Source organism: Mesorhizobium sp. LHD-90, assembly GCF_030929505.1.
GTDB lineage: Bacteria > Pseudomonadota > Alphaproteobacteria > Rhizobiales > Rhizobiaceae > Kumtagia.
Genome location: NZ_JAVFVV010000012.1, coordinates 1 through 57,523 on the forward strand (window position 1 = coordinate 1; position 57,523 = coordinate 57,523).

A 57,523-nucleotide genomic window follows, 5' to 3' on the forward strand; every position below is an offset into this window, starting at 1 on the left:
TGCTCGCGCAAAACCGCAATGATCTGCTCTTCCGTAAACCGCTTTCTCTTCATCAGTCCGTCCTTCAAACAAGGGCCGGACTCTAATCTCAACTGGAGGAAATTACCGGGGGCAGGTCAGCAGACACGCCCTGGCCGATGAACTCATACGGCTTGCAGACATTCCAGCGATCACCGAGTGGACAGAATCGCTTTGGGGCATCGGCGGTCCATGGAGCCGCCCGCGCACAGTCCAGAATCCTGTGCCATTTATCTCAAAGGATCTAAGAGCTTCTGTAAGAATGCCATCACTTACAGAAAAACGCGGATTACTGGCGCGAGATGGTTTTCATTGTCGATTTTGCGGAATCCCGCTGGTCCGCTCCGAAACCAGATCATTGATCCGCACAGTTTTTCCAGGGGCCCTGCGCTGGGGTAGCCTTAACTCGGAACAACACGCTGGATTTCAAGCTCTATGGCTTCAGTACGACCATTTGATTCCTCACGCGAGAGGAGGGACGAATGAGCCGAGCAACATGGTTGTGACTTGCGCGCCCTGTAACAACGGTCGTTCAAATCTTACGCTGGAAGAAGCAGGCCTCCTCGATCCGCGTTTGCGAGAGCCTCGTCTAACTCACTGGGACGGTTTGGAACGGTTTCGCGCCTAACCCTTATAAGATCGCGTGACAGCAATTGAATCGACCTCCAAGATCTCCCACGCCTTGCCGTTGACGCTCGCCTCCTCGCCGATTCCCTTGCCGAACAGCGCCTTGGCCATCGGCGAAACGTGGCTGATCGTGCCGTGCGCGGCGTCCGCCTCGTCCTCGCCGACGATCTTCCAGGTGTGCCGCTTGCCGTCCTCGCCCTTGAGCGCGACCGTCATGCCGAAGCGCACCACCTCGGAATCCGGTTCGGGCACGGAAACCTCCGCCGTCTCGCGCCGCGCCGTCCAGTAGCGCAGGTCGCGCGAAACCAGCGCAATGCGCTCGCGGTCGGACGAGCGCTCGGCCTCGCCGAGATCCTCGCGCAGTCTTGCAAGTTCCTTCTCGATCTGCGCCAGGCCTTTTTCGGTAACGAGATTACGGTGGGGGCTCACCGGCCGCTCGCCGATGTCGGCAATGGCCTCGTTGTCGTCTTCCCGGGTAAACGCTCTGCTCATCGGGCAAATCTAGGCCCGCGCCGCGCCGCCGACAAGCGAAATGACGGGAATGGCATGTGTCGTGCAACGCGCCTGCCGCATGCGGAATCTGTGCCGATGTTGAACAGGCGTCTCTTTCTGGCGGGCTCGGCCGGCCTCGCAGCGGCGGGCTTATGCTCGCCGGCGCAGGCGGTGTCGCGCGCGCCGGCCGGCATAGAGATGGCGACGTTGCGCGGCGCGATCAGCGCCGGCGAATTCGGCGTCGCACCTGACACGCTCGACGACCAGAGCAAGGCCTTTTCAAAACTCCTCGAAAAATCCGCAAAAACCGATACGCCGGTCTTCCTGCCGCCCGGAACCTACGTCGTTTCCAACATCACCCTGCCGCGCCGCGTGCGGCTTTCCGGCGTGCCGGGCGCGACAAGGCTGCTTTACGGCGGCGAAGGGCACCTGCTGCTTGCCGAAAACGCCGAGCACATCGAACTGACCGGGTTGGTGCTGGACGGCGCCAACCGCTGGATCGGCGACCATGCGCAAGGGCTCTGCGACTTCCGCCGCGTGGCGCAGCTCGTCGTCGACAATTGCCAGATTCTTGGCAGCGGCGGCAACGGTCTGGCGCTGGAAACCGTGTCCGGCCGCATCGAGCGCACGATCATCTCCGGTGCTGCCGAGTCCGGCATCTATTCGGTCGAGGCCGGCCGGCTGACGATTTCCGGCAACAGCGTGACCGACTGCGCCAATGGGGGCATCCTGGTGCACCGCTGGCAGGCGGCGGACGATTTCACAATGGTCATCAACAACCGCGTCGAGCGCATCGCCGCGCGCAAGGGCGGCACGGGGCCTTACGGCAACGGCATCAACGCGTTTCGTGCCGACAAGGTAATGATCGCCAACAATTTTGTCTCCGACTGCGCCTTTTCCGCCATCCGCGCCAACAGCGCCAGCGGTGTCCAGATCCTCGGCAACAATTGCAGCCGCAGCGGCGAGACCGCCATCTATTCCGAATTTTCGTTTCAGGGCGCGGTGATCAGTTCCAACATCGTCGACGGCGCCGCCAACGGCATCGCCATCGTCAACTTCAACGAGGGCGGTCGGCTGGCCGTTTGCTCCGGCAACATCGTGCGCAACATCTCGAATATCGGCCCCTACCCGTTCGACCGCCCCATCTTCGGCGTCGGCATCACCGTCGAAGCCGACACGACGCTGACCGGCAACGTGGTCGAGGACAGCGCCCGCTACGGCATGCAGCTCGGCTGGGGTCCGTATCTGCGCAACGTCTCGGCGGTGGGCAACGTCATCCGCAAGGCGAAGGTCGGCATCGCGGTAACCGTGGTCGAAGGCGTCGGCCCGGCTGTTATCACCGACAACATCATCGAGGCTACCCCCGATGGCGCCGTCGTCGGCTTCCGCTGGACCGAAACCGCAACCGGCGACATGGCCGCCGCCGGGACATCCGGCTACAGCCATCTGACGATCGAGCGGAATCAAGTTCGTTGAGTCCGAAAGCAAGTCGATCGCACGGTCTGAACAATGCCGAGGCCGCTTTTTGCGGCCTCTCGTGAAGCGGTTTGGCGAGTCCGCTTCCGGCAATCCGGCTAGCGCGTTGATCTGGCTCGATATTCCGGACTTCACGCACATTTTTGCGACGCGACTCGGCCGACACGCTCAGGCAGGCCACAGCGCTCTTCCGGGTGTCAGCGCAGCCAAGCGAATTGCAAGCAATAACAATGCCCTAGACAAACTCCCTAGACAGCCGGAAGACATCCTCAGGCCATCAGCGCTTCCGCCGGGCGCAGCATGCCGACCGCAACGCCTCTGCGGTTGAGCACGGGCGGCCTTGCCATCTCGCCCAGCCGTTTGGAAAGCGTTTCGTCGCCCTTCAGCAGCCGGCTCAAAACGGAGGCGACCATGACTTCCGCCGCCCTTTCTCCCCCGTCCGCGGCCTTCAGCGCGATGCCGAAGCCCAGTTCCGGCACGCCCGCGCAATAGACGCCCTCGGCGCCGATCTTGACGAAAATCCGACCGGGTGCGGCCTGCATCAGCCTTGTGTCGGCCCGTCCGGTGCCGGCGACATAGAAGGGTTCAGCCATGCAGGCTTCGGTCAGCCGCTTCGCCGCGGCGGCGCGTGCGGGCGAAAAGCCGTTTCCGGTCAGCATCTTGGCGAAACCGATGGCAAGATCCTTCAGCGGCACCGCATAGGTGGGGATCGAGCAGCCATCAATGCCGCTATTGTCCGAATCGTGCCTGGCGCCGGTCACCTCCTCCATCGCCTGACGCACCATCCGCTGCGAGCGATGGCCCGCACCGACATAACCGCGATGGTCGAAACCGAGATGCACGCAGGTGCATATAAAACCGGAGTGTTTGCCCGAACAGTTGTTGTGCAGGTCGTTCGGTTTGCCGCCCGACCGCGCCAGCGCCAGCGTCGAATCCTGATGGCTCGGCCAGTGCGTCCCGCACTCCAAAGCCATCCCATCCAGCCCTGCCCTGGCCAGCATCGAGGACGCCAGTTCGACATGCGCCGGCTCGCCGCCATGAGAGGCGCAGGCCAGCGCCAACTCCTTGTTTCCAAATGAGAAAGCATCCGCTGCACCGCTTTCGACCAGCGGCAGCGCCTGGATCGCCTTGACCGCCGAGCGGGGGAAAACCGGCTGGTGAACGTCGCCGATTTCGAGTACCGGCCTGCCGTCCGCGTCGAACACAGCCACCGCGCCGCGATGCAGGCTCTCGACGATCCCGCCGCGCAGTACTTCTACCAGCACCGGATTGGTCACGATCTTGTCTTCCCGTTGATTTCGTTCGGCAAAAGGGCGTTTTCCTATTGATCGAACGCGCCGTGAAGTATCTCGCGCAAACTATGCGGCGCGCTGCCGTCCGGCGCACCCATGAACCGGACGTCGTCGATACGGACTTCACCGCCTGACGAAACCAGGATCAGCGTGTCGGTCCAGCTCGCGTCCGGGCTCTGCCTGAAGGAGTAGGAAACCGGTATTTCGGTTCTTCCCGCGCGTTCCGTCGGGACTCCCGGCTGGCAGTTGTCCGGCAGGTCGGGAAAACTCTGGTAGGGGATGCCGTCGCCGAAGGGCGGCTTTTCGTCCGGCGTCGCCTCGGCGATGATCTTGTTGCGCGCTTCCGCCTCGGCGATCACTGCCAGCAGAGAGCGCGTCAACAGCGGCTTGACGGCTTCCGCGTCGCCCGCGGTTCGCGTCTTGCAGAAGGCCACGGCAAGCTGAACCGCGCCGTCGGCTGCCCATGAACCGGATGTCGCGGCAATGGAAAGCAACGCGCCAAACAACAGCGCAATCAAGGCTTTGGGTTGATTCCTTGCACACGCCATCTTGCCAGCCGATTCAACATACGACATCGCCGATACCGGCGATCGCCGCTTCGCGTCCGGCAGCGGCTTCTACCTGATCCGGTCGAGGATCGAAACGTAATTCGCCACGGCGGCGCCGCCCATGTTGAAGATGCCGCCGAGCTTCGCGTCCTTGACCTGGATGCCGCCGGCCTCGCCAGCAAGCTGCATGGCGGTCAGCACATGCATGGACACGCCCGTCGCGCCGATCGGATGGCCTTTTGCCTTCAACCCGCCGGACGGATTGACCGGCAACCGGCCGCCTTTCTCGGTCTGGCCCTCGGCCACGATCGCCGCACCCTGGCCGCGCGGCGCAAGGCCCATCGCCTCGTATTCGATCAACTCGGCAATAGTGAAACAGTCATGCGTCTCGACGAAGGACAGGTCGTCCAGCGTCACGCCCGCGGCCTTGAGCGCCCGCGCCCAGGCCTGCTCGCAGCCTTCGAACAGCAGGATGTCGCGCTTCGACATGGGCAGGAAATCCTGGACATGCTCGTTCGCCCGGAAGGCGACGGCGCGCCGCATGGAGAGCGCCGTGGTCGCGTCGGTCAGCACCAGCGCGGCGGCGCCGTCGGACACCAGCGAACAGTCGGTGCGCTTCAGCGGGCCGGCGACAAACGGATTCTTCTCGCTCTCCTGCCGGCAGAAGTCGAACCCAAAATCCTTGCGCATCTGCGCGTAGGGATTGTCGACGCCGTTCCTGTGGTTCTTGGCGGCGATCATGGCGAGCGCGTCCGACTGGTCGCCATGACGCTGGAAATAGGCGCTGGCGATCTTGCCGAACACGCCGGCGAAACCGGCCGGCGTGTCGCCTTCCTCGGGCAGATAGGAGGCACGCAGCAGATTTTTGCCGATCTCAGGGCCGGGCGTGGTGGTCATTTGTTCGGCGCCGACGACGAGCACGAACTTCGCCGCTCCGGCATCGATCGCGCGGATGCCCTGGCGCACAGCCGCCGACCCGGTGGCGCAGGCATTTTCGACACGGGTTGCCGGCTTGAAACGCAAGCGGTCGTCCGTCTGCAGGACGAGGCTGGCGGTGAAATCCTGTGCGGAGAAACCGGCGTTGAAGTGGCCGAGCACGATCTCGCCGACATCGTCCGGCCCGATGTCGGCATGCTCCAGCGCCTCGGCCGCCACCTTGGTGATCAGGCCCTCGAGCGTCTCGCCCTCCAGCTTTCCGAAGCGCGAATGCGCCCAGCCGACGATGCATGCGGTCATGGCAACCTCCCTAAAGTCACAGAATTGCGCGCGGCGTCGCTGGTGTCCAGAGACGGCCAGTCTGTTCAAGAATGAACGTTCTCGACCATACCGCAAACCGCGACAGTCCGCCATCGGCGCCAGCTACTGGCGCATTCGATTTTCATTGATTGACCGCTCAATAAAAAATAATCCTGTTCGCGGGAGAACGACCGATGCCGAAACTGGGAATGGAACCGTTGCGTCGCAGGGCGCTGATCGATGCCGCGATTTCCGCCATCGGCGACCGCGGCACGCTCGACGTCACCATGTCCGAGATCGCCGGGCGCGCAGGGGTGTCGCCAGCGCTGGCGCATCACTATTTCGGCGCCAAGGAAGACCTGCTGCAGGCGACCATGCGGCATCTGCTGGCCGATCTTGGCCGCGACATGATCGTTGCGCTCCGCCGCGCGCCGACGCCGCGTGCCCGCATCTCGGCCGTGGTCCGCGTCAATTTTTCGGTCGGCCAGTTCCGGCAGGAGATCGTGCATGCCTGGCTCGCCTTCTATGTCGAGGCGCAGCGCTCGGCGCGGTTGCGCCGCCTGCTGAGGGTCTATAGCCGCCGGCTCTATTCCAACCTGATGAGCGGGCTGACGCCTCTCTTCCAGCGCGCCGAGGCCGAGCGCATGGCGGAAGCCATCGCCGCCATGATCGACGGTCTCTATATCCGCCGCGCGCTTCGCGACGGCCTGCCCCATCCGGTCAGCGCCGCCGCGCTGGTCGAAGACTATGTCGAAACCAAACTGGCCGCCCGCAGCGCATGACCCGCCGTCCCAACATCTTGATCCTCATGGTCGATCAGCTTGCGGGAACGCTGTTTCCCGACGGGCCGGCCGATTTCCTGCACGCGCCGAACCTCAAGGCGCTGGCCACCCGCTCGGCGCGCTTGCGCAACAACTATACTGCCTCGCCGCTCTGCGCGCCGGGCCGCGCCTCCTTCATGAGCGGGCAGTTGCCGTCGCGCACGCGCGTCTACGACAACGCGGCCGAGTTCGCCTCCTCGATCCCGACGTTCGCGCATCATCTGCGCGCGGCCGGCTATTCGACCTGCCTGTCTGGAAAGATGCATTTCGTCGGGCCGGATCAGTTGCACGGTTTCGAGGAGCGGCTGACCACCGACATCTACCCGGCCGATTTCGGCTGGACGCCGGACTACCGCAAGCCGGGCGAGCGCATCGACTGGTGGTACCACAATCTCGGCTCGGTCACCGGCGCGGGTGTCGCGGAGATCACCAACCAACTCGAATATGACGACGAGGTCGCCTTCCATGCGACGCAGAAGCTCTACGACTATTCGCGGCGCCCGGACGGCCCCGACCGCCAACCCTGGTGCCTAACCGTTTCCTTCACCCACCCGCACGATCCCTACGTGGCGCGGCGAAAACACTGGGACCTTTATGAGAACTGCCCGGCGCTGGAGCCGCGAGTCGGGTTCATCGAGCGCGAGGATCAGGACCCGCATTCGCAGCGGCTCTACGACGCCAGCGACTACGGCAGCTTTGACATCACGACCGAAAACATAAGACGGTCGCGCCAGGGCTATTTCGCGTCGATCTCCTACATCGACGAGAAGGTCGGCGAAATCCTCTCCGTGCTGGATGCCACGCGGATGCGTGACGACACGATCGTGCTGTTCTGCTCCGACCACGGCGACATGCTCGGCGAGCGCGGCCTGTGGTTCAAGATGTGTTTCTACGAAGGCTCCGCCCGGGTGCCGCTGATGATCGCCGGCCCGGAAATTCCGGGCGGGCTGATCGAGACCCCGACGTCAAACCTCGACATCTGCCCGACGCTTTGCGACCTCGCCGGAATCGATATCTCGCAAGTCCTTCCATGGACGGATGGGGAATCGCTAGTGCCGCTGATGCGGGGTCAGGAGCGGCAGGCGCCGGTGCTCATGGAATACGCCGCCGAAGGCTCGCAGGCGCCGATGGTGGCGATCCGCGAGGGCCGCCACAAGTTCGTGTTTTGCGAGATCGATCCGCCGCAACTGTTTGATCTGGAATCGGATCCGAGCGAACTCCAAAATCTCGCTGCCGATCCGGCAAACGCCGCGCTGGTCGCCGGGTTCATGGCTAAAGTCCGAGCCCGCTGGAACATGGCAAACTTCGACGCCGAGGTTCGCGAAAGCCAAGCCCGGCGCTGGGTGGTCTATCCGGCGCTGCGCAACGGCGCCTATTACCCGTGGGAATTCCAGCCGCTGCAAAAGGCGTCGGAGCGCTACATGCGAAACCACATGAACCTCGACAATCTCGAGGAAAGCAAACGCTACCCGCGAGGAGAATGAGATGATCACCGTTTGGGGCAGAGCGACCTCCGGCAATGTCCAGATCGTCATGTGGGCGCTGGCCGAGCTTGGGCTGAAAGCAGAGCGTCATGACATTGGCGGCGCCTTCGGCGGCAACAAGACGCCGGAATACCTGGCGATGAACCCCAACGGGCTGGTGCCGGTGCTGCGCGATCGTGATGGTCCGTTCCTGTGGGAGAGCGCGGCGATCCTGCGCTATCTCGGCGCGACCTATGGCGACGCCCAATTCTGGCCCGCCTCGCCGATCGAGCGGGCTCGCGTGGACATGTGGGCGGAGTGGATCAAGACGAGCTTCGGCCCAGTGCTTGGAACGGGCCTGTTCTGGCCGATCGTCGCCACCCCGCCGGCCAGGCGCGACCATGCCGGCATCGCGGCGGCCGCCGAAAAACTCAAGCCGCTCGCGGCCATGCTCGACGCCCGCCTCGCCGACGGGCCGTATCTCGGCGGCGGCGACATCTGCTTCGCCGACATCGTCGTCGGCGCACCGCTCTACCGCTACTTCACGCTGGATTTCGACCGGACCGAGACACCGCACCTGCGGGCCTATTACGACCGGCTGACGGAACGGCCGGCCTATGCCGCGCACGTCATGGTTTCCTACGAAAGCCTGAGGGCTAAAGAATGATCCCCGACCTCGATCACCTCAAACGCGCCTACGCCGTCACCTCAGGGGCGACGCAGGTGACGCCGCTGCTGGAATCGGCCGCGCTGGCCCGCCAGACGGGCGCCGCGCGCGTCTTCCTGAAGCCGGAATCCCTGCAATGGGCGGGCTCATTCAAGGTGCGCGGCGCCTACTGGCGGCTGAAGCAGCTTTCGCCCGAGGAGGCCAAACGCGGCGTGGTCGCCTATTCCTCCGGCAATTTCGCGCAAGGGCTGGCGGCGGCCGGCGAGGCGCTGGGCATCCCGGTCACCATCGTCATGCCGTTCGACGCGCCGACGGCGAAGCGCGACGCGACGAAGGGGTATGGCGCGACGGTGGTGCTCACCGACCACGGCGAGCGGCCGCGCGAAGAGGTTGCCTCCGCCAAGGCGCGCGCGATTTCCGCCGAACAGGGTCTCGTGCTGCTGCATCCGTTCGACGATCCGGAGATCGTCGCCGGCCAGGGCGGAGCCGGCCTGGAAGCCCTCGACCAACTGGCCGCGCGCGGCGCGGAAGCCGATGTGCTGTTCTGCCCCGTCGGCGGCGGCGGACTGATCGGCGGTGTGGCGCTCGCCTTCCACTATCTCTCGCCGAAAACGGCGATCTACGGCGTCGAGCCTGAAGGTTTTGACGGCATGGGCAATTCGATCGCCCATGACGAGATCGAGACGATGCCGCTGGTGGCGCCGTCGATCTGCGACGGGTTGATGGCCCGGAGGCCGGGCGTCGCGCCTTTCGCCGCGGTGCGGGCCGCCGGCGTGCGCGGCCTTTCGGTGCGCGATACCGCCGTCCGCGCGGCCATGAAGATCGCCTTCGAACGGATGAAGCTGGTGCTGGAACCGTCGGGCGCGGCCTCGCTGGCGGCGCTGCTGTCCGGCGCGGTGGACGTGAAAGGCAGGACGGTTCTGGTCATGGCAAGCGGCGGCAACGTCTCGCTCGCCGACTTCATGAAGCACGTCGAAAATGCTTGAAGCCGACTTCGTCATCGTCGGCTCCGGCTCCGCCGGCTCGGCCATGGCCTACCGCCTGTCCGAGGACGGAAAAAATTCGGTCATCGTCATCGAATATGGCGGCTCCGATATCGGGCCGCTGATCCAGATGCCGTCGGCTCTGTCCTTTCCGATGAACATGAGCCTTTACGACTGGGGTTTTTCCAGCGAGCCGGAGCCGCATCTCGGCGGCCGCGCGCTGGTGACGCCGCGCGGAAAAGTGCTGGGCGGCTCGTCATCCATCAACGGCATGGTCTATGTGCGCGGGCATGCCGGCGACTTCGACCATTGGGCCGAACAGGGCGCGGCCGGTTGGGCCTATGCCGACGTGCTGCCCTACTTCAAGCGCATGGAGAATGTGCGGGACGGCGAGGACGGCTGGCGCGGCACCAACGGCCCGCTGTTCGTGCAGCGCGGCAGACGCACCAACCCGCTCTATTCGGCCTTCGTCGCCGCCGGCGCAGAGGCCGGCTTTGAACTGACCGACGACTACAACGGCTCGAAGCAGGAAGGGTTTGGCGCGATGGAGCAGACCATCCATCGCGGCCGGCGATGGTCGGCGGCCAACGCCTATCTCAGGCCGGCGCTGAAGCGCAAAAACATCCGCCTGGTCAACGGCTTCGCCCGGAAGATTGTGATCGAGAATCAACGCGCCGTCGGAGTCGAGATCGAGGCACGGCGGAAGGTGCAGGTGGTGCGGGCAAAACGCGAGGTCATCGTCGCCGCATCGTCGATCAACTCACCGAAGCTCTTGATGCTGTCGGGCATCGGGCCGGCGACTCATCTCAAGGCCAACGGCATCGAAGTGGTCGCCGACCGGCCGGGCGTCGGCGCCAATCTGCAGGACCATCTGGAACTCTACATCCAGCAGGAGGCGACGCAGCCGATCACGTTGCATTCGGTACTCAACCCGTTTTCCAAGGCGCTGATCGGCGCCGAGTGGCTGTTGTTCAAGACCGGGCTCGGCGCCACCAACCATTTCGAGGCCGCCGCCTTCGTCCGCTCGAAGGCCGGCGTCGACTATCCGGACATCCAGTTCCACTTCCTGCCGGCGGCGGTGCGCTACGACGGCAAGGCGGCGGCGAAATCCCATGGTTTCCAGGCGCATGTCGGCCCCATGCGGTCGAAGTCACGCGGCACGGTCAAGCTGCGCTCGCCCGACCCGTGGGAAAAACCGGAAATCCGCTTCAACTACATGTCGCATCCCGACGACTGGGACGAGTTCCGCCACTGCATCCGGCTGACCCGCGAGATCTTTAGGCAGCCCGCTTTCGACAGCTATCGGGGCCGGGAAATCTCGCCGGGCGCGGCGGTGAATAGCGACGAGCAACTGGACGCCTTCATCCGCGAGCATGCCGAGAGCGCCTTCCATCCCTGCGGCACCTGCCGCATGGGCCGGAAAAACGATCCGATGAGCGTGGTCGACCCGGAATGCCGGGTGATCGGCGTCGAAGGCTTGCGGGTGGCGGACTCGTCCATCTTCCCGCGCGTCACCAACGGCAATCTCAACGCGCCGTCGATCATGACCGGCGAGAAGGCCGCCGACCATATTCTGGGACGGCCGATGCTGCCGCCGTCCAACCAGGAACCGTGGATCAATCCGCGCTGGCGCGAGAGCGACCGGTAGCGGGCAAGCTGGCGCCAGAGCCCGATTGCAGCTACAGGACCAGGGACTCCGAAAGGCCCCGACATGCCGCAGAACAGACTCTATCTTATCATCGGCGCGCTGGTCGCCGTTGTGATCGCGCTCGGCATCTATGTGTGGCGTGAAGAGAGCAAGCCGGACGGCGTCGAGATCAAGCTCGACGAAAACGGCGTTTCGATCCAGCAGAACTAGCCCTCGCGGAGATTGCCGTGAAAGCCCAGCCGAAAGCCTCGCATTACATCAACGGCAGCTATGTCGAGGACGAGCAGGGCCGCGAACTGCCGGTCATCTATCCCGCCACCGGCGAGACCATCGCCACGCTGCACGCGGCGACGCCGAACACCGTGGAACTCGCGGTCGAGGCGGCGCGCGCCGCGCAGCCTGCTTGGGCGCGGCTGAAGCCGGTTGAGCGCGGCCGCGTGCTGCGCCGCGCCGCCGACATTCTTCGCGCCCGCAATGCCGAGCTGGCGCGGCTGGAGACGCTGAACACAGGCAAGGCGATCCAGGAGACGCTGGTGGCCGATGCGGCGTCGGCGGCGGATGCGCTCGAATATTTCGGCGGGGCGGTCGCTGCCTTCGGCGGCGAATACACCGACCTCGGCGGCCCGTTCGCCTATACCAGGCGCGAGGCGCTGGGCGTCTGCGTCGGCATCGGCGCATGGAACTACCCGATCCAGGTGGCCGGCTGGAAGTCCGCGCCGGCGCTCGCCATGGGCAACGCCATGGTGTTCAAGCCTTCGGAAAACACGCCGCTGACGGCGCTGGCGCTGGCCGAGATCTATTCGGAAGCCGGCTTGCCCGACGGCATTTTTAATGTCGTCCAGGGTTTTGGCGACGTCGGCGCAGCCCTTGCCTCGCACGAGGCGGTGGCAAAAATCTCGATGACAGGATCGGTGCCGACCGGCCGCAAGGTCATGGCGCTGGCCGGCTCGCTGATGAAACACGCCACCATGGAACTCGGTGGAAAATCGCCGCTGATCGTCTTCGACGACGCCGATCTCGAAAACGCCATCGGCGGCGCCATGCTCGGCAACTTTTATTCGACCGGCCAGGTCTGCTCCAACGGCACGCGCGTCTTCGTCCAGAAGGGCCTGCACGACCGGTTCGTCGAGCGGCTGGTCGAGCGCACCAAAAAGATCCGCATCGGCGATCCGCTCGATCCCGAGACGCAGATGGGGCCGCTGATCAGCAAGGCCCAGCACGACAAGGTCTTGGGCTACATCGCAATCGGCCGGGAGGAAGGCGCCGCGCTGCGCCACGGCGGCGGCGTGCCCTCGTTGCAAGGTTTCGAAGGCGGGTTCTTTGTCGAACCGACGATCTTCACCGGCGTGACCGACCGGATGCGGATCGCGAGCGAGGAGATCTTCGGGCCGGTCATGGCGGTCCTGTCCTTCGAGGACGAGGACGAGGTGGTGGCGCGCGCCAACGACACAGAGTTCGGGCTGGCCGCCGGCGTCTTCACCCGCGACCTGCCGCGCGCCCACCGGGTGATCGCCGAACTCCAGGCCGGCACCTGCTGGATCAACGCCTACAATCTGACGCCGGTGGAAATTCCCTTCGGCGGCTACAAGCAGTCGGGAATCGGCCGAGAGAACGCGCTCGACGCGCTGCGGCACTATTCGCAGGCGAAATCGGTCTATGTCGAGACCGGCGACGTCGCCAGCCCGTACTGATGCTTGATCGCGGGCAGCACAGATCGCCGCCACGGGGGCGGAAAAATCCGCGCCGGCCATCCAATCTTCGTTTTTCACATCCGGCCGGTCACGCGTCAGGACGTATCGGGAGTTTCCAGCGCGTAGACGGCGAGCGCATGGGCGTGCGCCAAAATCTCGTCGATCTCGCGGATGTTGCGCGGATGGGTGGCGGTGGGGTCGTAGCGCGACAGCCGCCCGCCGGGCGGACGCCCGCGCCGCAGCGGCGAGATGCGCCGGAAGCGTACCGCCTCGCGGCGTTGCTGGTTTTGCGCGCCTGCGACGCGGGCTTCCCTGTCCCGCGCCCGTGCGGCGTCGTGGCGGGCCTTCCAGCGGGCAAAACGTTGTGCCTGGCCGGGCAGATCGTCGAGTGCCGAGGCCAGCGCCTCCAGCCGCAAAACCAGCCGCGATGCATTGACCGGATCGTCGGGCGATGGCGGCGCTGGCAGCGGGCGGTATGGCGAGTCGTCAGCGAGCGACCTGATGCGCGGCAGGGCGTGCGCGGGTACATAGCGGCGGCGGACGCGGAGCGGATTTTTCAGCGGATCGAGCAGCGACAGGCTCGATGCGCGCAGGGCGGGTTTTGGACGTTTCTTCGGGCCGACCGGCATGAAAGCGCGCGGCCCTCGCCGGATCGCGGGTTCTTTCGGTTTGCGCGGGCGAAACGGCGGCAGGGTCACCACGATGCCGCGCGCCGCCGCGATGATCAGGCGCCGCGCCGCGGATTCGGCCGGACGCAGCAGTTTTAGGATGGCGCGGTGGAGATGGCGCGGCAGGATGACCCCATCGCCCATCCCGGCCATGCCGACAAGCATGGCGAGAAGACGCTTCAGCGCCTCCCAGTGCTTGTCGATCGCCGTATTTCTCTCCATCTCGCTGCCTCCTTTCACAGGCGACGAGGATTATCCCTCGCTCAGGCGAGAGGGGGACAAGTCGCGGGAAAATAATCCTGACAGATGCTGACATGGCAGAGGTGGGATGAACCAGCCGGTGCCACCCATCGGCCAGACTGACCCGATCTGCCCAGACGCCGGCGCGCTGCGCGAGCAGCCTGGCAGTCGGCGGCCAAAATGCAAAGTCAAATCAGCCTGTTAAAACCGCTTTTCGGTCTACCGGACAGCTATGTCGATTCCTGCTCAAAACCCGCCTTTTCACGCTTGCGGCTTTCGCAATCGGCGGTTATAAGCCCGCGTCTGGTCGCGGAGTGTAGCGCAGTCTGGTAGCGCACATCGTTCGGGACGATGGGGTCGCAGGTTCAAATCCTGCCACTCCGACCAGTTTCCCCAAATCCGAAATCCCTTGCCTGTCCTGGATACCGCCACCGGGATTCGTCCCCGAAACCGGGTTTGTTCTTGGTCTTGCCGGCGGGCGGCGAATCGGCTGCCGGCAAACGGTCACAACGTATCTTTCGCGCGTTCCGCAAACATGCGAACCACCCTGTCGAACGGTCGAAGCCGGCTATGAGGCTCGCCGCGCCGGGCGGCGTCCGGCGCTGGAAGATTCGGTTCCCTCGCCATTTATTGCCTTTGATATCTGTGCGACCGATTCCTGTACGGCCAGCGCCCGTGACTTGACAATTCCCGACTTTTCGACCCCGTCATCGGAAAAATGCAGTGTAGAACCACCTTCTGCCCGCGGAGTCACATGAGAAATTCTTCGGAAATTCACCAGAACAGACTCGATATTCTTGTTCGTAAGCTTGATCCACATGCTATTCCCCCAAATACCCCGATATTCTTCCCGCCCCGGGAGGCACGTTCACCTCAGGATAGGGCTATTTTGTAGGTGTCGTTCAGGACAAACACAAGCGCGATGTTCTCGGCGGCGCTGGGCGCGGCCAACGTCGATACCATCACCGACTTCATCGTGGCCGCCGATACGATCCGGCTCAACGACGCGGTCTTCACGGCTGTCGGCGGGGGGCTCGGCGCCCTTGCAGGCGTAGCGTTCCGGGCCAACACGACCGGACTGGCGGACGATGCGAGCGACCGCATCGTCTACGAGAGCGACACAGGAAAGCTGTTCTACGACGCGGACGGAAACGCAGCCGGCGCCACCGGCATCCACTTTGCCACCCTGACCGCGGGACTAGCCCCTGCCGCGGCCGATTTCGCGGTGATCTGACAGGCGCCGGAGGTCAGATCAGCGGCGGGTCGCGCTGGTCGCCGCGCCGCACGAGGCCGTCGTCATCCGGCCTGGCCTCGTCGGTGTTCGCGTAGCCGCCCTCGCCGGCATCGCCCGCGATGTTCGGGTCCTGCCCACTGTCGACCGTGCTCCGGCCGGTTTCGTCGCCGGTTCGACGCGGCCTTCGCGGCTTTCCGTCGGGCGTCAATCTGGGTGGGGTCGGCGTAGCGGTCATGACATGCCTCCTGCTTCTGGAGGCAAACGCAGCGCATGGCCGGAGGGTTGCGGAGGAGAATCGGGAGGGCGCGAACCGCCCTTCTGGCAAACGGGCCGCCTCCAGCGCTTCGGCTCAAAACAAGACACCCGCGCCAAGGCGCGGGTGCAGCTCGTTTCCGCCGGCTCCAGCGCTGTCAGCAACGAGCGATATAACGACGGCCGTAGCGGTCGCGGTAGTAGCACTTGCCCGGCTGGCCGGCGACGTTGCCAATCAGCGCGCCCGCGGCCGCGCCGGCGATGCCGCCGATGATCGCGCCGCCGGCATCGCCGCTGGCCAAGCCACCGATCAGCGCCCCGCCGGTACCGCCGATCACCGCGCCCTTTTCGGTGCTGGTGCACCCGGCAATGCCCGCTGCGATTGCAAGGACGATCAATACCTTCTTCATGGATGGAGATCCCTCTCTCTGTTCGACGTGGATCGTAACGTCCAGATCAGCGTAACGTTCCCAAGGCCTGGCCGCAAGGAGTGGCCGTAGAACGTGGTTAGGGCAGCTTGCATTGAGGTCGAGGCGCGACGGTTCCAGGCGCCGCGACTGCTCGCCACAGAGCCGTTACATTGCCGGGGCGAGCGGCACGATGCAGTTACACAGCCTTTGTAAAATTCAATCATTCCAGATGGATATGCCTTAGGGACCCGGCCTCTTGCCCCAATGCCGGGTCTCCTTTTCTTTAAGGCATGTCGCACCCGATCGGGTTCATCCGGCTGCGCGGAACCGGGTCTCGTCGACGGCGGCCGCCATCAGGGTTCGTGTGTAGTCTTCGGCCGGATGGTCGAATATGGCCTCGGTCTCACCCTGCTCGACGATCCTGCCCTCCTTCATCACGATGATGTAGTCGGCCATGGCGCGCACGACCGAAAGGTCGTGGCTGATGAACAGGTAGGACAGTTCGTGCGCCTGCTGGAGATCGCGAAGAAGCTCGACGATCTGCTTCTGCACCGAGCGGTCGAGCGCGGAGGTCGGCTCGTCCAGCACCACCACCCGCGGCTTGAGGATCATGGCGCGGGCAATGGCGATGCGCTGCCGCTGGCCGCCCGAGAATTCATGCGGGTAGCGGTTGCGCATGGCCGGATCGAGACCGACCTCGCGCAGCGCCTCGATGGCGCGGCGGTCGCGGTCGGCCCTCGACAGGCCGGGCTCATGCACGAGCAGGCCTTCGGTGACGATCTGGCCGACGGTCATGCGCGGCGACAGCGATCCGAACGGATCCTGGAACACGAGCTGCAGCTCGCGCCTGAGCGGCCGCATGTCCTCCCGGTCCAGCTTGGCGATGTCCTTCATGCCGAAGCGGATCACGCCCGTGCTGGGCAACAGGCGCAGCAGCGCGCGGCCGAGCGTCGATTTTCCCGAGCCGGATTCGCCGACGATGCCGATGGTCTGCTGCTGCCTGAGCGCGACCGAAATCTTGTCGACGGCACGCAGGATCATCGGATCGCCGGCGAGAAAACCGCCGCCGATCTCGAAAGTGACTTCGACGCCGCGGCCCTCCAGCACGATCGGCGCCCCGGGCGGCGGCGGCGCCTTGTGGCCGGTCGGCTCGGCCGCCAACAGCATTTTTGTATAGTCGTGTTTCGGCGTGGAGAAGATCGCCTGCGTTGCGCCCTCCTCCACCACCTCGCCCGAACGCATGACGTAGACGCGGTCGGCCAGGCGGCGCACGATGCCGAGATCGTGGGTGATGAAGACGATCGCCATGCCGAGTTTCTTCTGCAGGTCGGCGAGCAGCTTCAGGATCTGCGCCTGCACGGTGACGTCGAGCGCCGTGGTCGGCTCGTCGGCGATCAGGATATCGGGGTCGTTGGCCAGCGCCATGGCGATCATCACGCGCTGCCGCTGGCCGCCGGACATCTCGTAGGGATAGGACCGCAGCCGCCGCCTCGGCTCGGGGATGCGAACGAGCTCAAGCAGGCGGAGCGCTTCCGCATGCGCGTCCTTGGCGTTGAGGCCGCGATGCCTGCGGATCGGCTCGATCAACTGGCTGCCGATCGTGTAGAGCGGATCGAGAGAGGTCATCGGCTCCTGGAAGATCATGCTGATCTTCGAGCCACGGATCTTGTTCAGCTCGCTCTTCGGCAGGCCGAGCAGGTTGCGGCCGCGATAGTCGACCGTGCCCGTGGCGCTGCCGTTCGAGGCCAGCAGGCCCATCGCCGCCATCATCGTCTGGCTCTTGCCGGAACCGGATTCGCCGACGATCGCCACCGTCTCGCCGGCCTTGACGTTCAGGTTGATGCCCCTGACCGCATCCACCCTGCCGTCGAGCGTGCGAAAACCGACGCGCAGGTCCTTGACCGACAGGATTGGGGCTGCATCCGCCATGGTCAGCGGTCCTTCGGGTCGAGTGCGTCGCGCAGGCCGTCGCCGACAAAATTCAGCGCAAACAGCGTCGACACGAGGAACAGCGCCGGAAACAGCAGCAGCCAGTTGGCGGTGCCGATGTTCTTGGCGCCGACCGAGATCAGCACGCCCCAGCTCGTCATCGGCTCCTGCACGCCGAGGCCGAGGAACGACAGGAAGCTTTCCAGGATGATTACCTGCGGCACCAGCAGCGTCATGTAGATGACGACGACGCCAAGCAGGTTGGGCACGATGTGGCGGGCAAGAATCCCCGTGCGCGAGACGCCTAGAGCCTCCGCCGCCTGCACATATTCCTGGCGGCGTATCGACAGCGCCTGTCCGCGCACGATGCGCGCCATGTCCAGCCACAGCACCGCGCCGACCGCCAAAAACATCAGCACGAAGTTTCGGCCGAAGAAGACAACCAGCATGATGACGAAGAAGATGAAGGGCAGCGAATAGAGCACGTCGACGATGCGCATCATGATCTCGTCGGCGCGGCCGCCGAGGAAACCGGCCGTCGCGCCGTAGATCACCCCGATCACCACGGCGACCACGCCGGCCAGCAAACCGATCGCCAGCGACACCCGACCCGCCATAAGCGTCCGCGAAAGCATGTCGCGGCCGGTATTGTCGGTGCCGAACAGGAAATATTGCTGCTTGATCGCGGCGCTGATCACCATGGTCTTGCCGTCGGCGGATTTCTCCTCGACCCTGGCGTCGTCGAAGGTGTCGGAGCGATCGACGTAGCGCGTGTTGCGCTCGTCGATTTCGCGCGAGGAAGTCACCGTCACGAAGATGCGCTCGCCCTCCTGGTGCCATTCCTTCAGATCGACGCGCATGCGCTTCATCACGTCGGCCAGCGCCGTCTCGATCATCTCCGGTTTCGGATAGGCCGACAGGCTTGGCGGCGTGCGCACATAGTCGGCATAGATGGTGGTGTACTGGTGCGGCACGAACCACGGGCCGGCTATGCAGACCACCGCCATCAGGCCGAGATAGATCAGGCTCACCATGGCGGCGCGATTGGCCTTCAGCCGCGCCCAGGCATCACCCCAGAAGGATCGGCCACGCGTCGCCTCTGCCCGTGCGGCAGTTGCCGCGAGATCAGTCATAGCGCACCCTCGGATCGACCACGGCGTAGAGGATGTCGACGATGAGATTGAACACGATGGTGAAGATGGCGATCACCACCACCGTGCCCATCACCAGCGTGTAGTCGCGATTGAGCGCGGCATCGACGAAATAGCGGCCGACGCCCGGTATCGAAAAAATCGTCTCGACGATGATGGAACCGGTGAGCAGCGCCGCCGCCGCCGGTCCGGCATAGGACACGATCGGCAGAAGCGCACCGCGCAGCGCATGGTGCACCACCACCGACCATTCGGACAGGCCGAGAGCGCGGGCGGTGCGGATGTGATGCGAGCGCAGCGATTCTATCATCGAGCCGCGCATCAGGCGGGCAACGATGGCGATCTGCGGCAACGCCAATGTCAGAACCGGGCCGATCTTGTTCACGAACGCACCGTCGCCCCAGCCGCCGATCGGCAGCAGGCTCCAGGTCAGGCCAAAAAGGAGCTGGATCACCGGCGCGATCACGAAGGTCGGGATGGTGCTGCCTGCCGTCGCGGTGGCGATGACCGCATAGTCTGCCGCCCTGTTCTGGTACAAGGCGGCAATGACGCCCAGCGTCGAACCGACGAGAAGGGCCAGCACGAGGGCAGACGCGCCAAGCTGGATCGAGATCGGCAAGCCGTTGGCGAACAATTCGCCGACGGTGAAATCCGGAAGATTGTAGCTCGGGCCGAAATTCCCCCGCAGCAAATTCTTGAGATAGTTGAAATATTGAAGCCAGAGCGGGTCGTTCAACCCGAACTGCGCCTCAAGATTCGCCCTGATCTCCGGGCTCAGTCCCCTTTCCTGATTGAAAGGTCCGCCGGGCGCTACCCTGATCAGGAAAAACGCCAGCGTGACGATGACAAACAGCGTGGGTATGGCGGTGAGAAGGCGCCTGATCACATAGGACAGCATGAGCGCGTCATCTTGTCAGAGGCCGTTTGGAAATGGATAAGGCCTGCAAACGGCGCCTTGCTTCGATGCTGACGCACTTCATGCACGCTCCGCTTCGGTGCTCGCAAAACACCATTTTCGCTCCGCCCTGACCCATTCCCAAGCGTCTTTTAGCGACAGATTGCCGCCGCTCCCGTCCGAGAGCGGCGGCAGGTCCGCAACTACTGCTTGCTCATGAAACGCGACGGATGGACGTCCATGACGTTGTCCTCGAAGCCGGCGAGCTTCGGCGACACGATGTTTTTGTAGTTGTAGTAGAGCAGCGGCATGATGGCGACGTCATCGACGACCTGACGCTCGGCTTCACTCAGGAGCTTCATGCGCTCCTCCGGATTGCCGCCGGCCGCGGCCGCCTTGTCCATCAGCTCCTCGAATTTCGCGCTGTCGTAGTTGGAGTAGTTGTTGCCGCTTGCCTTGCGCAGGGTGCCCAGGAAAGTCTCCGGGTCCTTGTAGTCGGCGATCCAGCCGATACGGGCGGTGTCATAGTCGCCCTTCTGCTCCAGATGCGCATAGTGCGTCTTGGTGTCGGTGTTGAGGAGCGTGACCTCGATGCCGAGCGGCTTGAGCTGTTCCTGGATGGCGACCGCCGTGTTCTTGTGGTTCTCCGACGTATTGTAGCGGATTTCCATCTTCAGCGGCTTTTCCGGCGTGTAGCCCAGCTTTTCGAGAATCGCCTTCGCAGCATCCTCGCGGTCGATCTGCGACTTGTCGGCATAGCTCGCCATTGCTGCCGTGTAGCCGCTGATGCCGGGCGGGACCATCGAGTAGCCCGGGGCCATGGCGTTGCCCCAGACCTTCTCGGCCAGGAAGTCGCGGTCGATCGCTTCCGAGATCGCGTTGCGCAGCTCGGCATTGTCCCACGGCGCCTTGTCGGTCTTGAAGGCGTAGTAGTAGCTGCCGAGATAGGGTGCGACACGGATCTGGTCGCCGAACTTCGCCTTCAGGTCGGCCAGTTGCTCGGTTGGCAGGTCGTCGTAGCTGTCCAGTTCGCCTGCCTCGTAGCGCTTCATGGCCGACGAGCGGTCCTCGGTCGGGATGAAGTTGACGACGTCGATCTTGACGTTGGCGGCGTCATAGAATTTCGGGTTCTTGACCATCTTGATGTGGTCGTTCGGCACCCATTCGGCCAGCGTGAAGGCGCCGTTGGAAACGAGCTTGCCCGGCTTGATCCACTCCGCGGCGTCCTTTTCGATCGCCGCCTTGTTGACCGGATAGGCTGCCTGGTGGGTCAGCATCTCGAGGAAATAAGGCGTCGGCGCCTTCAACGTGATCTCTAGCGTGCCGGCGTCGATCGCCTTCACACCCAACTCCTCCGGCTTGGCCTTGCCGGTGTTGATCTCCTCGGCATTTACGATCGGATAGAGCATCGAGGCATATTCGGCGCCGGTTCCCGGATCTTCGAGGCGGCGGAACGAATAGAGGAAGTCTTCCGCAGTTACCGGGCTGCCGTCCGACCAGGTCGCGCCGGCGCGCATCTTGAACGTATAGGTCTTGCCGTCGTCCGATACGGTCCAGCTTTCGGCCGCGCCGGGGATCACTTCCGCCTTGGCGTCCTGCATGACCAATCCCATGAACAGGTCGCGCAGCACGTTTGCTTCATAGATGGTGGAGGTCTTGTGCGGGTCAACGGATTCCGGCTCGGCGGCGCTGCCGCGGTTGTAGACCACTTCGGCGAGGGCCGGCGACATCGCCATCCCGCCCGCTGTCATCAGGCTGGCGGCAAATACCGTCGCCTTGAGCAGATTCCGCATGTGCATTTGTTCGTTCTCCCAATTGGGTCGCGGCCCCTCAGCCTCAACCGTTCCTTGTCGGCGCCGGCGCTTCTGCCGGCGCGGCGAATGCGGCGCTCTGTCGGCAGCCGCTATGGTGGCGCTGACACTAGCACCCGCAACCACTAATTCAACCATGACGAAGATCACGTGGGGGAAGCCGCCCCCGACACAATCATGTCAGGGGCGAGCGACATGGATGGCTGCGGGGTCGAATGGCGCGTAAGCCCGAAAAATCGTCCTGCGCTCAAGCCAGCCTTCCGACAAAGACGCCCAGCGCCGACAGGCTCAGGGTCGATCCCACTACCCTGCCCTCCGCGCCGGGGAAGTCGATGCTGCTCACACCGGCGACGCTACGAGGCAGGTCGGCGTCCGCCGGAGCGTCGGCAAAATTGAAGGCGCAGAGCAGTTTTTCGTTGCCCGCCTCGCGCGTGAACATCAGCACGTCGCCCGGTGCGTCGAGCAGCTCGACCGAGCCTTTTGTCAGCGCCTGCTCGCCGCGCCGGAATTTCAGCACCTCGCGGTAGCGCGCCAACACCGAACCGGCCGCGTGCTCCTGCTTGTCGACGGCGAGCGCCTTGTGCGCGTCCGGCACCGGCAGCCACGGTTTTCCGGTCGTGAACCCGCCGGCATGCGCATCCGACTCCCAAGGCATCGGGGTGCGGCATCCGTCCCGCCCCTTGAAGCCCGGCCAGAAGCGGATGCCGTAGGGATCGACCAGATCCTCGAAGGCAAGCTCGGCTTCCTCCAGGCCGAGTTCCTCGCCCTCATAGATGCAGATGGAGCCTCGCAGGCAGGCGAGCAGCGCGATGGCGAACTTAGCCATGGCCTCGGGCGACCCGGCGGGTTTCGTCCAGCGGGTGACATGGCGGATAACGTCGTGGTTCGAAAACGCCCAGCAGATCCAGCCATCGGTGACGGAGGTCTCGAAAGCCTTGATGCATTTTCTCACATGCGCGGCGGAAAAATCCGGTCCCAGCATGTCGAAAGTGTAGGACATGTTGAGCTTGTCGCCGCCCGACGTATAGGCCGCGACCGTCTTCAGCGACCGCTTGCCGTCGCCCACTTCGCCGACAGAGGCGCGGTCGGCATATTGGTCGAGCAAGGCCCTGAACCGCCTGAGGAACGCGAGATTCTCCGGCCGCGTCTTGTCGAACAGATGGTTCTGGTACTCGTAGGGATTGGTCTGTTTCGCCTTCGCCGCCTTGCTCAGCTTGAGCGGCGGGTTGTCGCGCAGGTTCTGGTCGTGGACGTAGAAATTCACGGTGTCGAGACGAAAGCCGTCGACATCGCGATCCAGCCAGAATTTTACCGCCGCCAGCAGCGCGTCCTGCACCTGCGGGTTGTGGAAATTGAGATCGGGCTGCGAGGCGAGGAAATTGTGCAGGTAATACTGCTTGCGCACCGAATCCCATTCCCAGGCGGGCCCGCCGAAAATCGACAGCCAGTTGTTGGGCGCCGAGCCGTCCGGCTTCGGGTCGGCCCAGACATACCAGTCGGCCTTCGGATTCTTGCGGCTCGACCGGCTTTCGACGAACCACGGATGCCTGTCCGAGGAATGCGACAGCACCTGGTCGATGACGATCCTGAGACCCAGCCGGTGCGCCTCGGCGATCATCTTGTCGAAATCGGCCAGCGTGCCGAACATCGGGTCGACGTCGCAATAGTCCGACACGTCGTATCCCATGTCGGCCATGGGCGACTTGAAGAACGGCGACAGCCAGACGGCATCGACGCCCAGTGAGGCGATGTGGGCGAGCCGGCGCGTGATGCCGTTGAGGTCGCCGCTGCCGTCGCCGGTCGTGTCCTGATAGGAGCGCGGATAGACCTGGTAGATCGCGCAGCCGCGCCACCAATCCGACGATGCAGTCATTCGGCTTTCTCCACAAAACACAGGCAGGTGCGGCCGGGCGCTACCAGCGGCGCTTGCCCGTTAGCGGCGGTGCCCAAAACCTCGGCCCAGCGGAACCCCGGCCGCGCCGGCAAAGTAATGCTGGAGGCGTGGCGGTCGCCGTTGATGACGACGGCGACGCGAGCGGCGTCCTCGCCGGCCAGCACCATGGTCAGGCGGCTGTGGCCAGGGTCGTTCCAGTCCTGCTCGGTCATCGGCTGGCCAGCCTCCGTCAGCCATTCGACATCGAGAAATTCTCCTCCGGCGGCCGTGCCGGTCAGGAAGGTGCAATCGCGCAGGACGACAAGCCTTTTGCGCAGCGCGGCGAGTTCGAAGGCATATTTTTCCAGTTCGCGGTCCCGCCCCGCCCAGTCGAGCCAGAACGCTTCATTGTCCTGCGCATAGGCATTGTTGTTGCCGTGCTGCGTGCGGCCGAACTCGTCGCCAGCGGTCAGCATGATCGTGCCGCGCGAGAAGAACAGCGTCGCCAGCAGCGCCTTCAGGTCGCGCCGGCGTTCGGCAAGGATCGAGGCGTCGGTGGTTTCGCCCTCGACGCCGTTGTTCCAGGAAAAATTCTCGTTGTGGCCGTCGCGGTTCATCTCGCCATTGGCCTCGTTGTGCTTGCGCTCGTAGGCGACGAGATCGGCGAGCGAAAATCCGTCATGCGCGGCGATGAAGTTTACGGTGCGGGTCGTCGTGCCCTTGAACACATCGGAAGAGCCGGCCAGCCGCGTCGCCAGCGGGCCGACCGTGCCGCGGTCGCGACGCCAGAAGCGTCTGATATCGTCGCGATACCGGTCGTTCCATTCGAGGAACTGTGCTGGAAAATTGCCGAGCTGATATCCGTCCGGGCCGATGTCCCACGGCTCGGCGATCATCACGCGGTCCTTGAGAACCGGGTCCTCCCGCAACGCAGCCAGCAGCGGCGCTTCGGGATCGAACCCCTTTGCATCGCGGCCGAGCACGGGCGCAAGGTCGAAGCGGAAACCATCCACCCCGGCGTGTCGAACGAAGTGCCGCAGCGAATCCAGCACCAGGTCGCGCACCACCGGACGGTCGCAGGCAAGCGTGTTGCCGGTTCCCGTATCGTTGACGAGTTTTCCCGGATCATCCGGCGCGTGGCGATAGTAGGTCCCGTTGTCGAGCCCGCGCAGCAACAGCGTCGGCCCGAATTGGTCGCTCTCGCCGGTGTGGTTGAAGACAAGATCGAGGATGACGCCGATGCCGGCTTGCCTGAGCGCCGCAACCGTCTCGCGCAGTTCCTGAATGCCGCCGGGAGCGATGCGCGGATCGAGCGCCATGAAAGAGACGGGGTTGTAACCCCAGGCGTTGGTCAGGCCGAGCGGTCCGAGATGGCGCTCGTCGATCCAGGCCGTCACGGGCATCAGCTCGACGGCCGACACGTTCAGCCTGACGAGATGGTCGATGACCGCCGGATGGGCGAGCGCCGCGATCGTGCCCCGCAGCTTCTCCGGCACATCCGGGTGCAGTTTGGTGAAGGCCCGGACCTGGACCTCGTAGATAAGGCCGCCCGGCGAGAACAGCGGCGGGTTTGGTTCGACCGGCGTCGGCAGGGCGGTCACAACGGCCTTCGGCATCAGCGGCGCCGTGTCGCCGCCCGCGCCGCGCTTTGCCGCCAGCCGCGGGTCGTAGACATAGGGCCGGTCGATCGCGACCGCGTAGGGGTCCATCAGCAACTTGTCCGGATCAAACCACAGGCCTTGATCGGGGGCGTACGGCCCGTCGGCGCGAAAGCCGTATCGCGCGCCGGCCCGCAAGCCGGGCACCGAAACGGACCAGAAGCCACCCTCGCCGCGCTTCATCTCGTGGCGCGCGACTTCGCGCTCGCCCCTGCCGTCGAAGACGGAAACCCACATGCCCTCGCCCGCGTCGGACCAGGTGGCGAAGGTGGTGCGATCATCGCGCGGTACGGCGCCAAGATGTGTAGATGGGAACCCCGGCTTCCAAACGTCCATCACGGTCCCGCACCCGAGAGGATTGCCCGCGACATCAAGCGCTCGAAGTGGTTGTCAAGCCGAGGAACACCAGGAGCGCCCGGTCCAGCCGGTCGAGGTGTTCGCTCTCGAGAATTCCAATGCGCTTGCCAAGCTTGTCGCGCGGCACACCTGCGATCTTGTCCACCATGATGCTCGATGCTTCCCGCAGACCGTTCGACGGAGATTGGTTCACGGCAATTCGATAAAGGGGAGCGTCAACGGCAGTTGTCGTGAAAGTACAGACGACGATGGAGGCCGTCCCATCAAAGCTGTCTTCCTGGACGACGACCGCCGGTCGCGGCTTGCGCGCATAGTCGCCCCCTCCGGTCAATGTCCATATCTCTCCGCGCTTCAATCGTCATCGTCCTGCCAGATGGCAGCCACCGAATCGATGAAGGCTTGATCTCTCTTTTCCCCCGAGCCGCGGGAAACCGCCAGCGACTGCCGGTGTGCCTCTCGTTTGAATGCTTCCGAGGTCACATCAGGCACCCAGAATTGGACAAGCTTCAGCCCCTGTGCGCGCTGACGCGCCCGGAACTCACGCACTCGTTCAGCAGAACTTTTCGGTCTGGATGAAGTGCCCACCACGCCGGCTCCTGTCGTTACATGTAACCTAGGGCGGGAGCGGCAACTCGTCCAGTCTCGTCACGTAATGACGCTCGGCTTGTTGCGGCCGGTGTGGCTGCGGATGCCGGCGATATCGTCGGCCGCGCCGATCAGGTCGGCAAGCGCCTCCTGGGTGTCGAGGTCGAGCCGGTCCTTCTCGTAGCGTTCGACATAGAGCCGCAGCGTCGCCCCCGAAGTGCCCGTGCCGGAGAGCCGGACGACAAAACGCGAGCCGCCCTCGAACAGCACGCGGATGCCCTGGTGCTCGCTGATCGAGCCGTCGACCGGGTCGTGATAGGCAAAGTCGTCCGCCTTCTCGACCGTCAGCCCGCGGACCTTCGTGCCTTTTAGCGTATCGAGCTTTTCGCGCAATTCAGAGACGAGCCGGTTGGCGGCGTCGGAATCGACTTCCTCATAGTCGTGGCGCGAATAATAGTTGCGGCCAAAGGTCGCCCAGTGTTTCTCGGCGATCTGCCTGGCGCTCTCCTTGCGGACCGCAAGGATGTTCAGCCACAGCAGCACCGCCCACAGCCCGTCCTTCTCGCGCACATGGTCGGAGCCGGTGCCGGCGCTTTCCTCGCCGCAGATCGTCGCCATGCCGGCATCGAGCAGGTTGCCGAAAAACTTCCAGCCGGTGGGAGTCTCGTACATGCCCACGCCGAGCTTTTCGGCCACACGGTCGGCCGCGCCGCTGGTCGGCATGGAGCGGGCGATGCCCTTCAGGCCGGCCTTGTAGCCGGGCGCCAGATGCGCGTTGGCGGCGAGCATGGCGAGCGAATCCGACGGTGGAATGAAGATGCCCTTGGCGATGATCAGGTTGCGATCGCCGTCGCCGTCCGAGGCGGCGCCGAAATCCGGTGCGTTCGGCCCCATCATCTCGTCATATAGATGTTTGGCGTGGACGAGGTTCGGGTCGGGATGATGTCCGCCGAAATCTTCCAGCGGCCTGAAATTGCGCGCCGTGCCATTCGCGGCACCCAGCCGGTTCTCGAGGATTTCCTTGGCGTAGGGACCGGTCACGGCATGCATCGCGTCGAAACGCATGCGGAAGCCGCCGGCGAACAGCGCGCGGATTGCGCCGAAATCGAACAGGCTCTCCATCAGTTCGGCGTAGTCCTTGACCGGATCGATGACGTCGACGGTCATGCCGGCCACATCAAAGGTTTTCACCGTATCGATATCCACCTCGCCGGTCTCGGCGATCTTGTAGCTTTTGATCGCCTTGGTGCGCGCGAAGATGGCGTCCGTGATCTTTTCCGGCGCCGGTCCGCCATTGCCGATGTTGTACTTGATGCCGAAATCCTCGTGCGGGCCGCCGGGATTGTGGCTTGCCGACAGGACCAGTCCTCCGAACGCCTTGTACTTGCGGATGACATTGGAAGCTGCCGGGGTTGAGAGGATGCCGCCCTGGCCGACGATCACCTTGCCGAAACCGTTGGCGGCGGCCATGGCGATCGCCTTCTGGATCACCTCGCGGTTGAAGTAGCGGCCGTCGCCGCCGATCACCAGCGTCTTGCCGGCGAAACCCTCCAGCGCGTCGAACACCGACTGAATGAAGTTTTCCGCATAGTTCTTCTGCTGGAACACCGGCACCTTCTTGCGCAGGCCGGAGGTGCCAGGCTTCTGGTCGGTATAGGGAGTGGTCTCGACGGTGCGTATCATAGCTCAGGCCGCCTTCCTTGCCGCCAGGGATTTGTAGAGGTCCGCATATTTGGCGGCGCTCCTGTGCCAGGAAACGTCCGCCTTCATGCCTTGTTTCTGGATCGAGCCCCAAATCGTCCGATCCGAATGAAGTTCCACCGTGCGCCGCACCGCCTGCAGCAACGCGGCGCCGCTCTCCGGCGCAAACAGCAGCCCAGTCGCCACGCCGGCGGCGACCGCCGCCTCGTTGGCGTCGATGATCGTGTCAGCCAGCCCGCCGGTGCGCGCCACCAGCGGCACGCAGCCATAACGCAGGCCGTAGAGCTGGGTCAGGCCGCAAGGCTCGAAGCGCGACGGGATGACGATGGCGTCGCATCCGCCCTGCATGGTGTGCGACAGCGCTTCGTCATAACCGATCACCACGCCGATGCGTCCCCGATGCCGGGCCGCCGCCGCCAGCAAGGTCCCCTCCAGCCCGGAATCGCCGGAGCCGAGCACCGCCAGCCGCGCGCCTGTCGCGACGATCTCGTCGACGACGCTGGCAAGCACGTCCATGCCCTTCTGCCAGGTCAGGCGGCTGATCACGCAGACGATCGGACCATTGTCGCGCTTGAGATCGAAGCGCTGCTCGACGGCCTGCTTGTTGGCTTCCCTCGCCTTCAGCGCCGTGCGTGAATATGGCGATACCAGGTGCGGATCGGTGGCCGGATCCCAGATGTCGACGTCGATGCCGTTGACAATGCCATGGAGATCGGCGGCGCGGCTGTTGATCAGACCGTCCAGCCCCATGCCGAATTGCGGCGTCCTGATCTCCTGCGCATAAGTCGGGCTCACCGTGGTGATCGCCCAGGCGGATTGCAGGCCCGCCTTCAGATAACCGACGCCGCCGTAATATTCGACGCCGTCCAGCGCCATAGCCTGCGGCGGCAGGCTAAGCTCCGGAAAGATCGAGGCACTGAACTGGCCCTGGAAAGCAAGATTGTGCACGGTGATGGCGGAGGGAACGCCAACCGCCTTGCCGTAGCGCATATAGGCCAGCGTCAGCGCCGCCTGCCAGTCGTGGACATGGACGAGGTCGGGCACATAGCCGGCGATCACGCCGGCGGCGATATCGGCGCCGACCTGGCTGAGTGCCGCGAAGCGCCGCCAGTTGTCCGGCCAGTCCTTGCCGCCGGCATCGCCATAAGGACCGCCGATGCGGTCGAACAGATGCGGTGCGTCGAGCACGAACAGCTCGAGCTCGCCGACTTTTGCGGCATGGACGGCCGCCTTGCCGCCGTGAAGCCCGTCATAGTGATGGACGGGCTTCTTTTTCCTGAACGCCGCCATGACCACCGGATAGCCGGGAACAAGCGTGCGCGTCGTCACGCCATGGCTCGCCAGCGCGATCGGCAGCGCGCCGGTCACGTCGGCCAGACCACCCGTCTTGATCAGCGGGAAGATTTCCGGCGTGACCGCAAGAACCTGCATCGTCTCAACCCAGCCTGTCGATCATCGGCTGGGTGATCAGGCATATGCCCTTCTCCGACACGCGGAACCGCTTGGCGTCGAGGTTGCGGTCCTCGCCGACGACGAGGCCCTCGGGTATGACCACGCCATGGTCCAGCACCGCGCGCTTCAGCCGCGCGTTGCGGCCGACCACGCAATCCGGCAGCATCACCACTTCATCGAGATTGGCGTAGGAATTGATGCGCGCGCCGGTGAAAATCAGGCTGCGCTTCAGCGACGCGCCGGAAACGATGCAGTCGCCCGACACCAGCGACGACACCGCCATGCCGCGCCTGCCATCCTCGTCATGCACGAACTTCGCCGGCGGCTTCAACTCGGCATAGGTCCAGATCGGCCAATCACGGTCGTAGAGATCGAGTTCGGGCGTCACGTCGGTCAGGTCGATATTGGCCTCCCAATAGGCATCTACCGTGCCGACGTCGCGCCAGTAGGCCTCGTTCTCGGCGCTGGAGCGGACGCAGGATTTGGTGAAACGATGCGCCACCGCTTTTCCGTGGTCGACGATGTAGGGGATGATGTCCTTGCCGAAGTCGCGGCTGGAACTGGAGTCGGCTGCATCGCGGCGCAACTGGTCCATCAGGAACTTCGTCTTGAAGACATAGATGCCCATCGAGGCGAGCGCATAGTCCGGCTTGTCCGGAATGCCGGGTGGGTCGGCCGGCTTCTCGATGAAGGAGATGATGGTGTCCTTGGTGTCGACATGCATGACCCCGAAGCCCGTCGCCTCCATACGCGGCACCTCCAGGCAGCCGACGGTCACGTCGGCTGCCTGGTCGACGTGCTGGCGCAGCATCAGCTCGTAGTCCATCTTGTAGATGTGGTCTCCCGCCAGCACGACCATGAACTCGGGGCCGTAAGCCTCGATGATGTCGATGTTCTGGTAGACGGCGTCGGCGGTGCCCTCGTACCACTGCGTCTCCGAGACGCGCTGGCTGGCGGGCAGGATGTCGAAGCTCTCGTTTCGCTCGGGCCGCAGAAAATTCCAGCCGCGCTGCAGATGGCGGATCAGCGAGTGCGCCTTGTATTGGGTGGCGACCGCCAGACGGCGGATGCCGGAGTTCAGCGCATTGGACAGCGCGAAATCGATGATGCGGGTCTTGCCGCCGAAATAGACGGCGGGTTTCGCTCTTCTGTCGGTCAGTTCCTTGAGGCGGCTCCCCCGGCCGCCCGCGAGCACATAGGCCATGGCGTCGCGCGCCAGCGGCTGGTTTCTCTTCAGCTCCACCATCCAGACCTCCCAAGCTTGTTCATTCCCCTACGAACTCCAGCATGATCGTCGAAAGCGGCGGCAGCAACATCGTTGCCTTCGCCCCCCCGTCCTCCTCGACCAGAGCCTCCACGGCGCCTGCATTTCCCTTGCCGGAGCCGCCATAGTCCGCCGCGTCGGTGTTGATGATCTCCCGCCATTTTCCCGCCTTCGGCACAGGCACGCGATAGAAGTCGCGCTGCAGCGGCGTCAAATTGGAGACGACCACGACCGGATCATGGCCGGGGGCATACCGCGCCCAGGCGAACACGGAATTTTCGCGGTCGTCGACGATCAGCCATTTGAACCCTTCGGGCTCGCAGTCGCGTGCATGCAGCGCCGGGCGCGAGCGGTAGAGGGTGTTGAGATCGCGCACGATGGCATGCACGCCGCGATGCGGCGCGTAGTCGAACATGAACCAGTCGAGCGCGCGTGCCTCGCTCCATTCGCGGCGCTGGGCGAATTCCTGGCCCATGAACAGCAGCTTCTTGCCGGGATACCCCCACATGAAAGCGTAGTAGGCGCGCAGCGTCGCGAATTTCTGCCAGTCGTCGCCCGCCATCTTGCCGATCAGGGTGCCCTTGCCGTGCACCACCTCGTCATGGGAAAGCGGCAGCACGAAATTCTCGCTGAAGGCGTACATCAGACCGAAGGTGATCTGGTCGTGATGGTGTTTCCTGAAGATCGGCTCCTTGGCGAAATACTCCAAAGTGTCGTGCATGAAACCCATGTTCCATTTGAAGCCGAAGCCCAGCCCGCCTTCATGAACCGGCTGCGAGACTTTCGGCCACGAGGTCGACTCTTCCGCGATGGTGACGACACCGGGATAGTTGCCGTAAACCGCCTTGTTCATGGTCTGGAGGAATTTCACCGCCTCCAGGTTTTCCCGCCCGCCCTTCTCGTTGGGGATCCATTCGCCCTGCTTGCGCGAATAGTCGAGGTAGAGCATCGAGGCGACCGCATCGACGCGCAGCCCGTCGAGATGGAATTTTTCGGCCCAGTAGAGCGCGTTGTTGACAAGATACGACACCACCTCGCGCCGGCCGAAATTATAGATGGCGGTGTTCCAGTCCGGGTGGAAGCCCTTTCGCGGGTCGGCGTGCTCGTAGAGCGCGGTGCCGTCGAACCAGATCAGGCCGTGCTCGTCCACCGGGAAATGCGCCGGCACCCAGTCCAAAATGACGCCGATGCCGGCCCGGTGCGCACCGTCGACGAAACGCGCGAATCCTTCCTGGTCGCCGAAACGCGAGGTCGGCGCGTAGAGCCCGGTGGTCTGGTAACCCCATGACGGGTCGTAGGGATGCTCAGTGATCGGCAGGAACTCGATATGGGTGAAGCCGGTGTCAACGACATAAGGAATCAATCGATCGGCGAGCTCGTCCCAGTTCAGGAAGGTGCCGTCGTCGCGCAACTGCCACGAGCCGGCATGCACCTCGTAGATTGACATCGGCTCGCGCCGCGCATTGGCGCTTGCCCAATACGCGCGATGCGCCTCGTCGCCCCATTCGTGCGACAGCGGCGCGGTGGTGACGGAGGCGGTGGCCGGACGCAGTTCGGAATGAAAGGCGAAGGGATCGGCCTTCAGCGGCAGCCTCTGTCCTTTCGGCCCGATGATCTCGAACTTGTACGCCCTGCCCGCGCCGATGTCGGGCAGAAAAATCTCCCAGATGCCGGTGTCCTGGCGGAACCGCATCGGATGGCGGCGGCCGTCCCAGTCGTTGAAGTCGCCGACCACGGAGACGCGCCGCGCGTTCGGCGCCCACACCGCGAAATGCACGCCGGAAGCGCCCTCGTGCTCGATCAGATGCGCGCCAAGCTTGTCGAAAAGCCTCAGATGCGTGCCCTCGGCGATGTAATAATCGTCCATCGGCCCCAGCACCGGACCGAAGGAGAAGGGATCGGTCACCCACCAGTCGCCGCCGGCGTTGCGAGCCTGGTATTTCAGCGGCTGGCGTTTACGGATCGACAGACTACCTTCGAAGAAGCCGGCATCGTGGCGGCGCGCAAGCTCACCCGCCTTCTTGCCGGCGAGCGTATAGGCCGTGACAGTCTCGGCATGCGGCACGAAGCAGCGCGCGACGAAACCCGTCTCGCCCTTCTGCAGCCCCAGCACCGCGAAAGCATCGTGGTGCCGGCCGGCGACGATCGCGTCGACGTCTCCTTGTGCAGCCGTGCTCTCCGACTTCGGAGCCGCCGTCTTGCGAGGCGCCTGCTTCATCCTTCCTCCCTTCGGCGACCGCTGCTCTGACGGCAGCTTTCCCGAAACCAGCTTACAGGGGAACGCCCCAGATCTCCTTGGCATATTGACGGATCGTCCGGTCGGACGAGAACCAACCGACGCGCGCGACATTGTGGATCGCCCTGCGGTGCCAGTCGGGGCTGTTGCGCCATACCGTGTCGACCTCCCGCTGCGTGTCGGCATAGGCGTCGAAGTCGGCGGCGACCATGAACCAGTCGCTCTGGAAGATGCCGTCGATCAGCGCCCGATAGCGATCCGACTCCTCCGGGCAAAACACGCCGGACGAGATGGCTGCCAGCGCCTGCGACAGTTCCGGCGATTTCTCGATCAGTTCGCGCGGCTGGTAGCCGTTGGCGCGGCGGTCCGCCACCTCGTTGGCCTTGAGCCCGAAGATGAAGATGTTGTCATCGCCGACGCATTCCTTGATCTCGACATTGGCGCCGTCGAGGGTTCCGATGGTGAGCGCACCGTTCAACGCGAACTTCATGTTGCCGGTGCCGGACGCCTCCATGCCGGCGGTCGATATCTGCTCCGACAGGTCGGCGGCCGGCATCATCACCTCGGCCAGGCTGACATTGTAGTTCGGCATGAACACGACCTTGAGCAGGCCGCGCACGGCGGGATCGCGGTTGATGACGCGCGCCACGTCGTTGGCGAGTTTGATGATCAGCTTGGCGTTGTGATAGCTGGGCGCGGCCTTGCCGCCGAAGAATTTTACGCGCGGCATCCATTCCCGCTCGGGATGCGAGCGGATCTGGTCGTAGAGCGCGACGGCCTCGACGATGTTGAGCAGTTGCCTCTTGTATTCATGGATGCGCTTGATCTGGATGTCGAACAGCGCCGACGGGTCGACGCGGATGCCCAGCCGTTCCGCGGTGAGCGAGGCCAGCTTCTCCTTGTTCGCCCGCTTCACCGCCGCGAATTTCTCGCGGAAGGCGGCGTCGTCGGCAAAACGGTCGAGTTCCTTCAACAGTTCGACGTCGTCGAGGAATTTTTCGCCGATCGCCTCGCGGATGAGGCCCGTCAGACCCTGGTTGCTCTGGAACAGCCAGCGGCGCGGCGTGATGCCGTTGGTCTTGTTGTTGATGCGGTCGGGATAGAGCTTGTGGAGGTCGGCGAACACCGTCTCCTTCATCAACTCGGTATGCAGCGCCGACACGCCGTTGATCGAATGCGAGCCGACGAAAGCAAGATTGCCCATGCGCACGCGGCGGTCGCCGTCCTCCTGGATCAGCGAGATGCGCCGCACCTGCTCGTCGCCGAAGCGGCCGATGGCGCGCGCCTCGAGCAGCACCTCAGCGTTGATGGCGTAGATGATCTGCATGTGGCGCGGCAGCAGCCGCTCGAACAGCCGCACCGGCCAGCTTTCCAGCGCCTCGGGCAGCAGCGTGTGGTTGGTGTAGGCGAAGGTGCCCTTGGTGATCGCCCACGCCTTGTCGAAGTCGATGCCGTGCACGTCCATCAGCAGCCGCATCAGTTCGGCGACCGCCACCGACGGGTGCGTGTCGTTCAAATGCACCGCCGCCTTGTCAGGCAGCGAGGCCAGGTCGCCATAGGCACTGATGTGGCGCTGCACGATGTCCTGCAGGGAAGCGGCGGAGAAGAAATACTCCTGCCGCAGCCGCAGTTCCTGGCCGGCCTGGTGGGAATCCGCCGGATACAGCACACGCGAAAGGGCGTCCGCCTTGTTGCTTTCGGCGAGCGCGCCGATATGGTCGCCGGCGTTGAAGGCCGCCAGCAGGATCGGGTCGACCGGGAAACCCGACCACAGGCGCAGCGTGTTGACCCGGTTGCCGCGCCAGCCCACCACCGGCGTGTCGTAGGCGACCGCCAGCACGCGCTCCTGCGGCTTCCACACATGGCGCTCCAGCCGACCCGACTTGTCGGTGATCGACTCGACTGCGCCGCCGAAGCCGATCTCGAAGGAGCGCTCGCGCCGCTCGAATTCCCACGGATTGCCGTGGTCGAGCCAGGTTTCCGGCAGTTCCACCTGCCAGCCGTCGTGGATTTCCTGGCGGAACATGCCGTTGACGTAGCGGATGCCGTAGCCGTGGCCGGGCACGCCGACGGTGGCCATCGATTCCATGAAGCAGGCAGCCAGACGCCCCAGGCCGCCATTGCCGAGCGCGGCATCCGGCTCCAGCGTGGCGATCAGGTCGATGTTGACGCCGAGCGTCGAAAGCGCGGAGCGCATGTCGTCCATCAGGCCCATGTTGGAGAAGGCATCCCGCATCAGCCGGCCGATCAGGAACTCGAGCGACAGGTAATAGACACGCTTCTTGCCGTGCTCGTAGGTTTCCTTGGTGGACTCGATCCATTGGTCGATGATGCGGTCGCGCACAGTCTTGATGGCCGCGGTCAGCCAGTCGTACTGCGTGGCGACGGAAGGGTCCTTGCCGACGCGATAGCGCAACACGCTGAGAATGTCCGCCGCCAGCGTCTTGGGGTCGGACTTCAGGTTTTCGGGAAAGATTTCGGGCGCCATAGCTTTCAACATCATACCCCACGGGTTGGCGCTCGCTCGCTTCCGAGCGCCAGTTGATCGGCTACCTCCCGCTTCCATGCTAGCGGAAGCGGCAGGATGTTCAATCGATTAGAAGCGGATGACGCCAGTTTTTGTTGCGCGACTCTGTCGCGTCTAGGCTGCAAGCGCTTCCTCGGGCGGCTTCTTGGCGCCGGTCATCAGGGCAACGGCGTCCGACATCGAGATCACCTTGGGGTCGACGACACAAAGCCGCCTTCCCAGCCGGTGTATGTGGATGCGGTCGGCCACCTCGAAGACATGCGGCATGTTGTGCGAGATCAGCACGATCGGCAGGCCCCGGCGCTTCACGTCGAGGATGAGCTCCAGCACCCGGCGGCTTTCCTTGACGCCCAAGGCGGCCGTCGGCTCGTCCATGATCACCACTTTCGACCCGAACGCCGCCGCACGCGCCACCGCTACGCCTTGGCGCTGGCCGCCGGACAGCGTCTCCACCGCCTGGTTGATGTTCTGGATGGTCATCAAACCCAGTTCGGAGAGCTTGTCGCGCGCCCGCTTTTCCATGGCCTTGCGGTCGAGCATGCGGAACCAGCGTCCCCGGAAGCCGGGTTTGCGGAGTTCGCGCCCGAGGAACATGTTGTCGGCGATAGAAAGCGCCGGCGAAAGCGCGAGGTTCTGGTAGACGGTCTCGATGCCGGCATCGCGGGCATCCATCGGCGATTTGAAATGCACCGGCTTGCCATCCAGCAGGATCTCGCCTTCGTCGGGGACGACCGCCCCCGACATTGCCTTGATCAGCGTCGACTTGCCGGCGCCATTGTCGCCGATGACGGCAAGGATCTCGTTGCGCCGCAAATCGAAGTCGGCGTTGTTGATGGCCACTACGCGGCCATAGCGCTTGTGCAGCCCCCTGCCCTGGAGGATGATGTCGCTGTCGCTCATGCGGAAATCTTCCTGATCCACTGGTCGATGGTCACGGCCACGATGATGAGCACCCCGACCGCGAAATCCTGCCAGAGCAGCGCGAGCCCGGAGAGAGCCAGGCCGTTGCGGAACACGCCGACGATCAGCGCGCCGAACAGCGTGCCGAGGATAGAGCCGCGCCCGCCGAACAGGCTGGTGCCGCCGATCACCACGGCGGTGATGGAGTCGAGGTTGGCGGTCTGCCCCGCCTGGGGGCTCACGCCGCCGATGCGGCCGATCAGCGCCCACGCTCCGACAGCGCAGATCAGGCCAGCCAGCGCATAGACCGCCACCAGCGTGCGGTCCGTGTTGATGCCCGACAGCCGGGCAGCGTCCGGATCGTCGCCGGTCGCATAGACATGGCGGCCGAATGCCGTGCGCGAGAGGACATAGGACAGGACGATCGCGAGCAGGATCATCACGATCGATCCATACGTCACCACCCAGCCCTTGAGGAACGGCAGGTCGAGACCGATGGCGAGGAACAGATCGTAGAGCTTGATCAGTTTGCCGAGCCAGAGCAGGAACGGCGCCGCGGCCTCCATGTCCTGCGACCGGATGGTCTCGCTGTTCGAATACCAAGTGTTGAGCGCCCCGAAGATGCTCCATGTTCCGAGCGTCACGATGAAGGGCGGCAGCCGCAGCCTGGTGATGATAAGGCCATTGAGGAAGCCGCAGGCCAGCCCCACCAGCAGCCCGAGCGGAAAGGCGATGATCACCGGCACGCCATAGGCCACGGCGGTCCGCCCCATGACCACCGAGCAGAGGATCATGATCAGCCCGACGCTGAGGTCGATGCCGGCGGTGAGGATCACCAGCGTCTGGGCCATGCCCAGGATGGCAACGATGGTCACTTGCTGCAGCACCACCGAAAGATTGAGCGGCGACAGGAATTTTCCGGGGGCCACGACCGAAAAGATCACCACGCCGATCAGCAGCACGATCAGAGGTATCGAGGTCGGGTATTGGTGCAGGAAGCCCTGCACCTGCCGCACCACGCCCCGGTGTTCCTCGTCGAAACTGGCGACGGCCTGCTGGCTGCCGGCCAATCCGCGCTCCGCGCCGAAGGAACCTACCGCGTCGTCGCTCATCCGTTGCTCCTCCCTGAGCGCCGATTGCAGAGGGACGCCGCCAAGCGGCGTCCCTCGTGTTGAGAATAGCTGTTAGGCGACGGAGCTGGAAGGTCTCAGCCCCAGCAGAGCTTCAAGCCTTCCTCGACGCTGATCGAGGAGACACCGTCGACCGGCTTGGCGGTGATCAACTGGGCGCCGGTATCGAGGAAGCCAGCCGCCTTGTCGATTTCCGGCAACTTGCCCGAGACGATCGCCTCTAGCGCCATCGCCGCCATCTTCAACGGGTATTGCTGGCTGGTGGCGCCGATCACGCCGGCCTCGACGTTCTTGACGCCGGGGCAGCCGCCGTCGATCGACACGATCATGACGCTGCCGTCGTCCTTGCCGACCGCCTTGAGGGCTTCCCACGCGCCGGCGGCGGCCGGTTCGTTGATCGTGTAGACGACGTTCACGTCCGGGCATTTCTGCAGGGCGTTCTCCATCGCCGTGCGGCCCTTTTCCTGGTCGCCCTGGCTGATTTCATGCGTGCAGATGCGCTTGTCGTCCTCGTCGCCGTACTTGTTCGGGTCCTTAACGTCGATGCCGAAACCCTGCATGAAGCCCTGGTCGCGCAGGAAGTCGACGGTCGGCTGGTTGGTGGCGAGGTCGAGGAAGACGATGGAGGCGTCCGCCGCCTTGTCGCCCAGCGTGCCCTTGGCCCACTCGCCGATCAACTGGCCGGCCTTGCGGTTGTCGGTGGCAAAGGTGGCGTCGGCCGCGTCCATCGGGTCGAGCGGCGTGTCGAGCACGATCACCATCAGACCGGCGTCACGCGCCTTCTTGATGGTCGGCACGATTGCCTTGCTGTCGGACGGCACGATGGCAAAACCCTTGGCGCCGGCCGAGATCAGGTTCTCGATCGCGGCGACCTGCCCGTCATTGTCGCCGTCGAACTTGCCGGCGGCGGTGATCAGGGTTACGCCCAGTTCCTTCGCCTTGGCCTCGGCGCCTTCGCGCATCTTGACGAAGAAGGGATTGGTCTCCGTCTTGGTGATCAGCCCGACGGTGTCGGCGGCATGGGCCGAGGCGACGAGCGCGACGAGCGCCGACGCGGCGAACACGGTTGTCTTCAAAAATGAGAACTTGCTCACGATTATCCTCCCAGTGGAAAAACGACCAGGCGCCCTTGCTGGAGCGCCGAACGGACTTCGCGGCCGTGGCCCCGATCGTCCTCGGTCAGCCAACAAGATCATGCAGGCTTTGTCAATAATTAAATCACTCTTATTTATTATTGACAGCCATCGGCGACGTGATCATGCTTGGTGGCAAAACCGTTGAACACGACCCTCGGGAGGAGGAGCCTTTGGAGACCGGCGGCATCAAGCTCGGCTCCCGGGAACTTGGCGACAGCCGATTCCAACTGGGCACCAATCAAAGCGGCATGCGCGCGCACAATGAGCGCCTCGTGTTTTCGCTGCTGCGTCAGCATGGCAGCCTGGCAAAATCCGACATCGCCCGCATGACCAAACTCTCGGCGCAGACGGTCTCCGTCATCATGCGCGAGCTGGAGCAGGACGGGCTGCTGCTGCGGGAAGAACCGATCCGCGGCAAGATCGGCCAGCCTTCCGTGCCGATGTCGCTCGACCCGGAGGGCGCCTTCTTCCTCGGCCTGAAGATCGGGCGCAGAAGCGCTGAGCTGGTGCTGATCGACTTCGTCGGTACGGTGCGCGCCATGCTGCACAGCTCCTACCTCTACCCTGCCCCGGACGCGACCATGATTTTTGCGCGGGACGGCATCCGGTCCCTGCGAGCGAACCTGTCGCCCGAACAGGACCGCCGCATCGCCGGACTGGGCATCGCCATGCCGTTCGAGATCTGGAACTGGGCGGACACCGTCGGCGCGCCGCGCGGCGCCATGGACCAATGGCGCAGCCTCGACATCCGCGCCGAACTCCAGGCGGAACTCGGCTTCCCGGTCTATCTGCAGAACGACGCGACGTCGGCCTGCGGCGCGGAACTTGTGTTCGGCCGCATCGGCGGCCTGCGCAATTTCATCTATTTCTACATCGGCGCCTTCGCCGGCGGCGGCGTGGTGCTCAATGGCAGGCTTTACGGCGGGCCGACCGGCAATGCCGGCGCGCTGGGATCGATGCCCGTTCCCGGCGTCGACGGGCGGCCCGCACAATTGATCGACGTCGCCTCCATCGCCATCCTCGAATTGGCGCTCAAGCGGCAGGGCCGCGATGCCACATTTCTGTGGACCTCGCCGCAGGACTGGGGCGAGGTCGGCCCGGAACTCGACCGGTGGATCGAGCGCGCCGCCGACGCGCTCGCCTATGCGATCGTCTCGGCCTCCGCCGTCATCGACTTCGAGGCGGCTGTGATCGACGGCTGGATGCCCGCCTCGATCCGAACGCGGCTGGTCGAAACCGTCGCGACGGCGCTGCGCGGCATCGACGTCGAGGGACTGGCGGTCCCGCAGGTGCGCGAAGGGACGGTCGGCATCCATGCCCGGGCGCTCGGCGGCGCCAGCCTGCCGCTGTCGGAGCGTTTCCTGCTGGGCGGCTCGACCCCGTCCAAGGAGGCCTGAGGCCTTGCAGCGCGTGGCACCGACCATGGCCGTTGCGGTGTTCCGGATGCGCCTGTATGGCAGCCGGGCCAGCCGGAAAAACGCAATGATTCCCGAGGGAGTGGGCCAAAAATGATCGTCTGCTGCGGCGAAGCGCTGATCGACATGCTGCCGCGCCAGAGCAGCGACGGCGAAGCCTGCTTCGCGCCCTATGTCGGCGGAGCGGTGTTCAACACGGCGGTGGCACTCGGCCGGCTGGACATCCCGGTTGGTTTTTTCACCGGTATTTCGACCGACTTCTTCGGTGGCTTGTTGAAGGAGGCGCTGAGCGCCAGCAACGTTGTTCTCGACTATGTCAAATTCTCCGACCGGCCGACGACACTTGCTTTCGTGCGGCTGCTGGATGGCCATGCGAGCTACCTGTTCTATGACGAAAGCACCGCCGGACGCATGCTGTTCGAGGAGGATCTTCCAGCGATAGGCGAAGACGTGGAGGCGATGCATTTTTCCTGCATCAGCCTGATCCCGGAGCCCTGCGGCTCAACCTACGAGGCGCTGATGCGCAGGGAAAAAGATAAAAGAATCATGATGTTCGACCCGAACATTCGAAAGAACTTCATCACCGACAAACCCTCCCACCTTGCCCGCATGAAACGCATGCTGGCCTATGCCGACATCGTCAAGCTGTCGGACGAGGACCTCGATTGGTTCGGTGAATCAGGCACCACCGACGAGATCGCCGCGCGCTGGCTCGAACTCGGGCCGAAGCTGATGGTGGTGACCAGAGGCGGCGACGGATTGCTAGCATTTTCAAAGCGTTACAAGGTCTCGACGCCGGCCGAGCGGGTCTCGGTGGTCGACACGGTCGGCGCCGGGGACACGGTCAATGCCGGCATCCTGGCGTCTCTCCGCGACCAGGGCCTTTTGACCAAACAGGCGATTTCGGAGCTGACCGAGGATCAGATCAGGTCGGTGCTCGCCTTCAGCGGCAGGGCGGCGGCAATCACCGTTTCACGCGCCGGCGCCAATCCGCCCTGGCGGCGGGAGATGCAATAGTCAGCTTTCGTTCATCTCGAATCCCTGCCGGCACACCCTCACCGAGATCTCACTCGAAGCCCCACTCCTTCTTGTTCACTTCGGGCACGATCAGCGGCAGGTCGGCGTTCGCATTGCACCGCTTGCGGTCAGCCTCACCGTCGGCGGCTCCCTTCTTGGCCCAGGCGGTGATGGCGTAGTCCGGCGGAAAGGGGCGATTGGCCGTCAGCGCCATCGATTTGAGTTCGCGGTCTCCTCCCGCAATGGTGGCGCGCTTCTGGGCGTCATACCCTTCGGTGACCGTGTTCATCTGCCATTCCCTGGCCTTGGCCATGCAGACATGATGCCTGGCCAGCATATAGTGGGCGGCGGCGGCGAGATTTGAGATCAGCGATGCTCCAGGCGACGCACGCCGCTGGCCGACCAATATCTCGTGCCATGCGACGCTGATCCTGCCGCAGCAATTGGCGTCCGGAAGGCCGGATCGGGCATAATCGGTGCCTTTTGCCTTGTTCTGGATTGCGGCATCCGCGGCGGCCAACGCCTTGTCGATGTATTCCTTCACACCCTGGTCGTCGAGCCGGGTGCAGCCGAGATATTCGCGCCCGTCATTGACCTGCTCGAGTGGTATGCCGAAGTCGCGGATTTCAGCCATCACCACGACGCCGCGGACGAAGCGGACCCGATCAACGCTCGCCTTGCCGACGCCGGACTCGTTCCAAGTGCACCAGTCATGAAAGGTGAACTTGTCGCCCGCGCTCAGGGCCGCGAAGGCGGGCAGCATGTCGAACATCGCCATCCGGAAGAACTTCGCCGCCGCGTCGCCCCATTCGCCACGCAACTCGCGCGAGGCCTTGGCAGCAGCGTCGAGAAACAGTTTCTGATCAGCGACGCCCATGACCAAGTTTCTCCGCTCAGCCAACAAGGTGCCGACTCCAGAACGCAAGGTCAACGAAATAGTAGGGAAGTCGAGATGAAGATCAGATCCCGCCGCCATCGTCGAACTGGGTGTCGATCTCGTCGCGGCGGTCGAGCCAGCGCTCGATCTCCTCGACCATGTCCTCGGGCGCGCGGCCGAGCGTCTTCAGGTGCAACTCCGGATCGGACGGCACCTCGTATGGCGAATCGATGCCGGTGAAATTCTTGATCTCGCCGGCCAGCGCCTTGGCGTACAGCCCCTTCGGGTCGCGGCGGGCGCATTCCTCCAGCGGCGTGTCGACAAACACCTCGACGAACTCGCCGTCCTCGAACAGGGAGCGCGCCATGTCGCGCTCGGCGCGGAACGGCGAGATGAAGGAGACGACCACCATCAGGCCGGCATCGACCATCAGCTTCGCCACCTCGGCGACGCGGCGGATGTTCTCGACGCGGTCGGCATCGGAAAAGCCGAGGTCGCGGTTCAGACCGTGGCGGACATTGTCGCCGTCGAGGATATAGGTGTGGCGGCCGGCGGCGTGCAGCTTCTTCTCAAGCAGGTTGGCAACCGTCGACTTGCCCGAGCCTGAGAGGCCGGTCAGCCAGAGTGCTGCCGGCTTCTGGTTCTTGGCGGTGGCGCGCGACTTCTTGGTGACGTCGAGCGACTGCCAGTGGATGTTCTCCGCCCTTCGCAACGGATGCAGGATCATGCCGGCACCGGCCGTCGCATTGGTGATGCGGTCGATCAGGACGAAGGCGCCTGTCGTGCGGTTGGCGGCAAAGCTGTCGAAGGCGACCGGCGTCTGCAGCGCGATCTTGACCTCGCCGACCTCGTTCATGGCCAGCGATTTCGCCGGCTGATGCGCCAGGCTGTTGATGTCCAGCCGATGCTTCAGTTCGGTCACGGTGGCGCTCGCCTGGTCGGTGGCGGTGCGCACGATATAGGAGCGGCCGGGCAGCAGCGCCTGCTCGTCGAACCACACAAGCGTAGCGGCGAACTGGTCGGCGACGTCCGGCCGGGCATTGGGCGCCACCAGCATGTTGCCGCGTGACACCTCGACCTCGTCCTCCAGCAGCAGCGTAACCGCCTGCCCCTCGACGGCGCGCGGCAGGTCGCCGCCGGCGGTGACGATGCGGCGCACCCGCGACTTCTGGCCCGACTTGGCGACCACGACCTCGTCGCCGGCGGCGATCGAGCCGGATGCGACCGTGCCGGCAAAACCGCGAAAGTCGAGGTTCGGACGGTTGACGTACTGCACTGGGAAGCGGAACGGCTTTTCCGCCGCCGCTCCCTCCACGTCGACTGCCTCCAGATGCTCCAGCAGAGTGGGTCCGGAATACCAGGGTGTGTTCTGCGACCGCTGCGAGACATTGTCGCCGTAGCGCGCCGAGATCGGCACCGGGGTCACGGTGGCGAAACCCAGCCCGCGCGCGAACACCGAATAGTCCTCGACGATGCGCGAAAAAACGGCCTGGTCGAAGCCGACGAGGTCGATCTTGTTGATCGCCAGCACGATATGGCGGATGCCGAGCAGCGAGGCGATGATGGAATGCCGGCGGGTCTGCCTGAGCACGCCCTGGCGGGCATCGATCAGCACGATGGCGAGGTCGGAGGTAGAGGCGCCGGTCGCCATGTTGCGGGTGTATTGCTCGTGGCCGGGCGTGTCGGCGACGATGAATTTCCGGCGCGGCGTCGAGAAGAAACGGTAGGCGACGTCGATGGTGATGCCCTGTTCGCGCTCGGCCTCCAGCCCGTCGACCAGCAGCGCGAAATCGACCTCGTCGCCGGTGGTGCCGTGGCGCTGCGAATCGCGCTCCAACGCGGCGAGCTGGTCCTCGAATATCTGCCGCGTGTCGGAAAGCAGCCGGCCGATCAGGGTCGACTTGCCATCGTCCACGGAACCGCAGGTAAGGAAACGCAGCAGCGACTTCTGCTCGGCGATCACCGGATGCACGACCGGCTGGACGGCGATGCCGGCCAGCGCTTCAGCGTTGAGGTGGCGCATTCAGAAATATCCTTCGCGCTTCTTCTTTTCCATCGAGCCGGCTTCGTCGCGGTCGATGGCGCGGCCCTGCCGCTCGGAGGTGGCGGCGGCCAGCGTCTCGTTGACGATGCTTTCCAGGTCGGCGGCATCCGATTCGATCGCGCCGGTCAGCGGATAGCAGCCGAGCGTGCGGAACCGCACCATGCGGTTCTCTATCCTTTCGCTCGGACGCAGCTCCATGCGGTCGTCGTCCTTCAGGATCAGCATGCCGTCGCGCTCGACGACGGGCCGCTCCTTGGCGAAATAGAGCGGCACGATCGGGATATTTTCCCGCTCGATGTATTGCCAGATGTCGGCTTCGGTCCAGTTGGACAGCGGGAAGACGCGGATCGACTCGCCCGGCGCGACGCGGGTGTTGTAGATGTTCCACATTTCCGGCCGCTGGTGCTTCGGGTCCCAGGCATGCTGCGCGTTGCGGAAGGAAAAGATGCGCTCCTTGGCGCGGCTTTTTTCCTCGTCGCGGCGCGCTCCGCCGAAGGCCGCGTCGAAACCGTATTTGTCGAGCGCCTGGCGCAGCGCCACGGTCTTCATGATGTGGGTGTGGGTGTTGGAGCCATGCGTGAACGGGCCGACGCCGTCGCGCACGCCGTCCTGGTTGATGTGGACGAGCAGGTCGAAGCCGAGCTTTCGCGCCATCTCGTCGCGAAAGGCGATCATCTCGCGGAACTTCCAGGTCGTGTCGACATGCAGGAACGGGAATGGCGGCTTGGCGGGATAAAACGCCTTTACCGCGAGATGCATGAGCACGGACGAATCCTTGCCCACCGAATAGAGCATCACCGGCTTGGCGAAGGTCGCGGCGACCTCGCGAAAGATATGGATCGACTCGGCTTCGAGCCGGTCGAGATGGGAGAGTTTTGCCAGCATGGTGATCCAATTGCGTGACGGATAGGCGCGCGGTGCGACGGCCCATCCGAACAATCCGGGGTTTTCCGGAGTCTCGCAGAAAGCGCTGTCGTCTCAAGGAGATCGCTACCAAATTGGCGGCGTATCGCGGGCGGAAGTTCCGGCCAAGCGGCGAGGTGTGGAATGTCATTCCCAAAGACAGGTTCGCGCAGGCATTAGCCGGAATTAACTACCCACTGTTCATGTTCTTGCCAGCAAATTCCTATGGCCGCCTCAGTCTCTGTCCGACGCAGCAAGTCCAGGCCTGGAGAAAACCCGTTCAAGATAGCCGGCAAGGCCCGGCGAACGCCACGACGGTCCGCGCCAGCCGATGTAGCCGTCCGGCCGCACAAGGATGGCGCGGGCTTCGCTTCCAAAGGCTTCCGCGAAGCCGCCCTGACGATCCAGCAGGGTTGTCAGAAAAGGCGTGTCGGCCTGAGGCGTCCGGGTGATAGTGGCAATCCGAACCACGGGGCTCCATTCCCGGTGAAACTCCCGCGCGAAGGAAACGGCATCGTCGATATCTTCGGCCGCAACGGGGTCGGCCAATTGGATCAGCAGGACGTGTTCGGTCCCTCGCAGAACGTCGAACAGCCGCAGCGGAAAGCCAAGACCGCTTTGGCTCAATCCCTGCACATCCGGCGCGCGATCTCCCGCAACCGGGCCGGCCATTTCAGAGTCTTCGTCAGCAATGAATGGGGTACCGCGATATGAGACCAGAATCTGCGTATCGGCGAGGCGATCCGGCGCCTTGCCGCGCTCGCGCCCATAGTTTTCGCTAGCGGCCTGGGTTCGCTTGACGACATCGGCGCCGACGGGGCGGCGCTCGGCGCCGTAGCTGTCGAGCAAGTCCGGCCCGGCTACGCCTCGCACGACCAGAGCCAGCTTCCAGGCGAGATTGTAGGCGTCCTGAATGCCGGTGTTCATCCCCTGCCCGCCAGTCGGCGGATGGATGTGGGCGGCATCGCCGGCGATGAAGACACGGCCGCTGCGGTATTGCGACGCCAGCCGCATGCTGATGCGGAAGATCGAGGACCAGCGCAGGTCGGTCAGGCGCGGCTTGCCAGGCAGGAGATCGTCGGCGATGGCCTGCAGGTCGGCCAGCGACGGACCCTTCATCTCGGCCTGGATGCCGTGCTCGGTGCCGCCGGAGGGAACAAGCGACGGCGGCGCCAGCATCGAGACCCGATAGCGTCCCGGCTCGGGCAGCGGGATGGCGATGAACATGTCGGGCGGGCGGCCTTCGACCGGGCGCACCGCGCGGAACGCCATGCCATAGGGCAGGTCCCAGCCGATGTGCACGTCGCCCAGCATGAAGGGCCAGGGATAGGCTTCGCCATCGAAAGCGATTTCGAGTGCCTTGCGCACCGTGCTGTGCGCACCGTCGCAGCCCACGGCGTAGCTGAACCGCGCGCGCTCCGTGGACCCGTCGCCCCGCCGGATCGTGACCGCGACGCCCTGGTCATCCTGCTCGAGCCCGGCGAGGTCGGCGCCGCGCTCGATCTCCACGCCAAAAGTCCGGAGATGCTCCGTGAGTACCCGCTCGGTCTCGTATTGCGGCAGGCCCAGTTGCGCGAAAGGCAGCCCCAGCGGCGGCGCCATCGCGTCCTGGGCAGGCTGGTCGGCGATGACCGAACGCAGGCCGGAAATCCACAGCCCGCGCCCGATCATGGTTCGCGCGACGCCCATGTCCTCCCAGACTTCGAGCGTGCGGGGCGTCACGCCGATGGCGCGGCAATAGGGAAGCGGGCCGGGCGCGCGGTCGATCAGCCGGCAGCGCACGCCATGCCGGGCGAGTTCAGCGACCATGGTCAGGCCGACGGGGCCGGCCCCGACGACCAGGACGGCATTTTTTTGCGAGATGTCGGTCGACATGTGGTGGTCCCCCTGGCTTGCGTCAGTCACGCTTCCGAACTTTACATGATAGCGTTACTTACGGGTGACCGAGGATGGACCCGGAGACGGTATGATGGAGAACGTACGCCCCATCCGCACCGCGGCAGACTACGACTCGGCGATAGCCGAGGTGACGAAGTATTTCGAGAACGAGCCTGTCGTTGGCACGCCCGATGCGGATCGTTTCGTCCTGCTCCTCGATCTCATCGAAGCCTACGAGGACGAGCATTTTCCGATCAAGGTTCCTGATCCGCCTGCCTGAACGCCGAATAATTCGACACCGAAGAGTGCATGAACGCAAAAGGCCCGCGCGAGGCGGGCCTTGAGGTCATGTGACCGAGTGGCGGCCGGCTTGGCCGTCAGCGCTTCAGCGAGGCCGGCAGCAGCGCCCAGATGGCGGCGGGGATCGCTGCGGCAAGTGCCGCCTTGATCAGGTCCGGCACGATGAAAGGCACAAAGCCGAACTGCCAGGCCTTTTCGGCACCGATCAGGGTGGCCAGCCAGGCGGTGCCCATCGCCAGCATGATCAGGTCGGCGACGACCAGCACGCCGAACATTTTTGGCGCGCTGCGGTCCCAGCCGCGGTCGGCGGCCCAGCCGGCGATGGCCGCCATCACCACGAAGCCGGCGAGGTAGCCGCCGGTCGGGCCGACCATATAGGCGAGGCCGATGCCCTTTTCCGGCGTGCTCTGGAACACCGGCAGGCCGATCGCGCCCTGGGCGAGGTAGAGCAGCAGCGTCGCCACGGCGAGGCGGCGGCCGAAGGCGATGGCGATGAGGAAGACGGCCAAGGTCTGCAGCGACATGTCGACAGGGCCGAACACCACCTTGGTCTTGGCCGAAACGGTCAGCAGCAGCGTGCCGGCAAGCGCCAGAAAAACCTGAGTCGCGAGGCGCAGGACGCGCTGTTCGGGCAGCGCCAGCGAAACGAGCGGGCGTGCGGTGATTGCAGTTGCCATAAAAATCCCCATCCTCGAAATCGGCCGCCGGCGGGCGGGCTGTCGCTTTCCGTATATTGGCTTCCGTGTTAAGCGGCAAACCGTTTTTCGGGACCCTGTTCCGCAAGCACGGAATGCAGTCAGATGGCGTTGGAATTCGACATGCGGTTCGACCCCAGGCACGGCGAGGCGGTCGAAGTCGCCGAAAACATTGTTCGCGTCACCGCCCCAAACGCCAGCCCGTTCACCTTCCACGGCACCAACAGCTACATAATCGGCTCGCGCGAACTCGCGGTGATCGATCCCGGGCCGCCGGACGATTCGCATCTTTCGGCGCTGCTGCGGGCGATCGACGGGCGGCCGGTCAGCCATATCTTCGTCACCCACACGCACCGCGACCACTCGCCGCTGGCAAAACCGCTGGCCGAGGCGACCGGCGCGCGGCTGCTGGCCGAGGGGCCGCACCGCCCTGCCCGGCCGGTCAATGCCGGCGAGGATTATCGGCTGGACGCCAGCAACGACGTCGATTTCCGGCCCGACCGGGCGCTGGCCGACCAGGAACTGGTGGAGGGCGACGGCTGGGCGCTGCGCGCCGTGCTGACGCCGGGCCATGCCGCCAACCATGCCGCCTTCGCACTGGAGGGCACCGGCATCCTGTTTTCCGGCGACCATGTGATGGGCTGGTCGACGACGGTCGTGGCGCCGCCCGACGGGGCGATGGCCGACTACATGGCCTCGCTCGACCGCCTGCTGGAGCGCGACACCGACCGGCTGTATCTGTCCGGCCATGGCGGGGCGATCGAAAACCCCAAGACCTTCGTGCGCGGGCTGAAGACGCACCGCAAGATGCGGGAACGCGCCATTCTCGAGCGCATCGTGCAGGGCGACCGACGCATTCCCGACATCGTCAAGGCGATCTATCGCGACACCGACCCGCGCCTGTTCGGCGCGGCCGGCATGTCGGTGCTGGCGCATCTGGAGGACCTGGCGGCGCGCGGCGCGATCGCGACGGACGGTCCGCCGGCATTCGACGGCGAATTCCGGCCGGGCTGACATTATCGGCTACTCGTCGTGACGGTCCGCGCCGCCCCTCATCGCCCTGCCGGGCACTTCTCCCCGCAAGAACGGGACGCCATCACACGTCGGTCGGCAGCCGGTAATCCTTGAACTGCTCGCGCAAGGTGATCTTCTGGATCTTGCCGGTCGCCGTGTGCGGAATCTCGGCGACGAAGGCGACGTCGTCCGGCATCCACCATTTCGCGCATTTTCCCTGCATGAAGGAAAGGATGTCCTCCTTGGCCGGCTCCTTGCCGGGTTTTCGCACGATCACCAGCAGCGGCCGCTCGTCCCATTTGGCATGGTGGATGCCGATCACGGCAGCCTCGGCGACATCGGGATGCCCGACCGCGAGATTCTCCAGGTCGATGCTCGATATCCATTCGCCACCGGACTTGATGACGTCCTTGGCCCGGTCGGTGATCTGCATGTAGCCATGGGCGTCGATATGAGCGACATCGCCGGTGTCAAACCAGCCGTCGGTGTCGAACTGTTCCTCGCTGGCGCCGCCGTAATAGGCGCCGGCAACCGCCGGGCCGCGCACCTTCAGCCGCCCAAAGGTCTTGCCGTCCCAGGGATGCTCGCGATTGTCGTCGTCGGTGACCTTCATCTCGACGCCGAAGGGCGCATAACCCTGCTTCTGCTGGATGCCGAGGCGAGCCTCGCCTTCGAGCCCGTCATATTCCGGCTTCATGGTGCAGAGCGTGCCGAGCGGCGACATCTCGGTCATGCCCCAGGCGTGGATGACCTCGACATCGTAGTCGTTCTGGAATTTTTCAGTGATGGCGCGTGGGCAAGCGGAGCCGCCGATGACCACTCTTTTGAGATAGGGCAGCTTCTTTCGCGTCTGCTCGAGATGCTGAAGCAGCATGAGCCAGACGGTCGGGACGGCGGCGGTGAAGGAGACCTGCTCTGAATCCAGCAACTCGTAGATCGAAGCGCCGTCCATCTTGCCGCCGGGCATCACCATCTTGGTACCGACCATCGGACAGCTCTGCGCCAGGCCCCAGGCATTGGCATGGAACATCGGCACCACCGGCAGCACCGTGTCGCGTGTGGAAATGCCCATGGAATCCGGCATCGCGGCGATCATCGCGTGCAGCACGTTGGAACGGTGGCTGTAGACCACACCCTTGGGATCGCCGGTCGTGCCGGAGGTGTAACACATGCCGGCGGCAGTGTTTTCATCGAAACTTTTCCAAGAAAAATCGCCGTCGGCCTCGGCCAGCCATTCCTCATACGGAACCGCGTTGGGCAGCGAAGTCTGCGGCATGTGGGCCCGGTCGGTCAGCACCACGACCTTCTTCACCGATGTCACGCTCGGGCAGTATTTCTCGACGATCGGCAAAAAAGTCAGGTCGACGAAGAGAAGCCTGTCCTCGGCGTGATTCATGATCCAGACGATCTGATCCGGGAAAAGCCGGGGGTTGAGCGTATGATAGATCGCCCCGACGCCCATGATGCCGTACCAGACTTCCAGGTGGCGCGCCGTGTTCCAGGCCAGCGTGGCGATGCGGTCGCCGAGGCCGAAACCGTCGCGTTCGAGACGTTGCGCGACCTTGAGCGCCCTTTCCCGCACTCCGGACCAGGTGGTGCGCACGATCGGCCCCTCCACCGAGCGGGAGACGATCTCGCGTTGCCCGTGCTGGGCGGCGGCATAGTCGAGAATCTTGTGGCAAAGCAGCGGCCACGGCTGCATGAGACCGAGCATCGACGTTCCTCCCTTTTGTTCTTGCTGCGAATTTTGGGTTGAAGGCGGCGCGATGTCCAGAGCCCGCAGCCTCATACCAAAGGCTTCCATGACCTTCGGTAAGCCGGCAGCGTCACATTCCGGCCAATGTCCGCGCCAAGCATGGGAACGGGCGGGAGTATCAGTAGGCAAGCGCGAGGTTTGTCATGGACGCGCAGAAACCTGTCGAGAAACTCGACGCAGCGGTCGACGAGGAAACGGCGGAGCAGGACCTGCCGGCTGCCGAGGCGGCCGCCGTCAGCGACGAACGTTTCGAGGAAATCGTGTCGGAGGCGCTCGACGGCGTCGACGGAACCATGCTGTTCAAAATGCGCCTCGATGCGGAAGGCAACGGCGAGCACGTCGCGGCGGCCTCGGTCGGCGAAGGCGAAGCACGCCACTTCCTGATCCTGTCGCTGCCGGTCTCCGGCGGCGAGTTGCGTGTCGAGCCGGCGGCCGACAGCAAGAACCCGGTGGCCGGGATCGCCGCATCCTATGCCGGGCTGGCGGAGGTTTTTGCAGCGGCGGCTTAGGGTCTGTCGATATCCAAGCCATGGCGGTCTGCAAATGGCGGCTTTCTGCGCTTCCGGTGTAGCAGAACGTACACTCCGTTCCGGTTCTCAGAATCCGCCATATTCGACTCGCCCCAATCCGAATCTCTACAGACCCTAGACGCTCAACGATTGCCGAGCCGCTGCAGGCTCCTGCCAACTTGCCCTTGCGACCACTCGAAAATACCCCACATCAGGCGTTCGGCTGCGCGACGCGAGATCGAAGGGATTTTCAGATGAGCTCCAATCCAGCCCCCGGCTTTGCCAAGAACCCATCAAAGATCATCACCATCGAGCCGCACGAGGGCACGGTCAGCGTCAGCGCCGGCGGCGTCGAGATCGCCCGGTCGTCGCACGCAAAGGTGCTGACCGAGACGCCCTACCCGCCGGTGCTCTACATTCCTTTCGCCGACATCGATTTCGCGAAACTGTCGAAGGCCGAGCATTCGACGCATTGCCCCTACAAGGGCGACGCCAGCTACTGGAGTGTCAAGCCAGCGGGCGGGGAAGGCGAGAACGCCATGTGGGCCTATGAAGCGCCCTATGACGAAACCATCGCCATCAAGGACCACGGCGCCTTCTATCCTAACAAGGTGCAGATAAAGGTTCGGTGACGGCTGCGTCGCGAGTGGATCGGCGCTCCAACGTCGCGACGCGTGCGCGCCCGGCCGCGTTGTTCTTTATGCAAATCCGATGGCGGCCGGGCTGGCAGCGAGGCGAGGAGCTGCCTTCGCCACGGCTTCCGTGAGCACGTCCGCGGCCTGCGGCGCCAGCATCATTTTTCCCCGGGTCAATGCCTCCTGCCATTTCGACCCGCGCTGCCAGGCTTCGATCCAGACGTCGGTCAGTTCCAACGCATGGAACGGGGCGAGAGCCTCGATCAGAAACGCGGCCTGGCCGATGTCCTTGGCGATCTTCTCGCGATCCTTGCGGCGCGTCGCCACGATCAGTTTATGCACTGCATAACGTTCGGGCGCCGGCACGGTGACCGATACGCCGCCGCCATAAAGCAGCACGGAGCGGACGGGGCCGCGGATGAGAAAATCCAGGAAACGCAGCGGCTGCGCCGCGGCGCCACCCAGCGCCGGCATCCGCGTCAGATCGCCCTGATAATCGTCCGAGCCGCGATTGGGAACGAGGAACTCGACCCTGTAACCCTTCGCATTGACGAAAGCCGATGTCTTGCCACCGCCCTGCAGGCTGGGAACAGGACGGAATGTCGGATCGATTTCCGTCATCTGATCGAGGACATTTTCCATCGTGTCCGCGATGGCCACCGATATTCCGTGGTCCTGGGCAAGGTCCACGTCGCCCGTCTGGAGGAACCTGTCGGGACGCGCGCCGACAAGACCCGGATAGGTCTGGAAGGCAATGGTTCCGACCAACACGCCGCGCAGCCGGAAAAAGCCTCCCCTGGCGAGCCTGTCGACGATCGCGCCCGTCATGCCGTCTGGCTCGGGCAGACCGGCGGCGCGCAACATGCGGACGGCTTCGAGGCGGGTCTTGAAGGCTGTCTTGGTTCGATCGAACGCAATCGCCCTTGCTGAAATCTCCGGATCCGATGCCGGCCCGACATATTTTCTGGTCTTTTCGCCGGTCAGCGTATCGTAGCCGCTGTAATACCAGTATTCCCGACCCCGGATCAGCCGTTTCGAGAAGCTTCCATTGGCAGGGTAATCGGCATCGAATGCCGCATCGATCACTCGTTGATTGAGATCTGCAAAAACCGTTTGCGTCGCTTGATCGAGATGGTCAACCATCTACGTTATCCGAAAAATTCGATTTTCGGATAACGTATTACAAACTCAATCTCCTTGCAATATCAATGTTATCCGAAAGCCGTCGTTTTCAGGTAACTGCGGGATGATGGCAAAGGCCGCGGCGTCGAGGAGAGCCGGGCAAGGCGATGAGGGGCGTCAACGCCCGGTCCGTCCCCCTATTCCGCCGGCCGCCGCGTTGCCGTATCGCCGCGGGCACCGAACCGCTGGAATATCGCCAGGCCGACCGTCATCGCCACGCCGACCAGAAGCAGCAGCACCGGATAGACCAAAAGCTTGATGTCGTCCTGCGTGGTCTTGAAGACCAGCATGAGGCCCTCCAGAAAAATGGCGATGGAGATGATGGCGATGAACTTCGGGAAATTCTCGCGAAAACCGGACGCCGCATCGTGGCGGCCCATCACCTCCTCGTCGATCAGATGTTTCGCGACATCGATGATGGCGATGGCGATGACGACATAGCCGATCGAGTCGATGATGGTGTAGCCGAAGTCGCCCGAGGCGAGCACCGTCGGCAGCGCAACGAAGGCCGCGCCGACCTGATAGGCGGCAAAACCCATCAGCGACGCCGCGAGCACGATCAGGAAACCCGCCGCCGCGACCGCGAAAAGAAATCGGCTGAACCGCGCCATCTTTGCCCGCCTCGGCCGCTCCCCCCCGAAGCCGCCCACCGGGCGTATGTTGCGCATCCGATGCGAACTGCCAAGAGGGCGGGCATGCTTGAAACCGAGCAATCGTCGACGGAAAAATCCTTGTCTCCGCCGCGGAAAAGTTATGGTCAGGCGCTTGGCCCTTGCAAAGCCTGTTTCGGAAAGCCCAGAACTGGCCAGCCCAAGCTTGGACGCCGTGCGGATGAAAAAAAAATATGGACGAACCTATCACCTGCCGATTTCGCCGGGCGCCACCAGCGACGACAAGGTGATGCAGAGCATCGACGCTCTGATCGCCAGCGAGTTGGTCGTCACGGAAAAGATGGATGGCGAGAACACGACCATCCATCGGCAGGGAAACCATGCCCGCAGCCTGGACAGCCGCTATCATCCTTCGCGTGACTGGCTGAAAGCCTTTGCGGCCGGAATATCGACGCAACTATCCCAGGACGAGCGCGTGGTCGGCGAATACCTGTTTGCCCGGCATTCCGTCGGCTATGACTGCCTGCCATCCTACTTCCTGGGTTTCGCGTGGATTGTCGGCGAGATCGTTCAATCGTGGGACGACACGACCGAACGTTTTGCTGACCTGGGCATCACGCCGGTGCCCATTCTTTTTCGCGGTGCCTATCGCCCCCGACTATTCGAGGAACTGGCCAAATCGCTCGATCTTCGCCAGCAGGAGGGTTTTGTAGTGCGAGACGCCGGCGCGTTCGCGGAAAGCGACATGCCGGCGCGGGTGGGTAAATATGTGAGGGAAGGCCACGTCCAGAGCGGCACGCACTGGATGAAGGCAGAGGTGGTCAGAAACGGACTGGCTTGAGTTGCCGGCCCGTCCTCACTTCTTCCCCACCGCCGCCTGCGCCGCGGCCAATCTCGCGATCGGCACGCGGAAGGGCGAGCAGGAGACATAATCCAGCCCGACCGTCTCGCAGAAATGGATCGAGGCCGGGTCGCCGCCATGTTCGCCGCAGATGCCGAGTTTTATGCCGGGGCGGGTCGCCCTGCCCTTTTCCGCCGCCATCTGCACCAGCGCGCCGACGCCGTCGACATCGATCGACACGAACGGATCTTGCTCGACGATGCCTTTCTGGCGGTAGCTCTCCAGGAACATCGAGGCGTCGTCGCGCGAAATGCCGAAGGTGGTCTGCGTTAAATCGTTAGTGCCGAAGGAGAAGAACTCGGCGCTCTCGGCGATCACACCGGCGCGGATGGCGGCGCGCGGCAGTTCGATCATCGTGCCGCTGAGATAGTCGATGGTCTTGCCGGTCTCCTGCATGACGGCTTGCGCCACCGCGTCGATGCGCGCCTTGACGAAATCCAGCTCGGTCTTGAGCCCGACCAGCGGCACCATGACCTCCGGCACCACCGGATTGCCGGTCTTTTCGGCTGCCTCCACGGCCGCCTGGAAAATGGCGCGCGCCTGCATCTCGGCGATCTCGGGATAGGAGATGGCCAGCCGGCAGCCGCGATGGCCGAGCATCGGGTTGAACTCATGCAACGCCTCGGTGCGTTGGCGCAGCTTTTCGGCCGGCACCTTCAGCACCGCCGCCACCTCCTCGAATTCCTTCTCGGTCTTGGGCAGGAATTCGTGCAGCGGCGGGTCGAGCAGGCGGATGGTGACGGGAAGTCCGGCCATGATCTCGAACAGTTCGACGAAGTCGGAGCGCTGCATGGGTAAGAGCTTGTCCAGCGCGGCGCGGCGGCCCTTCTCGTTGTCGGCCAAGATCATCTCGCGCATGGCGACGATGCGGTCGCCATCGAAGAACATGTGCTCGGTGCGGCAGAGCCCGATGCCTTCGGCGCCGAAGGAACGCGCCATGCGGGCGTCCGCCGGCGTTTCGGCATTGGTGCGCACCTTCATGCGGCGCGCCTTGTCGGCCCATTCCATGATCGCGGCGAAGTCGCCGGAAAGCTCCGGCTGCAGCATCGCCACCGAGCCCTTGAGCACCTGGCCGGTGCCCCCGTCTATGGTGACGATTTCGCCCTTCTTCAGTGTGTTCCCCATGGCGACGAGCGTGCCCTGGCGATAGTCGACACGCAGCGTGCCGGCGCCGGACACGCAGGGTTTGCCCATGCCGCGCGCCACCACCGCGGCGTGGCTGGTCATGCCGCCGCGCGTGGTGAGAATGCCCTCGGCGGCATGCATGCCGTGAATGTCCTCCGGGCTGGTCTCGACCCGAACCAGGATGACCTTGCGGCCGGCCTTCTTCGCATCCTCGGCCTCGGCGGAGGAAAATACGATCTCGCCGGTGGCGGCACCCGGCGAGGCGGGTAGCCCCATGCCGATGACGTTGCGTTCCGCCTTGGGATCGATGGTCGGATGCAGCAACTGGTCGAGCGAGGCCGGGTCGATGCGCGCCACCGCTTCCTTTTGCGAAATCAGCCCTTCATTCGCCATGTCGACCGCGACCTTCAGCGCCGCCTTGGCGGTGCGTTTTCCGGAGCGGGTCTGCAGCATCCACAGTTTGCCGCGCTCTATGGTGAATTCGAGGTCCTGCATGTCGCGATAGTGCTTTTCCAGCCGCTCGCAGATTTTCGTGAAGTCGGAAAATGCTGCCGGCATCAGCTTTTGCAGCGACGGGCGGTCCGAGCCGGCGGCGATGCGTGCCTTCTCGGTGATGTTTTGGGGCGTGCGGATGCCAGCCACCACGTCTTCGCCCTGGGCGTTGACCAAAAACTCGCCATAGAGCGCCTTCTCGCCTGTCGATGGATTGCGGGTGAAGGCGACACCGGTGGCAGAGGTCTCGCCCATATTGCCGAACACCATGGCCTGCACGTTCACCGCCGTGCCCCAGTTTTGGGGAATGTCGTGCAGGCGGCGATAGGTGATGGCGCGCGCATTCATCCAGCTCGAGAAGACGCCGCCGATGGCGCCCCACAGTTGCTCGTCCGGGTCCTGCGGAAACGGCTTTCCGAGTTCCTCCTCGACCTTGGCCTTGTACAGCGCGATCACGCCCTGCCAGTCCTTCGCGGAGAATTCGGTGTCGAGCTCGTAGCCGAGGCGGGCCTTTTCGTCCTCCAGGATTTCCTCGAAGTTCTCGTGGTCGAGGCCGAGCACGACGTTGCAATACATCTGGATGAAACGCCGGAAGCTGTCATAAGCGAAGCGGGCATCGCCGGACTCTTTCGCCAGTGCCTCCACGGTTACATCGTTGAGTCCGAGATTGAGCACCGTGTCCATCATGCCGGGCATGGACGCGCGCGCACCCGAGCGAACGGAAACCAGCAGCAGGTTTTCAGGATCGCCGAATCGCTTGCCGGCGATCTTTCCCACCTCGGCCAGCGCGGCCTTCACCTGCGCTTTCAGCTCGCCGGGATGGCTGTTGCCGTTGGCATAGAAAAAATTGCAGGCTTCCGTCGTGATGGTGAAGCCGGGCGGAACGGGCAGGCCGAGGCTGCACATTTCGGCGAGATTGGCGCCCTTGCCGCCGAGCAGGTTTCTGTCGCCCGAGCGGCCTTCCGCTGCGCCGTCGCCGAAGGTGTAAACCCACTTGGTCATGCTCGTTCCTCGCCTCGACCGCCGGCCTTTCCGGCAGCGATATTGTGGTGCAGTGCGAAAGACAAGTGCACAAAGGCCGGTGGAAAGCCTACAATCGATTAGAAGCTCCAATGGTTTCGCGGCTTGCAATCCGGCTGTCGAGGATATAGAACATATCAGGAACATACAGGGGCATGCGATGAAACGGACGGGAAAGCTCGACTATCTCGAAATGCCGGCCTCGCGCGGCACGCTGGACAGCGTGAAGGCCTTCTACAGCGCGGCCTTCTCGTGGTCGTTCACCGACTACGGGCCGACCTATTCGGCTTTCGACGAGGGACTTGAAGGCGGTTTCCAAGCCGACAGCGCCGAGGCCGTGCAAAAACCGCTGCCGGTGCTTTATTCGGAGTCGCTTGAGGAGACGCTGGAAGCTGTCGAGGCCGCGGGCGGAAAGATCGTCAAGCCGATCTTTTCCTTCCCCGGTGGCCGGCGGTTCCATTTCGTCGACCCCGGCGGGAACGAACTGGCGGTGTGGGGAGAGTAGCGAACATCGCCCCCTCACCCGCCCTTAGCTTCGCTCGGGGCGACCTCTCCCCGTTGAGGAGAGGAGGTCGTCAGCGGCAGCGCTCCAGCCTTCGCCCATCAGGGATTGGCGCAGCCGGCGGCAAACCTCCTCTCCCCAGCGGAGAGAGGGTGGCCGAGCGAAGCGGAGGCCGGTGAGGGGCGGCTGCGATACCTGATTGCGCTTCACCGGCACTCTGCCTATAAGGCGGCGTTCGCGGCGCTTGCGCCGGCTGTTGGGGCGTCGCCAAGTGGT

General features: G+C 64.2%; 50 protein-coding genes and 2 tRNA genes (1 of these 52 cut by a window edge). 20 read left to right on the forward strand and 32 right to left on the reverse strand.

Features of this window, described 5'->3' with window-relative positions; genetic code table 11:
- Positions 1 to 280: 280 nt before the first annotated feature.
- Complete coding sequence (locus tag RB623_RS30375; RefSeq protein ID WP_374121695.1) at positions 281 to 646, forward strand: HNH endonuclease; 366 nt, start codon at positions 281 to 283, stop codon at positions 644 to 646.
- Here RB623_RS30375 and greA read toward each other — a convergent pair.
- On the reverse strand, positions 643 to 1,137 hold the full coding sequence (gene greA / locus RB623_RS17695; RefSeq protein WP_308058237.1) for a transcription elongation factor GreA: 495 nt from the start codon (positions 1,135 to 1,137) through the stop codon (positions 643 to 645). The genes RB623_RS30375 and greA overlap by 4 nt on opposite strands.
- A 96-nt stretch (positions 1,138 to 1,233) precedes the next feature.
- Here greA and RB623_RS17700 point away from each other — a divergent pair, with 96 nt between their 5' ends.
- On the forward strand, positions 1,234 to 2,613 hold the full coding sequence (locus RB623_RS17700) for a TIGR03808 family TAT-translocated repetitive protein (RefSeq protein WP_308058238.1): 1,380 nt from the start codon (positions 1,234 to 1,236) through the stop codon (positions 2,611 to 2,613).
- Positions 2,614 to 2,882: 269 nt separating this feature from the next.
- Here RB623_RS17700 and RB623_RS17705 read toward each other — a convergent pair whose 3' ends face one another.
- From RB623_RS17705 to RB623_RS17715, 3 genes are all read right to left on the reverse strand, one after another.
- On the reverse strand, positions 2,883 to 3,890 hold the full coding sequence (locus RB623_RS17705) for an asparaginase (RefSeq protein WP_308058239.1): 1,008 nt from the start codon (positions 3,888 to 3,890) through the stop codon (positions 2,883 to 2,885).
- A gap of 44 nt (positions 3,891 to 3,934) precedes the next feature.
- A complete protein-coding gene (locus RB623_RS17710; protein WP_308058240.1) occupies positions 3,935 to 4,423 on the reverse strand; it encodes a hypothetical protein in 489 nt (162 codons plus the stop codon).
- Between the two features lie 99 nt (positions 4,424 to 4,522).
- On the reverse strand, positions 4,523 to 5,689 hold the full coding sequence (locus tag RB623_RS17715; protein WP_308058241.1) for an acetyl-CoA acetyltransferase: 1,167 nt from the start codon (positions 5,687 to 5,689) through the stop codon (positions 4,523 to 4,525).
- 194 nt (positions 5,690 to 5,883) lie between these two features.
- On the opposite strand from RB623_RS17715, the gene betI reads away from it, so the two are divergent.
- The 7 genes from betI (at position 5,884) to betB (ending at position 12,962) form a co-directional block, all read left to right on the forward strand.
- Entirely contained in the window at positions 5,884 to 6,471 is a 588-nt protein-coding gene (gene betI, locus RB623_RS17720) for a transcriptional regulator BetI (protein WP_308058242.1), read from the forward strand.
- Positions 6,468 to 7,994 (forward strand): choline-sulfatase, encoded by a 1,527-nt coding sequence (betC, locus tag RB623_RS17725; RefSeq protein WP_308058243.1) that lies wholly within the window; start codon positions 6,468 to 6,470, stop codon positions 7,992 to 7,994. Before betI ends, betC begins: the two co-directional genes overlap by 4 nt.
- 1 nt (position 7,995) lies before the next feature.
- On the forward strand, positions 7,996 to 8,640 hold the full coding sequence (locus tag RB623_RS17730; protein ID WP_308058244.1) for a glutathione S-transferase family protein: 645 nt from the start codon (positions 7,996 to 7,998) through the stop codon (positions 8,638 to 8,640).
- Complete coding sequence (locus RB623_RS17735; RefSeq protein WP_308058245.1) at positions 8,637 to 9,626, forward strand: threonine/serine dehydratase; 990 nt, start codon at positions 8,637 to 8,639, stop codon at positions 9,624 to 9,626. Before RB623_RS17730 ends, RB623_RS17735 begins: the two co-directional genes overlap by 4 nt.
- The gene (gene betA / locus RB623_RS17740; protein ID WP_308058246.1) at positions 9,619 to 11,271 is read left to right on the forward strand and encodes a choline dehydrogenase; all 1,653 of its coding nucleotides are present in this window, start codon (positions 9,619 to 9,621) and stop codon (positions 11,269 to 11,271) included. Before RB623_RS17735 ends, betA begins: the two co-directional genes overlap by 8 nt.
- Before the next feature lie 63 nt (positions 11,272 to 11,334).
- Entirely contained in the window at positions 11,335 to 11,481 is a 147-nt protein-coding gene (locus tag RB623_RS17745; protein ID WP_308058247.1) for a hypothetical protein, read from the forward strand.
- 17 nt (positions 11,482 to 11,498) lie between these two features.
- Positions 11,499 to 12,962 carry a betaine-aldehyde dehydrogenase gene (gene betB / locus RB623_RS17750; RefSeq protein ID WP_308058248.1) on the forward strand — a complete coding sequence of 488 codons (1,464 nt, stop codon included), beginning with the start codon at positions 11,499 to 11,501 and terminating at the stop codon, positions 12,960 to 12,962.
- Between the two features lie 95 nt (positions 12,963 to 13,057).
- Here betB and RB623_RS17755 read toward each other — a convergent pair whose 3' ends face one another.
- Complete coding sequence (locus RB623_RS17755; protein WP_308058249.1) at positions 13,058 to 13,852, reverse strand: hypothetical protein; 795 nt, start codon at positions 13,850 to 13,852, stop codon at positions 13,058 to 13,060.
- A 328-nt stretch (positions 13,853 to 14,180) separates the two neighbouring features.
- On the opposite strand from RB623_RS17755, the gene RB623_RS17760 reads away from it, so the two are divergent.
- Both RB623_RS17760 and RB623_RS17765 read left to right on the forward strand, forming a co-directional pair.
- Positions 14,181 to 14,257 (forward strand) — tRNA-Pro (locus RB623_RS17760).
- A 508-nt stretch (positions 14,258 to 14,765) separates the two neighbouring features.
- Positions 14,766 to 15,104, forward strand: coding sequence for a hypothetical protein (locus RB623_RS17765; RefSeq protein ID WP_308058250.1), 339 nt, complete (start codon positions 14,766 to 14,768; stop codon positions 15,102 to 15,104).
- A 13-nt stretch (positions 15,105 to 15,117) separates the two neighbouring features.
- Here RB623_RS17765 and RB623_RS17770 read toward each other — a convergent pair whose 3' ends face one another.
- From RB623_RS17770 to RB623_RS17855, 18 genes are all read right to left on the reverse strand, one after another.
- Positions 15,118 to 15,339 carry a hypothetical protein gene (locus tag RB623_RS17770; RefSeq protein WP_308058251.1) on the reverse strand — a complete coding sequence of 74 codons (222 nt, stop codon included), beginning with the start codon at positions 15,337 to 15,339 and terminating at the stop codon, positions 15,118 to 15,120.
- 175 nt (positions 15,340 to 15,514) lie between these two features.
- Complete coding sequence (locus tag RB623_RS17775) at positions 15,515 to 15,766, reverse strand: hypothetical protein (protein ID WP_308058252.1); 252 nt, start codon at positions 15,764 to 15,766, stop codon at positions 15,515 to 15,517.
- Between the two features lie 309 nt (positions 15,767 to 16,075).
- Positions 16,076 to 17,695 carry an ABC transporter ATP-binding protein gene (locus RB623_RS17780; RefSeq protein WP_308058253.1) on the reverse strand — a complete coding sequence of 540 codons (1,620 nt, stop codon included), beginning with the start codon at positions 17,693 to 17,695 and terminating at the stop codon, positions 16,076 to 16,078.
- A 2-nt stretch (positions 17,696 to 17,697) separates the two neighbouring features.
- Positions 17,698 to 18,828 (reverse strand): ABC transporter permease subunit, encoded by a 1,131-nt coding sequence (locus RB623_RS17785; protein WP_308058254.1) that lies wholly within the window; start codon positions 18,826 to 18,828, stop codon positions 17,698 to 17,700.
- Complete coding sequence (locus RB623_RS17790) at positions 18,821 to 19,744, reverse strand: ABC transporter permease subunit (protein ID WP_308058255.1); 924 nt, start codon at positions 19,742 to 19,744, stop codon at positions 18,821 to 18,823. The genes RB623_RS17785 and RB623_RS17790 overlap by 8 nt, the downstream gene beginning before the upstream one ends.
- A 200-nt stretch (positions 19,745 to 19,944) precedes the next feature.
- Complete coding sequence (locus RB623_RS17795) at positions 19,945 to 21,534, reverse strand: peptide ABC transporter substrate-binding protein (RefSeq protein ID WP_374121701.1); 1,590 nt, start codon at positions 21,532 to 21,534, stop codon at positions 19,945 to 19,947.
- A 265-nt stretch (positions 21,535 to 21,799) separates the two neighbouring features.
- Positions 21,800 to 23,425: an alpha-glucosidase family protein gene (locus RB623_RS17800; RefSeq protein WP_308058257.1), complete on the reverse strand. Its 1,626-nt coding sequence runs from the start codon at positions 23,423 to 23,425 to the stop codon at positions 21,800 to 21,802.
- The gene (gene glgX, locus RB623_RS17805; RefSeq protein WP_308058440.1) at positions 23,422 to 25,419 is read right to left on the reverse strand and encodes a glycogen debranching protein GlgX; all 1,998 of its coding nucleotides are present in this window, start codon (positions 25,417 to 25,419) and stop codon (positions 23,422 to 23,424) included. The genes RB623_RS17800 and glgX overlap by 4 nt, the downstream gene beginning before the upstream one ends.
- Before the next feature lie 34 nt (positions 25,420 to 25,453).
- On the reverse strand, positions 25,454 to 25,795 hold the full coding sequence (locus RB623_RS17810) for a type II toxin-antitoxin system PemK/MazF family toxin (protein WP_308058258.1): 342 nt from the start codon (positions 25,793 to 25,795) through the stop codon (positions 25,454 to 25,456).
- A complete protein-coding gene (locus RB623_RS17815) occupies positions 25,792 to 26,025 on the reverse strand; it encodes an antitoxin MazE family protein (RefSeq protein ID WP_308058259.1) in 234 nt (77 codons plus the stop codon). The genes RB623_RS17810 and RB623_RS17815 overlap by 4 nt, the downstream gene beginning before the upstream one ends.
- Before the next feature lie 60 nt (positions 26,026 to 26,085).
- Entirely contained in the window at positions 26,086 to 27,708 is a 1,623-nt protein-coding gene (locus RB623_RS17820) for an alpha-D-glucose phosphate-specific phosphoglucomutase (protein WP_308058260.1), read from the reverse strand.
- Positions 27,709 to 27,711: 3 nt separating this feature from the next.
- Positions 27,712 to 29,157 (reverse strand): glycogen synthase GlgA, encoded by a 1,446-nt coding sequence (gene glgA / locus RB623_RS17825; RefSeq protein ID WP_308058261.1) that lies wholly within the window; start codon positions 29,155 to 29,157, stop codon positions 27,712 to 27,714.
- 4 nt (positions 29,158 to 29,161) lie between these two features.
- Positions 29,162 to 30,424 carry a glucose-1-phosphate adenylyltransferase gene (gene glgC / locus RB623_RS17830; protein WP_308058262.1) on the reverse strand — a complete coding sequence of 421 codons (1,263 nt, stop codon included), beginning with the start codon at positions 30,422 to 30,424 and terminating at the stop codon, positions 29,162 to 29,164.
- Positions 30,425 to 30,443: 19 nt separating this feature from the next.
- Positions 30,444 to 32,660 (reverse strand): 1,4-alpha-glucan branching protein GlgB, encoded by a 2,217-nt coding sequence (glgB, locus tag RB623_RS17835; protein ID WP_308058263.1) that lies wholly within the window; start codon positions 32,658 to 32,660, stop codon positions 30,444 to 30,446.
- Positions 32,661 to 32,712: 52 nt separating this feature from the next.
- Positions 32,713 to 35,178 (reverse strand): glycogen/starch/alpha-glucan phosphorylase, encoded by a 2,466-nt coding sequence (locus RB623_RS17840; RefSeq protein WP_374121702.1) that lies wholly within the window; start codon positions 35,176 to 35,178, stop codon positions 32,713 to 32,715.
- Positions 35,179 to 35,319: 141 nt separating this feature from the next.
- Entirely contained in the window at positions 35,320 to 36,105 is a 786-nt protein-coding gene (locus RB623_RS17845; protein ID WP_308058265.1) for an ATP-binding cassette domain-containing protein, read from the reverse strand.
- Positions 36,102 to 37,217 carry an ABC transporter permease gene (locus RB623_RS17850; protein ID WP_308058266.1) on the reverse strand — a complete coding sequence of 372 codons (1,116 nt, stop codon included), beginning with the start codon at positions 37,215 to 37,217 and terminating at the stop codon, positions 36,102 to 36,104. The genes RB623_RS17845 and RB623_RS17850 overlap by 4 nt, the downstream gene beginning before the upstream one ends.
- Positions 37,218 to 37,312: 95 nt before the next feature.
- Positions 37,313 to 38,311, reverse strand: coding sequence for a sugar ABC transporter substrate-binding protein (locus tag RB623_RS17855; RefSeq protein ID WP_374121703.1), 999 nt, complete (start codon positions 38,309 to 38,311; stop codon positions 37,313 to 37,315).
- Positions 38,312 to 38,541: 230 nt separating this feature from the next.
- Between RB623_RS17855 and RB623_RS17860 the strand changes: the two genes are divergently transcribed.
- Together RB623_RS17860 and RB623_RS17865 are read left to right on the forward strand one after the other, a co-directional pair.
- On the forward strand, positions 38,542 to 39,768 hold the full coding sequence (locus tag RB623_RS17860) for an ROK family transcriptional regulator (protein WP_308058267.1): 1,227 nt from the start codon (positions 38,542 to 38,544) through the stop codon (positions 39,766 to 39,768).
- A 111-nt stretch (positions 39,769 to 39,879) separates the two neighbouring features.
- Positions 39,880 to 40,803, forward strand: a complete 924-nt coding sequence (locus RB623_RS17865; RefSeq protein ID WP_308058268.1) for a carbohydrate kinase — start codon at positions 39,880 to 39,882, stop codon at positions 40,801 to 40,803.
- A 49-nt stretch (positions 40,804 to 40,852) separates the two neighbouring features.
- On the opposite strand, the gene RB623_RS17870 is transcribed toward RB623_RS17865, so the two are convergent.
- The 4 genes from RB623_RS17870 to RB623_RS17885 all read right to left on the reverse strand — a co-directional run bounded on the left by RB623_RS17870 (position 40,853) and on the right by RB623_RS17885 (position 46,502).
- A complete protein-coding gene (locus RB623_RS17870; RefSeq protein ID WP_308058269.1) occupies positions 40,853 to 41,680 on the reverse strand; it encodes a hypothetical protein in 828 nt (275 codons plus the stop codon).
- 82 nt (positions 41,681 to 41,762) lie between these two features.
- On the reverse strand, positions 41,763 to 43,703 hold the full coding sequence (cysN, locus tag RB623_RS17875; RefSeq protein WP_308058270.1) for a sulfate adenylyltransferase subunit CysN: 1,941 nt from the start codon (positions 43,701 to 43,703) through the stop codon (positions 41,763 to 41,765).
- Positions 43,704 to 44,609 (reverse strand): sulfate adenylyltransferase subunit CysD, encoded by a 906-nt coding sequence (gene cysD / locus RB623_RS17880; protein WP_308058442.1) that lies wholly within the window; start codon positions 44,607 to 44,609, stop codon positions 43,704 to 43,706.
- 252 nt (positions 44,610 to 44,861) lie between these two features.
- Positions 44,862 to 46,502, reverse strand: coding sequence for an FAD-dependent monooxygenase (locus RB623_RS17885; RefSeq protein ID WP_308058271.1), 1,641 nt, complete (start codon positions 46,500 to 46,502; stop codon positions 44,862 to 44,864).
- Positions 46,503 to 46,593: 91 nt separating this feature from the next.
- Here RB623_RS17885 and RB623_RS17890 point away from each other — a divergent pair, with 91 nt between their 5' ends.
- On the forward strand, positions 46,594 to 46,785 hold the full coding sequence (locus RB623_RS17890; RefSeq protein WP_308058272.1) for a transcriptional regulator: 192 nt from the start codon (positions 46,594 to 46,596) through the stop codon (positions 46,783 to 46,785).
- Between the two features lie 97 nt (positions 46,786 to 46,882).
- Here RB623_RS17890 and RB623_RS17895 read toward each other — a convergent pair whose 3' ends face one another.
- Positions 46,883 to 47,482, reverse strand: a complete 600-nt coding sequence (locus tag RB623_RS17895; protein ID WP_308058273.1) for a biotin transporter BioY — start codon at positions 47,480 to 47,482, stop codon at positions 46,883 to 46,885.
- Between the two features lie 123 nt (positions 47,483 to 47,605).
- Here RB623_RS17895 and RB623_RS17900 point away from each other — a divergent pair, with 123 nt between their 5' ends.
- Complete coding sequence (locus tag RB623_RS17900; protein WP_308058274.1) at positions 47,606 to 48,514, forward strand: MBL fold metallo-hydrolase; 909 nt, start codon at positions 47,606 to 47,608, stop codon at positions 48,512 to 48,514.
- 82 nt (positions 48,515 to 48,596) lie between these two features.
- Here RB623_RS17900 and RB623_RS17905 read toward each other — a convergent pair whose 3' ends face one another.
- The gene (locus tag RB623_RS17905) at positions 48,597 to 50,228 is read right to left on the reverse strand and encodes a fatty-acid--CoA ligase (RefSeq protein ID WP_308058275.1); all 1,632 of its coding nucleotides are present in this window, start codon (positions 50,226 to 50,228) and stop codon (positions 48,597 to 48,599) included.
- Positions 50,229 to 50,413: 185 nt separating this feature from the next.
- On the opposite strand from RB623_RS17905, the gene RB623_RS17910 reads away from it, so the two are divergent.
- Together RB623_RS17910 and RB623_RS17915 are read left to right on the forward strand one after the other, a co-directional pair.
- Positions 50,414 to 50,779 carry a hypothetical protein gene (locus RB623_RS17910; protein WP_308058276.1) on the forward strand — a complete coding sequence of 122 codons (366 nt, stop codon included), beginning with the start codon at positions 50,414 to 50,416 and terminating at the stop codon, positions 50,777 to 50,779.
- 254 nt (positions 50,780 to 51,033) lie between these two features.
- Complete coding sequence (locus RB623_RS17915; RefSeq protein WP_308058277.1) at positions 51,034 to 51,411, forward strand: DUF427 domain-containing protein; 378 nt, start codon at positions 51,034 to 51,036, stop codon at positions 51,409 to 51,411.
- A 66-nt stretch (positions 51,412 to 51,477) separates the two neighbouring features.
- Here the strand turns inward: RB623_RS17915 and RB623_RS17920 are convergent, their stop codons facing one another.
- Together RB623_RS17920 and RB623_RS17925 are read right to left on the reverse strand one after the other, a co-directional pair.
- Positions 51,478 to 52,557, reverse strand: coding sequence for a GSU2403 family nucleotidyltransferase fold protein (locus RB623_RS17920; RefSeq protein WP_308058278.1), 1,080 nt, complete (start codon positions 52,555 to 52,557; stop codon positions 51,478 to 51,480).
- A 176-nt stretch (positions 52,558 to 52,733) separates the two neighbouring features.
- Positions 52,734 to 53,207 (reverse strand): GNAT family acetyltransferase, encoded by a 474-nt coding sequence (locus tag RB623_RS17925; protein ID WP_308058279.1) that lies wholly within the window; start codon positions 53,205 to 53,207, stop codon positions 52,734 to 52,736.
- Positions 53,208 to 53,349: 142 nt separating this feature from the next.
- Here RB623_RS17925 and RB623_RS17930 point away from each other — a divergent pair, with 142 nt between their 5' ends.
- Positions 53,350 to 54,048, forward strand: a complete 699-nt coding sequence (locus tag RB623_RS17930; protein ID WP_308058280.1) for an RNA ligase family protein — start codon at positions 53,350 to 53,352, stop codon at positions 54,046 to 54,048.
- A 15-nt stretch (positions 54,049 to 54,063) separates the two neighbouring features.
- Here RB623_RS17930 and ppdK read toward each other — a convergent pair whose 3' ends face one another.
- Positions 54,064 to 56,727, reverse strand: coding sequence for a pyruvate, phosphate dikinase (gene ppdK, locus RB623_RS17935; RefSeq protein ID WP_308058281.1), 2,664 nt, complete (start codon positions 56,725 to 56,727; stop codon positions 54,064 to 54,066).
- Between the two features lie 178 nt (positions 56,728 to 56,905).
- Between ppdK and RB623_RS17940 the strand changes: the two genes are divergently transcribed.
- Positions 56,906 to 57,250 (forward strand): VOC family protein, encoded by a 345-nt coding sequence (locus RB623_RS17940; RefSeq protein ID WP_308058282.1) that lies wholly within the window; start codon positions 56,906 to 56,908, stop codon positions 57,248 to 57,250.
- Between the two features lie 254 nt (positions 57,251 to 57,504).
- Positions 57,505 to 57,523 (forward strand) — tRNA-Gln (locus RB623_RS17945) (it continues 56 nt past the right edge of the window).

Coding starts and splice junctions, on each gene's coding strand:
- RB623_RS17840 (WP_374121702.1), bottom strand. CDS start 35,178: ATGTTGAAAGCTATGGCGCCCGAAATCTTTCCCGAAAACCTGAAGTCC.
- RB623_RS17780 (WP_308058253.1), bottom strand. CDS start 17,695: ATGGCGGATGCAGCCCCAATCCTGTCGGTCAAGGACCTGCGCGTCGGT.
- RB623_RS17800 (WP_308058257.1), bottom strand. CDS start 23,425: ATGACTGCATCGTCGGATTGGTGGCGCGGCTGCGCGATCTACCAGGTC.
- RB623_RS17790 (WP_308058255.1), bottom strand. CDS start 19,744: ATGCTGTCCTATGTGATCAGGCGCCTTCTCACCGCCATACCCACGCTG.
- RB623_RS17700 (WP_308058238.1), top strand. CDS start 1,234: ATGTTGAACAGGCGTCTCTTTCTGGCGGGCTCGGCCGGCCTCGCAGCG.
- RB623_RS17930 (WP_308058280.1), top strand. CDS start 53,350: ATGGTCAGGCGCTTGGCCCTTGCAAAGCCTGTTTCGGAAAGCCCAGAA.
- glgA (WP_308058261.1), bottom strand. CDS start 29,157: ATGCAGGTTCTTGCGGTCACGCCGGAAATCTTCCCGCTGATCAAGACG.
- RB623_RS17850 (WP_308058266.1), bottom strand. CDS start 37,217: ATGAGCGACGACGCGGTAGGTTCCTTCGGCGCGGAGCGCGGATTGGCC.
- RB623_RS17905 (WP_308058275.1), bottom strand. CDS start 50,228: ATGCTCGGTCTCATGCAGCCGTGGCCGCTGCTTTGCCACAAGATTCTC.
- betI (WP_308058242.1), top strand. CDS start 5,884: ATGCCGAAACTGGGAATGGAACCGTTGCGTCGCAGGGCGCTGATCGAT.
- RB623_RS17735 (WP_308058245.1), top strand. CDS start 8,637: ATGATCCCCGACCTCGATCACCTCAAACGCGCCTACGCCGTCACCTCA.
- glgX (WP_308058440.1), bottom strand. CDS start 25,419: ATGGACGTTTGGAAGCCGGGGTTCCCATCTACACATCTTGGCGCCGTA.
- glgC (WP_308058262.1), bottom strand. CDS start 30,424: ATGGTGGAGCTGAAGAGAAACCAGCCGCTGGCGCGCGACGCCATGGCC.
- RB623_RS17770 (WP_308058251.1), bottom strand. CDS start 15,339: ATGACCGCTACGCCGACCCCACCCAGATTGACGCCCGACGGAAAGCCG.
- betC (WP_308058243.1), top strand. CDS start 6,468: ATGACCCGCCGTCCCAACATCTTGATCCTCATGGTCGATCAGCTTGCG.
- RB623_RS17795 (WP_374121701.1), bottom strand. CDS start 21,534: ATGCGGAATCTGCTCAAGGCGACGGTATTTGCCGCCAGCCTGATGACA.
- RB623_RS17755 (WP_308058249.1), bottom strand. CDS start 13,852: ATGGAGAGAAATACGGCGATCGACAAGCACTGGGAGGCGCTGAAGCGT.
- RB623_RS17865 (WP_308058268.1), top strand. CDS start 39,880: ATGATCGTCTGCTGCGGCGAAGCGCTGATCGACATGCTGCCGCGCCAG.
- RB623_RS17730 (WP_308058244.1), top strand. CDS start 7,996: ATGATCACCGTTTGGGGCAGAGCGACCTCCGGCAATGTCCAGATCGTC.
- RB623_RS17895 (WP_308058273.1), bottom strand. CDS start 47,482: ATGGCAACTGCAATCACCGCACGCCCGCTCGTTTCGCTGGCGCTGCCC.
- cysD (WP_308058442.1), bottom strand. CDS start 44,609: ATGCTGGCAAAACTCTCCCATCTCGACCGGCTCGAAGCCGAGTCGATC.
- ppdK (WP_308058281.1), bottom strand. CDS start 56,727: ATGACCAAGTGGGTTTACACCTTCGGCGACGGCGCAGCGGAAGGCCGC.
- RB623_RS17715 (WP_308058241.1), bottom strand. CDS start 5,689: ATGACCGCATGCATCGTCGGCTGGGCGCATTCGCGCTTCGGAAAGCTG.
- RB623_RS17920 (WP_308058278.1), bottom strand. CDS start 52,557: ATGGTTGACCATCTCGATCAAGCGACGCAAACGGTTTTTGCAGATCTC.
- RB623_RS17890 (WP_308058272.1), top strand. CDS start 46,594: ATGATGGAGAACGTACGCCCCATCCGCACCGCGGCAGACTACGACTCG.
- RB623_RS17870 (WP_308058269.1), bottom strand. CDS start 41,680: ATGGGCGTCGCTGATCAGAAACTGTTTCTCGACGCTGCTGCCAAGGCC.
- RB623_RS17885 (WP_308058271.1), bottom strand. CDS start 46,502: ATGTCGACCGACATCTCGCAAAAAAATGCCGTCCTGGTCGTCGGGGCC.
- greA (WP_308058237.1), bottom strand. CDS start 1,137: ATGAGCAGAGCGTTTACCCGGGAAGACGACAACGAGGCCATTGCCGAC.
- RB623_RS17785 (WP_308058254.1), bottom strand. CDS start 18,828: ATGACTGATCTCGCGGCAACTGCCGCACGGGCAGAGGCGACGCGTGGC.
- RB623_RS17915 (WP_308058277.1), top strand. CDS start 51,034: ATGAGCTCCAATCCAGCCCCCGGCTTTGCCAAGAACCCATCAAAGATC.
- glgB (WP_308058263.1), bottom strand. CDS start 32,660: ATGAAGCAGGCGCCTCGCAAGACGGCGGCTCCGAAGTCGGAGAGCACG.
- RB623_RS17775 (WP_308058252.1), bottom strand. CDS start 15,766: ATGAAGAAGGTATTGATCGTCCTTGCAATCGCAGCGGGCATTGCCGGG.
- cysN (WP_308058270.1), bottom strand. CDS start 43,703: ATGCGCCACCTCAACGCTGAAGCGCTGGCCGGCATCGCCGTCCAGCCG.
- RB623_RS17910 (WP_308058276.1), top strand. CDS start 50,414: ATGGACGCGCAGAAACCTGTCGAGAAACTCGACGCAGCGGTCGACGAG.
- RB623_RS17820 (WP_308058260.1), bottom strand. CDS start 27,708: ATGATACGCACCGTCGAGACCACTCCCTATACCGACCAGAAGCCTGGC.
- RB623_RS17900 (WP_308058274.1), top strand. CDS start 47,606: ATGGCGTTGGAATTCGACATGCGGTTCGACCCCAGGCACGGCGAGGCG.
- betA (WP_308058246.1), top strand. CDS start 9,619: ATGCTTGAAGCCGACTTCGTCATCGTCGGCTCCGGCTCCGCCGGCTCG.
- RB623_RS17745 (WP_308058247.1), top strand. CDS start 11,335: ATGCCGCAGAACAGACTCTATCTTATCATCGGCGCGCTGGTCGCCGTT.
- RB623_RS17940 (WP_308058282.1), top strand. CDS start 56,906: ATGAAACGGACGGGAAAGCTCGACTATCTCGAAATGCCGGCCTCGCGC.
- RB623_RS17845 (WP_308058265.1), bottom strand. CDS start 36,105: ATGAGCGACAGCGACATCATCCTCCAGGGCAGGGGGCTGCACAAGCGC.
- RB623_RS17925 (WP_308058279.1), bottom strand. CDS start 53,207: ATGGCGCGGTTCAGCCGATTTCTTTTCGCGGTCGCGGCGGCGGGTTTC.
- RB623_RS30375 (WP_374121695.1), top strand. CDS start 281: ATGCCATCACTTACAGAAAAACGCGGATTACTGGCGCGAGATGGTTTT.